Origin of the sequence: Enterobacter cloacae complex sp. P13B, from assembly GCF_014895915.1 — a bacterium.
Classification (GTDB): Bacteria; Pseudomonadota; Gammaproteobacteria; order Enterobacterales; family Enterobacteriaceae; genus Enterobacter; species Enterobacter bugandensis.
In genome coordinates this window covers 135893-179310 of record NZ_JADBQN010000024.1, presented here as the reverse complement: position 1 = coordinate 179310, position 43418 = coordinate 135893, and the positions used below count along the sequence as shown (strand labels likewise).

39 protein-coding genes, 1 pseudogene and 1 other annotated feature (1 of these 41 cut by a window edge) are annotated in these 43418 nt (G+C 56.1%); of the genes and pseudogenes, 31 read left to right on the top strand and 9 right to left on the bottom strand.

Features of this window, described 5'->3' with window-relative positions:
- Nucleotides 1-52: 52 nt before the first annotated feature.
- Nucleotides 53-1054: a zinc-binding alcohol dehydrogenase family protein gene (locus IM273_RS12375; protein WP_049137695.1), complete on the bottom strand. Its 1002-nt coding sequence runs from the start codon at nt 1052-1054 to the stop codon at nt 53-55.
- 108 nt (nt 1055-1162) lie between these two features.
- Here IM273_RS12375 and IM273_RS12370 point away from each other — a divergent pair, with 108 nt between their 5' ends.
- On the top strand, nt 1163-2062 hold the full coding sequence (locus IM273_RS12370; protein ID WP_192971588.1) for a LysR family transcriptional regulator: 900 nt from the start codon (nt 1163-1165) through the stop codon (nt 2060-2062).
- Nucleotides 2063-2125: 63 nt separating this feature from the next.
- On the opposite strand, the gene ettA is transcribed toward IM273_RS12370, so the two are convergent.
- On the bottom strand, nt 2126-3793 hold the full coding sequence (ettA, locus tag IM273_RS12365) for an energy-dependent translational throttle protein EttA (protein WP_003856515.1): 1668 nt from the start codon (nt 3791-3793) through the stop codon (nt 2126-2128).
- Between the two features lie 227 nt (nt 3794-4020).
- Between ettA and sltY the strand changes: the two genes are divergently transcribed.
- Nucleotides 4021-5958 (top strand): murein transglycosylase, encoded by a 1938-nt coding sequence (gene sltY / locus IM273_RS12360; protein ID WP_048960647.1) that lies wholly within the window; start codon nt 4021-4023, stop codon nt 5956-5958.
- A gap of 55 nt (nt 5959-6013) precedes the next feature.
- Nucleotides 6014-6343 carry a trp operon repressor gene (trpR, locus tag IM273_RS12355; RefSeq protein WP_024907404.1) on the top strand — a complete coding sequence of 110 codons (330 nt, stop codon included), beginning with the start codon at nt 6014-6016 and terminating at the stop codon, nt 6341-6343.
- Here trpR and yjjX read toward each other — a convergent pair.
- On the bottom strand, nt 6334-6849 hold the full coding sequence (gene yjjX / locus IM273_RS12350; protein ID WP_041911281.1) for an inosine/xanthosine triphosphatase: 516 nt from the start codon (nt 6847-6849) through the stop codon (nt 6334-6336). The two genes, trpR and yjjX, sit on opposite strands and share 10 nt — an antisense overlap.
- 50 nt (nt 6850-6899) lie before the next feature.
- Between yjjX and gpmB the strand changes: the two genes are divergently transcribed.
- On the top strand, nt 6900-7547 hold the full coding sequence (gpmB, locus tag IM273_RS12345) for a 2,3-diphosphoglycerate-dependent phosphoglycerate mutase GpmB (RefSeq protein WP_008502057.1): 648 nt from the start codon (nt 6900-6902) through the stop codon (nt 7545-7547).
- Here gpmB and robA read toward each other — a convergent pair.
- Nucleotides 7544-8413, bottom strand: a complete 870-nt coding sequence (gene robA / locus IM273_RS12340; protein WP_028015450.1) for an MDR efflux pump AcrAB transcriptional activator RobA — start codon at nt 8411-8413, stop codon at nt 7544-7546. The two genes, gpmB and robA, sit on opposite strands and share 4 nt — an antisense overlap.
- A gap of 211 nt (nt 8414-8624) precedes the next feature.
- On the opposite strand from robA, the gene creA reads away from it, so the two are divergent.
- The 4 genes from creA to creD are packed head-to-tail and all read left to right on the top strand — an operon-like array spanning nt 8625 to nt 12632.
- Complete coding sequence (gene creA / locus IM273_RS12335; protein WP_014882476.1) at nt 8625-9095, top strand: protein CreA; 471 nt, start codon at nt 8625-8627, stop codon at nt 9093-9095.
- 14 nt (nt 9096-9109) lie between these two features.
- Nucleotides 9110-9799 (top strand): two-component system response regulator CreB, encoded by a 690-nt coding sequence (gene creB, locus IM273_RS12330; protein WP_028015451.1) that lies wholly within the window; start codon nt 9110-9112, stop codon nt 9797-9799.
- Nucleotides 9799-11223 (top strand): two-component system sensor histidine kinase CreC, encoded by a 1425-nt coding sequence (gene creC / locus IM273_RS12325; RefSeq protein WP_028015452.1) that lies wholly within the window; start codon nt 9799-9801, stop codon nt 11221-11223. The genes creB and creC overlap by 1 nt, the downstream gene beginning before the upstream one ends.
- 56 nt (nt 11224-11279) lie before the next feature.
- Nucleotides 11280-12632 (top strand): cell envelope integrity protein CreD, encoded by a 1353-nt coding sequence (gene creD, locus IM273_RS12320; protein ID WP_028015453.1) that lies wholly within the window; start codon nt 11280-11282, stop codon nt 12630-12632.
- A gap of 45 nt (nt 12633-12677) precedes the next feature.
- On the opposite strand, the gene arcA is transcribed toward creD, so the two are convergent.
- Nucleotides 12678-13394 (bottom strand): two-component system response regulator ArcA, encoded by a 717-nt coding sequence (gene arcA / locus IM273_RS12315; RefSeq protein WP_003856501.1) that lies wholly within the window; start codon nt 13392-13394, stop codon nt 12678-12680.
- Nucleotides 13395-13489: 95 nt separating this feature from the next.
- On the opposite strand from arcA, the gene yjjY reads away from it, so the two are divergent.
- The 7 genes from yjjY (at nt 13490) to IM273_RS12280 (ending at nt 20301) form a co-directional block, all read left to right on the top strand.
- Nucleotides 13490-13630, top strand: coding sequence for a protein YjjY (gene yjjY / locus IM273_RS12310; RefSeq protein ID WP_085928893.1), 141 nt, complete (start codon nt 13490-13492; stop codon nt 13628-13630).
- A 399-nt stretch (nt 13631-14029) separates the two neighbouring features.
- Nucleotides 14030-14716 (top strand): tRNA/rRNA methyltransferase, encoded by a 687-nt coding sequence (locus IM273_RS12305; RefSeq protein WP_059355609.1) that lies wholly within the window; start codon nt 14030-14032, stop codon nt 14714-14716.
- Nucleotides 14717-14927: 211 nt separating this feature from the next.
- On the top strand, nt 14928-14996 hold the full coding sequence (thrL, locus tag IM273_RS12300) for a thr operon leader peptide (protein ID WP_015572623.1): 69 nt from the start codon (nt 14928-14930) through the stop codon (nt 14994-14996).
- Nucleotides 14935-15052, top strand: a sequence feature (Thr leader region). Its footprint overlaps the gene before it by 62 nt.
- Before the next feature lie 24 nt (nt 15053-15076).
- A complete protein-coding gene (gene thrA, locus IM273_RS12295; RefSeq protein WP_193050406.1) occupies nt 15077-17539 on the top strand; it encodes a bifunctional aspartate kinase/homoserine dehydrogenase I in 2463 nt (820 codons plus the stop codon).
- 1 nt (nt 17540) lies between these two features.
- On the top strand, nt 17541-18470 hold the full coding sequence (gene thrB, locus IM273_RS12290) for a homoserine kinase (protein ID WP_041911275.1): 930 nt from the start codon (nt 17541-17543) through the stop codon (nt 18468-18470).
- A gap of 3 nt (nt 18471-18473) precedes the next feature.
- Nucleotides 18474-19760, top strand: a complete 1287-nt coding sequence (thrC, locus tag IM273_RS12285; protein ID WP_045631128.1) for a threonine synthase — start codon at nt 18474-18476, stop codon at nt 19758-19760.
- Between the two features lie 247 nt (nt 19761-20007).
- Nucleotides 20008-20301 (top strand): DUF2502 domain-containing protein, encoded by a 294-nt coding sequence (locus IM273_RS12280; RefSeq protein WP_045259425.1) that lies wholly within the window; start codon nt 20008-20010, stop codon nt 20299-20301.
- Nucleotides 20302-20333: 32 nt separating this feature from the next.
- Here IM273_RS12280 and yaaA read toward each other — a convergent pair whose 3' ends face one another.
- Nucleotides 20334-21107, bottom strand: coding sequence for a peroxide stress protein YaaA (gene yaaA / locus IM273_RS12275; protein WP_045259426.1), 774 nt, complete (start codon nt 21105-21107; stop codon nt 20334-20336).
- A gap of 66 nt (nt 21108-21173) precedes the next feature.
- Nucleotides 21174-22604: a sodium:alanine symporter family protein gene (locus IM273_RS12270; protein WP_193050408.1), complete on the bottom strand. Its 1431-nt coding sequence runs from the start codon at nt 22602-22604 to the stop codon at nt 21174-21176.
- Between the two features lie 262 nt (nt 22605-22866).
- Between IM273_RS12270 and tal the strand changes: the two genes are divergently transcribed.
- The 3 genes from tal (at nt 22867) to IM273_RS12255 (ending at nt 25963) form a co-directional block, all read left to right on the top strand.
- Complete coding sequence (gene tal / locus IM273_RS12265) at nt 22867-23820, top strand: transaldolase (protein WP_003856481.1); 954 nt, start codon at nt 22867-22869, stop codon at nt 23818-23820.
- Between the two features lie 110 nt (nt 23821-23930).
- Nucleotides 23931-24518 (top strand): molybdopterin adenylyltransferase, encoded by a 588-nt coding sequence (gene mog / locus IM273_RS12260; RefSeq protein WP_041911271.1) that lies wholly within the window; start codon nt 23931-23933, stop codon nt 24516-24518.
- A gap of 122 nt (nt 24519-24640) precedes the next feature.
- On the top strand, nt 24641-25963 hold the full coding sequence (locus tag IM273_RS12255; RefSeq protein ID WP_193050410.1) for an MFS transporter: 1323 nt from the start codon (nt 24641-24643) through the stop codon (nt 25961-25963).
- On the opposite strand, the gene satP is transcribed toward IM273_RS12255, so the two are convergent.
- Complete coding sequence (gene satP / locus IM273_RS12250) at nt 25940-26506, bottom strand: acetate uptake transporter (protein ID WP_041911269.1); 567 nt, start codon at nt 26504-26506, stop codon at nt 25940-25942. The genes IM273_RS12255 and satP overlap by 24 nt on opposite strands.
- Nucleotides 26507-26803: 297 nt before the next feature.
- Between satP and dnaK the strand changes: the two genes are divergently transcribed.
- From dnaK to nhaR, 4 genes are all read left to right on the top strand, one after another.
- The gene (gene dnaK / locus IM273_RS12245; protein ID WP_028015465.1) at nt 26804-28717 is read left to right on the top strand and encodes a molecular chaperone DnaK; all 1914 of its coding nucleotides are present in this window, start codon (nt 26804-26806) and stop codon (nt 28715-28717) included.
- A gap of 87 nt (nt 28718-28804) precedes the next feature.
- Nucleotides 28805-29950: a molecular chaperone DnaJ gene (dnaJ, locus tag IM273_RS12240; RefSeq protein WP_008502040.1), complete on the top strand. Its 1146-nt coding sequence runs from the start codon at nt 28805-28807 to the stop codon at nt 29948-29950.
- 169 nt (nt 29951-30119) lie between these two features.
- The gene (nhaA, locus tag IM273_RS12235) at nt 30120-31295 is read left to right on the top strand and encodes a Na+/H+ antiporter NhaA (protein WP_041911268.1); all 1176 of its coding nucleotides are present in this window, start codon (nt 30120-30122) and stop codon (nt 31293-31295) included.
- A 58-nt stretch (nt 31296-31353) separates the two neighbouring features.
- Nucleotides 31354-32253: a transcriptional activator NhaR gene (gene nhaR / locus IM273_RS12230; RefSeq protein WP_028015467.1), complete on the top strand. Its 900-nt coding sequence runs from the start codon at nt 31354-31356 to the stop codon at nt 32251-32253.
- 57 nt (nt 32254-32310) lie between these two features.
- Here the strand turns inward: nhaR and rpsT are convergent, their stop codons facing one another.
- Nucleotides 32311-32574, bottom strand: coding sequence for a 30S ribosomal protein S20 (rpsT, locus tag IM273_RS12225; protein ID WP_003856458.1), 264 nt, complete (start codon nt 32572-32574; stop codon nt 32311-32313).
- A 101-nt stretch (nt 32575-32675) separates the two neighbouring features.
- Between rpsT and IM273_RS22440 the strand changes: the two are divergent.
- The 9 genes and pseudogenes from IM273_RS22440 to carB all read left to right on the top strand — a co-directional run.
- A pseudogene (locus IM273_RS22440) lies at nt 32676-32894 on the top strand (DUF2575 domain-containing protein).
- A gap of 7 nt (nt 32895-32901) precedes the next feature.
- Nucleotides 32902-33828 carry a bifunctional riboflavin kinase/FAD synthetase gene (gene ribF / locus IM273_RS12220; protein WP_028015468.1) on the top strand — a complete coding sequence of 309 codons (927 nt, stop codon included), beginning with the start codon at nt 32902-32904 and terminating at the stop codon, nt 33826-33828.
- Nucleotides 33829-33873: 45 nt separating this feature from the next.
- Nucleotides 33874-36690, top strand: coding sequence for an isoleucine--tRNA ligase (gene ileS / locus IM273_RS12215; RefSeq protein WP_045631133.1), 2817 nt, complete (start codon nt 33874-33876; stop codon nt 36688-36690).
- On the top strand, nt 36690-37190 hold the full coding sequence (lspA, locus tag IM273_RS12210) for a signal peptidase II (RefSeq protein WP_028015470.1): 501 nt from the start codon (nt 36690-36692) through the stop codon (nt 37188-37190). The genes ileS and lspA overlap by 1 nt, the downstream gene beginning before the upstream one ends.
- A gap of 57 nt (nt 37191-37247) precedes the next feature.
- On the top strand, nt 37248-37697 hold the full coding sequence (gene fkpB / locus IM273_RS12205; RefSeq protein WP_003856450.1) for an FKBP-type peptidyl-prolyl cis-trans isomerase: 450 nt from the start codon (nt 37248-37250) through the stop codon (nt 37695-37697).
- A 1-nt stretch (nt 37698) separates the two neighbouring features.
- On the top strand, nt 37699-38649 hold the full coding sequence (gene ispH, locus IM273_RS12200; protein ID WP_028015471.1) for a 4-hydroxy-3-methylbut-2-enyl diphosphate reductase: 951 nt from the start codon (nt 37699-37701) through the stop codon (nt 38647-38649).
- A gap of 205 nt (nt 38650-38854) precedes the next feature.
- Nucleotides 38855-39676 (top strand): 4-hydroxy-tetrahydrodipicolinate reductase, encoded by an 822-nt coding sequence (gene dapB, locus IM273_RS12195; protein ID WP_193050411.1) that lies wholly within the window; start codon nt 38855-38857, stop codon nt 39674-39676.
- A 454-nt stretch (nt 39677-40130) separates the two neighbouring features.
- The gene (carA, locus tag IM273_RS12190) at nt 40131-41279 is read left to right on the top strand and encodes a glutamine-hydrolyzing carbamoyl-phosphate synthase small subunit (RefSeq protein WP_193050413.1); all 1149 of its coding nucleotides are present in this window, start codon (nt 40131-40133) and stop codon (nt 41277-41279) included.
- Nucleotides 41280-41297: 18 nt separating this feature from the next.
- Nucleotides 41298-43418, top strand: partial view of a carbamoyl-phosphate synthase large subunit gene (gene carB / locus IM273_RS12185; protein ID WP_041911263.1) — the 5' portion only. 1104 nt of this gene lie beyond the right edge of the window; the window shows 2121 of its 3225 coding nt (coding positions 1-2121); its start codon is at nt 41298-41300; its stop codon lies off the right edge, out of view.

Here is a 43418-nt window from a genome sequence, read left to right as displayed (position 1 = left end):
GAACAAGTGTTCACTATGTCTCCGGACCGTACAGGGGTGAGGGGGGAATACCTCAGAACTCAACCACCACCTTCCCGCGCATATGCCCCTCCAGCACCTTACGGTGCGCTTCGGTAATGCTTTCCACGCTCAGCCCGTGCAGGGTTTCGCTGAGCGAGCTTTCCACCACGCCGTTATCCACCAGCTTCGCCACCTCATTTAAGATCTCACCCTGACGCGCCATATCAGCCGTCTTGTACATGCTGCGGGTGTACATAAACTCCCAGTGCAGGGCGGCGGATTTGGACTTCAGCTTGTCCTGGTTCAGCGGATGTTCATTCTCAACGATGGAACAAATATGCCCCTGCGGCGCAATCAGTTCACTGACCGCATCCCAATGCCCGTCGGTGTCGTTGAGGATGAAAATATAATCCACGAAGGTAAGCCCCTGCTTCGCCAGCTCGCCTTTTAGATCGCGGTAGTTGACCACTACGTCAGCACCGCGATCGCGGCACCATTGGGCGGAATCTTCTCGTGAAGCGGTTGCGATAATCTTCACCTTGCTGTTGTGCTTCGCAAACGGGATCGCCAGCGATCCCACGCCGCCTGCGCCGCCGATGATCAGCAGGGTTTTGTCCGCTTCGGCATCCTGAATGTTCAGCCGTTCAAACAGACCTTCCCACGCGGTGAGCGCAGTTAAGGGTAGCGCAGCGGCTGCCGCCCAGCCGAGGCTGGCAGGCTTGTGGCCGACAATGCGCGCATCTATCAGCTGATGAGTGGTATTGCTGCCCGGGCGGGTGATGTCGCCCGCGTACCACACCTCATCACCTGGTTTGAAACCGGTGACGCCAGCTCCGGCGGCTTTGACGACCCCGCTGGCATCCCACCCCAGAATTCGCGGCTCGTTCAGCCCATTTTTGGCGATGCCTGCGTGCACTTTGGTATCAACCGGGTTAATCGATACGGCTTTCACCTCTACCAGCAGATCGTGTTCGCCAGGCGTCGGCATTGGCGGTGTGATTTCAATGAAGGTGGACGGATTTTCTGGGTTAACGGCAATGGCTTTCACTGACATGGTGTGCTCCTCAATGGAATGCGTTTTGTTGAGGCTAGTCTATTAAGTGGCCAGCCGCATGATAAGATGGACAATCATGAACTCAGCGTTCGTACAGGGTGAACAATCATGTTTAAACAGCTGCAGGATATGGCGCTGTTTGCGCTGGTGGCGGAGATGGGCAGTTTTACCGCGGCGGCGCAGAAAGCCGAACTGCCGAAATCCAGCGTCAGCCAGCGGATCAGCCAGCTGGAGCAGCAGGTGGGGATCCGTCTGCTTAATCGCACCACGCGCAGGATCAGCCTGACCTTTGCGGGCGAGCACTATCTGGTGCACTGTCGCGAGATGCTGGCGGCCAGCGAGCGGGCGGAGTATGCCATTCAGCGCCTGCGTGAAAACCCCAGCGGCCGGCTGCGTATTACCTGCCCGGCGGGGATTGGCGCGACCCTGCTGGCGCATATGAATGCCGAGTTTCAGCTTCGCTATCCTGACGTGTCGCTCGATGTATCGATCTCTGACGACGTGGTGGACCTGGTCGAGTCCGGTTTTGACGTGGCGCTGCGCACCGGCAAGCCGCAGGACTCCTCTCTGATAGGCAGAATGATCGGGCACTGCCCGCGCTACATGCTGGCCTCGGCGGATTATCTGGCACGCCGGGAGCCGTTAATCCATCCCCGACAGCTGGTGGAGCACCGCTGTATTACGCACCGGGCATGGTCGGAGTGGCTGCTGCGAAGCGAGGGTGAGGATTACCGCTACCTGCCGGACAATGGCCACATGACCGATAATCTGGTGTACGCCCGCGAATGCGCGATTGCCGGGGCGGGGATCACGCTGCTACCCGCATTTCTGCTGGAAGATAAGATCGAAAAGGGGGCGTTGGTTCAGGTGCTGCCGGAATGGCGCGTTGAAGGTAACGATCTCTGGCTGGCCTATCCGAGCCGGAAGCTGAATTCGCCCGCGCTGATGAGCTATATCGAGTTTGCGATGCAGTTTGATGAGGTGAAGCGGTATTACGTGGGTGGGTGATGTTGTGCGGCCTGATGCCCTCACCCTGAATAAAAAACGGCAACCGAGGTTGCCGTTTTGCTTTTATTTCGCAATACGCTTGTACTTAATACGCTTCGGCTCCAGCGCGTCTGCGCCCAGCGTGCGTTTTTTATACTCTTCGTATTCGGTGAAGTTACCTTCGAAGAACTCCACTTTACCTTCGTCCTGGTAGTCCAGGATGTGGGTCGCGATACGGTCCAGGAACCAGCGGTCGTGCGAGATAACCATGGCGCAGCCCGGGAATTCCAGCAGGGCGTTTTCCAGTGCGCGCAGGGTTTCGATATCCAGGTCGTTGGTCGGTTCATCGAGCAACAGAACGTTACCGCCCACCTGCAGCAGCTTCGCCAGGTGCAGACGACCACGCTCACCGCCGGACAGCTCGCCCACGCGTTTGCCCTGGTCGGTGCCCTTAAAGTTAAAGCGGCCAACGTAGGCGCGGCTTGGCATCTCGGTGTTGCCGATACGCATGATATCCAGACCGCCGGAGACTTCTTCCCACACGGTTTTGCTGTTATCCATCGCGTCACGGAACTGGTCTACGGAGGCCAGCTTCACGGTTTCACCCAGGGTGATTGAGCCGCTGTCTGGCTGTTCCTGACCGGACATCATGCGGAACAGGGTCGATTTACCCGCGCCGTTCGGACCGATGATGCCAACGATAGCGCCTTTCGGTACGGAGAAGGTCAGATCGTCGATCAGCACGCGGTCACCGTAGGACTTACGCAGGTTGGTCACTTCAACCACTTTATCCCCCAGACGTGCTCCAGGTGGAATAAACAGTTCGTTGGTTTCGTTACGTTTCTGGTATTCGGTGTTGTTCAGCTCTTCGAAGCGTGCCAGACGGGCTTTGCCCTTAGACTGACGGCCTTTCGCGCCCTGACGCACCCACTCCAGCTCTTTCTCGATAGACTTGCGACGGGCCGCTTCCTGAGACGCTTCCTGCGCCAGACGCTGATCTTTCTGCTCCAGCCAGGAAGAGTAGTTGCCTTCCCACGGAATACCTTCACCGCGGTCCAGCTCCAGGATCCAGCCGGCGACGTTGTCGAGGAAGTAACGGTCGTGGGTAATTGCTACAACGGTGCCTTCAAAGTCGTGCAGGAAGCGCTCCAGCCACGCCACGGATTCCGCATCCAGGTGGTTGGTCGGTTCGTCGAGCAGCAGCATGTCTGGTTTTTCCAGCAGCAGGCGGCACAGCGCCACGCGGCGGCGTTCACCACCGGAGAGATTCGCGATTTTCGCATCCCAGTCCGGCAGACGCAGGGCATCCGCCGCGCGCTCCAGCTGCACGTTCAGGTTGTGACCGTCGTGCGCCTGGATGATCTCTTCATATTTGCCCTGCTGAGCGGCCAGTTTGTCGAAGTCCGCATCCGGCTCGGCGTATTTGGCATACACTTCATCCAGACCTTTCAGCGCGTTAACCACTTCGGATACCGCTTCTTCAACGGATTCACGTACGGTGTGTTCCGGGTTCAGCTGAGGTTCCTGCGGCAGGTAGCCGATCTTGATGCCTGGCTGCGGACGGGCTTCACCTTCGATGTCTGTATCGATGCCGGCCATGATGCGCAGCAGGGTGGACTTACCGGCACCGTTGAGACCCAGCACACCAATTTTTGCGCCCGGGAAGAAGCTCAGCGAGATATTTTTAAGAATATGACGTTTCGGCGGGACAACTTTGCCGACACGATGCATGGTATAAACGAATTGAGCCACGTGGACTTCGCCTCTTTTATCGTAAATGAGAAGGAATTTCAGCCTCGAAGTGTAGCCTTTTTCACGCCCTAATCCCAGCCAGGAACGTCGGGAGTGTTAAAACGCGCAAGAAAGGTAAAAAAGTGTCCATGACGTGGCGCGTTGCTGGATGCCTGGTTAGCATAAGTTGTTGTGACTTTGACGTGGCAAGACGCTGCAATTGACGAAAAAACAATGAGGAAGAGCTTGTGGAAAAAGCCAAACGGGTGGTCTGGCGTCTGCTGGCTGCCAGCGTATGCGTAATGGCGGTAAGCCAGGCGGTGCATGCCGATTCACTGGATGAACAACGTAACCGCTACGCCCAGATTAAACAGGCGTGGGACAACAAACAGATGGATACCGTGCAGGCGCTGATGCCGACGCTCAAGGATTATCCGCTGTATCCGTATCTGGAGTATCGCCAGATTACCGACGATCTGATGAACCAGCCGACCGTCACCGTGAATAATTTCATTCAGGCGAACCCGACCCTGCCGCCTGCCCGAAATCTCCAGTCTCGTTTTGTGAATGAGCTGGCGCGGCGTGAAGACTGGCGCGGCCTGCTGGCGTTTAGCCCTGACAAGCCGAATACCACCGAAGCGCAGTGTAATTACTACTATGCGAAATGGGCGACCGGGCAGCAGGAAGAGGCCTGGGCCGGGGCGAAAGATCTGTGGCTGACCGGCAAAAGCCAGCCGAACGCCTGTGATTCCCTGTTCGGCGCATGGCGCGCTTCCGGCAAGCAGGATCCGCTGGCCTACCTTGAGCGCATCCGCCTGGCGATGAAAGCCGGCAACACGCGTCTGGTGACCGCGCTGGCAGGGCAGATGCCGTCCGATTACCAGACGATCTCCTCGGCGGTTATCGCGCTGGCAAACGATCCGAACAGCGTCCTGACCTTTGCCCGCAGCACGGGCTCGACCGATTTTACCCGCCAGATGGCGGCGGTAGCTTTTGCCAGCGTGGCGCGTGACGATGTCGAAAACGCGCGGCTGATGATCCCGCAGCTGGTGCAGGCGCAGCAGCTGAATGAAGATCAAACCCAGGAGCTGCGCGACATCGTGGCCTGGCGACTGATGGGCACGGACGTGACCGACGAACAGGCGCGCTGGCGTGACGATGCGATCATGCGCTCAAACTCGACCTCGCTTGTCGAGCGCCGCGTGCGCATGGCGCTGGGCACCGGCGACCGCCGTGGCCTCAACACCTGGCTCGCGCGTTTGCCGATGGAAGCCAAAGAGAAGGACGAATGGCGCTACTGGCAGGCCGATCTGCTGATGGAGCGCGGTCGTGAAGACGAAGCCAAAGAGATTCTTCACTCGCTGATGCAGCAGCGTGGGTTCTACCCGATGGCGGCGGCGCAACGGCTGGGCGAGGAGTACACGCTTAAGATCGACAAAGCGCCCGCTAACGCGAACCCCGCTCTGACGCAGGGGCCAGAGATGGCGCGCGTGCGCGAGCTGATGTACTGGAACATGGATAACACCGCGCGCAGCGAGTGGGCCAACCTGGTGACCAGCCGCACCACGGATGAAAAAGCGCAGCTTGCCCGCTATGCGTTTGATAATCGCTGGTGGGATCTGAGCGTGCAGGCGACGATTTCAGGCAAGCTGTGGGACCATCTCGAAGAGCGTTTCCCGCTGGCGTATAAAGATCTGTTTGACCGCTACACCAGCGGCAAAGATATCCCGCAAAGCTACGCCATGGCGATTGCCCGTCAGGAGAGCGCATGGAACCCGAAAGTTCGTTCACCGGTGGGTGCCAGCGGGCTGATGCAAATTATGCCGGGGACGGCGACGCATACGGTGAAGATGTTCAACATTCCAGGTTACAGCAGCCCGTCACAGCTTCTCGATCCGGATACCAACATCAACATCGGCACCAGCTATTTGCAGTATGTCTATCAGCAGTTTGGCAATAACCGCATCTTCGCGTCGGCGGCGTATAACGCCGGTCCGGGCCGCGTGCGCACCTGGCTTGGCAACAGTGCAGGACGCATTGACGCAGTGGCGTTCGTGGAGAGCATTCCGTTCTCGGAAACGCGCGGCTACGTGAAGAACGTGCTGGCTTATGACGCCTACTATCGCTACTTCATGGGGCAGAAAGATACCCTGATGAGCGATGCCGAGTGGCAGAGACGTTACTGATCGGCATGGGTTGTGTTATGCTGTACTCGCTAAAGAGTACAAGAGGCAGCATAACATGACCCAGCATTCCCCGTATTCCTCGGCAATGGCCGAACAGCGTCACCAGGAGTGGCTTCGTTTTGTGGAGCTGCTTCGCCAGTCTTACGAGCAGGATTTGCACCTACCTCTCATGCAGCTGATGCTTACGCCGGACGAGCGTGAGGCGCTGGGCACGCGCGTGCGGATTATTGAAGAGCTATTGCGCGGTGAGATGAGCCAGCGCGAGCTGAAAAACGAGCTGGGCGCGGGCATCGCGACGATCACCCGTGGATCGAACAGCCTGAAGTCTGCGCCGGTTGAGCTGCGCCAGTGGCTCGAGTCAGTCTTATTGAGCGATCAACGATAAATGGCGTTATGAAACGGGCTCAGCGCCAGGATCACCGCCTGATGGTAAACCCCTGAACGCGTGAGCTTACCCGCCGTAAAGACGCCAATCGCCCCTTCTTTACGCCCAATCTCATCAATGCCGGTGTACTGTGACATCACCGGCCCGAGCGCTTCACCTGCACGGACTTTTTCCAGAATGATCTCCGGCAGCGGCAGGGTGGCTGAGCGCGCTTCGCCGCGCTGCTCACGGCTTTCAATCACCACCCAGCTAAAGGTTGCGCCTTCGTCGATACCTGCTTCAATGGCGACCCAGAAGTCAGCCTTCGGGGCCGCGGCTTTTGCATTTGCCACGCGATTTCGTGCGCCAGCGCGCGTTTCCTCGCTGCCAAACGGCTGTTCAGGTACGCCACTCTCGACGCCTATGGCCTCAATATGGCAGGATCCTTCGCCGAAAATCTCTTCAAAAGCCTTTAGAATTGCCTGAATTTTGGCAGGATTGGTGGTAGCAGAGACAACATGGTGCATAATTAAGCTCGATTCAAAAAAAACTCATCGCAGTATAACGGAAAAAAAGCATGTTACAGGTATACCTTGTTCGCCACGGTGAAACGCAGTGGAACGCCGAGCGACGTATTCAAGGCCAGTCAGACAGTCCTCTCACCGAGAAGGGTGTGCAGCAAGCGTGGCAGGTGGCGGAACGCGCCAGAACGCTGGGCATTACCCACGTTATTACCAGCGATTTAGGTCGCACACAGCAGACGGCGCGCATCATTGCCGACGCCTGCGGCTGCGATGTGATGCTTGAGCCGCGCCTGCGTGAGCTGGATATGGGCGTGCTGGAAAAGCGCCATATTGATACGCTGACGGAAACGGAAGAGGGCTGGCGCCGCACGCTGGTGAACGGTACCGAAGATGGTCGTATTCCTGAAGGGGAATCCATGCAGGAGCTGAGCGTGCGTATGCATGCCGCGCTGGCGGAATGCCTCAAGCTTCCGGCAGGCAGCCGTCCGCTGCTGGTGAGTCATGGTATCGCGCTCGGCTGCCTGGTGAGCACCATTCTGGGGTTACCGGCTTACGCTGAGCGTCGGTTACGCCTGCGTAACTGCTCCATTTCCCGGATTGATTATCAGGAAAGCGCGTGGCTGGCGTCGGGCTGGGTCGTGGAGATGGCAGGGGACATTTCGCATCTCGATGCCCCTGCGCTTGATGAACTGCAGCGTTAACGACGGACAGGAATCAAGAATTCCATACGCAGATTGATTGGGCCTTCTTCCGGTTTGGCATCCTGCGCCGGGTAGTAGCGCTCGATATCCTGACCTTTACGGCGATTCAGATTCAGCATTGGCATGCAGGTCCCGTAAACGGTCAGGATAAACTCCTGGACGCCCGTACCCAGTCCTTCATACGAGAACATCACGTACTCGCCGCCTTCCAGCACGACCGGCTTCGAACCCTGAATGTAGCCATTCGCCAGCTCCGGCGTCAGCGCGGTGGTGTAAAACACCTCCTGCTCGTCGTCTTTTTCCTGGCTTGGGTGCGTTTCGTTGAGGCCATACAGGATCGGCGGAATGGCCGGCGCATGGCTCAGGAAATCGCGCCAGAACTGGACGCGCATCTGATGGCGGAACTCAGAAATCTGCTCCAGAGAGCACGAGTAGCTCTGGGTTGTACCGATCAGATGGGTTTCCGGCAGAGTGACCATTTCGTATTTCGGCATCGCGAACTCGCCCAGACGCAGCGGCGGACGCATGCCAAACGAGCTCCAGTCAGGCGAGCGGCGATAGAGCGCTGGCGTCAACGAGAACTGTTTTTTAAAGGCGCGGGTGAAGGTTTGCTGCGAATCAAAACGGTACTGCAGGGCAATATCCAGAATTGGCCGCGCGGTCAGGCGCAAAGCCACCGCAGATTTCGATAAACGACGTGCGCGAATATAGGCACCGATAGCATGACCGGTGACATCCTTGAACATCCTTTGCAGATGCCACTTGGAATAGCCCGCTTTAGCCGCCACATTATCCAGTGACAAAGGCTGGTCGAGATGACCTTCCAGCCAGGTGAGCAGGTCGCGAATAATTCCAGCCTGATCCATATACTATCCTCATCCTTAAAACAGCAGGTGCCTGATAACAGGTTAGCGGATAATAGCATTTTTTGATGTTTTAGCATTCAGTGTTTTTTTTGCGCATTAATGCCTTTTCTCTCTCATTTTGGGTGAATATATTCTAATCCTGTGATCTTGCTACATTTTTGACTAACGTGTTGAATAATCGCTCAAAGCAATTTTAAAGAATGGTAACAATATGAAATACAAGACTTTGCTTCTTACTGCCCTGTTGCTGGTAGCGGGCCGTGCGGCGCAGGCGGAACAGATTGGTTCTGTCGATACCGTGTTCAAAATGTTCGGTCCGGACCACAAAATTGTGGTGGAGGCGTTTGACGATCCGGACGTGAAAAACGTCACCTGCTACGTCAGCCGCGCGAAGACGGGCGGTATTAAAGGCGGCCTGGGGCTGGCGGAAGACACTTCCGATGCGGCGATCTCCTGTCAGCAGGTGGGACCGGTTGAGCTGAGCGATAAAATCAAAAACGGCAAAGCGCAGGGCGATGTGGTGTTCCAGAAACGGACCTCGCTGGTGTTTAAAAAGCTGCAGGTGGTGCGTTTCTATGATGCAAAACGCAACACCCTGGCCTACCTTGCGTATTCCGATAAAGTGGTGGAAGGGTCACCGAAAAACGCCATTAGTGCGGTGCCGATTATGCCGTGGCATTAATTCAGGGATGAACCATGCAACAACCTGTAGTCTGGCTGGTTGAAGACGAAACCAGTATCGCCGATACGCTTATCTACATGCTTCAGCAGGAAGGATTTGCAGTAAAAGCGTTTGAGCGCGGTTTACCGGTGCTGGAGGCGGCGCGCCAGCAGGCTCCGGCGCTCGCCATTCTTGACGTCGGGCTGCCGGACATCAGCGGCTTTGAGCTCTGCCGCCAGCTTCTGGCGCAGCATCCGTCACTGCCCGTGCTGTTTCTGACGGCACGCAGTGACGAAGTGGATAAACTCCTCGGCCTGGAAATGGGCGCAGACGACTACGTCGCCAAGCCTTTCTCCCCGCGTGAGGTGTGCGCCCGGGTAAGGACCATTTTACGGCGGATGCAAAAATCCGCCGCCCCAGCGGAGACGGTGCGTATCGGACAGTTTGAGCTGAACGAAGCTGCCGCGCGAATTAGCTGGTGCGGTGAAGCATTACCGCTCACGCGCTATGAGTTTTTGCTGCTTAAAACGTTACTACAGGCTCCGGGACGGGTTTTCTCTCGTCAACAGTTAATGGACAAGGTGTGGGGCGAAGACGGCGACAGTTACGATCGTACCGTGGACACTCACATCAAGACCCTGCGCGCCAAGCTGCGGGCAGTGAATGAGGAACTGTCACCCATCAGCACCCATCGCGGTATGGGCTATAGCCTGGGGCTTTTTTAATGCGCATCGGAATGCGTTTGCTGCTGGGGTACTTCCTGATCGTCGCCATCGCCGCATGGTTTGTGCTGTCGATCTTTGTTCAGGAAGTGAAGCCCGGCGTGCGCAGGGCAACCGAGGGCACGTTGATCGATACCGCGACCTTGCTCGCCGAAGTTGGGCGTGAGGATCTTCTTTCGGGCAATGCGCAGCAGGGCAGACTGGCGCAGGCCTTTTTACAGCTCCATCAGCGGCCTTTCCGCGCCAATATCGGCGGCATTCATAAGGTGCGCAACGAGTATCACGTCTACATGACCGATGCGCAGGGCCGCGTCGTGTTTGATTCTGCCGGCCTGGCCGTGGGGCAAGATTACTCTCGCTGGAACGATGTCTGGCTGACGCTTCGCGGCCAATACGGCGCGCGCAGTACCCAGAGCCATCCCGACGATCCGGAGAGCACGGTGATGTATGTTGCCGCACCGGTTGTGGAGCAGGGCAAGATAATCGGCGTGCTGTCGGTGGGGAAACCGAACAGCGCGATGGCACCGGTGATTCACCGCAGCGAGCGACGGATATTGTGGGCTGGCGGGGCGCTGCTTGGCATTGCTTTACTGATCGGTTTTCTCGTCGCCTGGTGGATCAATCGTTCCATCAGTACGTTATCGCGCTATGCCGACTCGGTGACCACTGATACGCCTCTCCCGCTGCCTAATCCAGGCAGTAGCGAACTGCACAAGCTGGCTCAGGCGCTGGAAAATATGCGTATTCGCCTTGAGGGGAAAAACTACATTGAACATTATGTCCATGCGCTGACCCACGAGCTGAAAAGCCCAATAGCCGCCATACGCGGCGCGGCAGAAATTCTCACCGAGCAGCCGCCGCCGCAGGTGGCCGCGCGGTTTATCGATAATATTCTGGTGCAAAACGCGCGTATGCAGTCGCTGGTTGAAAAACTGCTGACTCAGGCGCGGCTTGAAAATCGGGTCGAGATTACGCCCCAGGCCGTCCGCGTCGACCTGCTGTTTACACGGCTTGCCGACGCGCGTTCGGCGCTATTGGCGGCAAAAAAGATTGCGCTGACCCTCCAGCCCGCTTCGCTTCTTGTTGAAGGCGATCCCGACCTGCTCGAACAGGCGCTCGGTAATTTACTGGATAATGCTATCGATTTTACCCCACAGGGCGGTGCCATTGAACTGGCGGCCCAGGAAGAGCAGGGGCAGATACGGCTGATCGTCACCGACAGCGGAAGCGGGATCCCGGATTATGCGCTGGAGCGTATTTTTGAGCGCTTTTATTCCCTGCCGCGCGAGAACGGGTTGAAAAGTAGCGGACTCGGGCTGGCGTTTGTTCAGGAGGTGGCGCGTCTGCACCACGGAGAGATTACATTGCGTAATCGTGATGAAGGTGGCGTGATAGCCACGCTGACACTTCACCGTCCCTTCACATAACTTCAAACTGGCCCCACACAGCCTGGTTACGCTCTCCACATCACAAAGGAGACGTAATGATGAAATCCCCCCTGTTCTGGAAAGTAAGCACCCTGCTGGGGTGCATCCTGCTGTTGTTAGTCCCACTGTTTATGGTGAGTAACCTCATTTCAGAGCGTGAAAGCTACCGCAACGATGTCGAAAATACGCTTCGCCAGAGCACCAGCGGGCCGCAAAAATTGGTCGGCCCGCTGATTGCGATCCCGGTAACCGAGGTTTTTTACAAGTTAGAGGATGAGAAAAAGGTCGAGTACAAGAAAAGCTATATGCATTTTATCCTGCCGGAGTCTCTGCGCGTTGAGGGTAACCAGCGCGTTGAGTCGCGAAATATCGGCATCTATGACGGACAGATCTGGAATACCGACCTCAACATAAAAGCCCGATTCAACACGGAAAAAATGACGCAGCTGAAAGGGGAGTCGATGACCCTGGGGCAGCCGTTTATCGTTGTTGGCGTGGGCGATGCTCGAGGCATTGGCACGGTGAAAGTCTCCAGTATCAACGGCGAGACGCTAAGTGTGGAGCCGGGTACAGGCGTGTATGGCGCGCTTCCCGGTATCCATATCCCGCTGACTGACAAAGCGCTGGAATTAAAAACGTTTGCTATGGATATTTCGCTGAATCTGACGGGAACAGGAAGTTTTGCCGTGGTACCTGTAGGACGTAGCAGTGAAATGGCGCTGAACAGCAACTGGCCGCATCCTGGCTTTATGGGTAATTATCTGCCGGTGAAGCATAAAATTGGTGACGCCGGTTTTCAGGCGAACTGGCAGAGCAGCTGGTTTGCGAACAATCTTGAGAGCTGGTTCAACGGAAGCGAGTCGCCGTCATGGGAGTCAATCCCCGCCTTCAGCGTTACGGTAGCCACGCCCGCCGATCAGTATCAACTGACTGATCGGGCGATCAAGTACGCCATTTTGCTGATTGCGCTGACGTTTATGGCCTTCTTTGTTTTCGAGACCTTAACCGGGCTGCGCCTGCATCCGATGCAGTATCTGCTGGTGGGGCTGTCGCTGGTGCTGTTCTATCTGGTGCTGTTGGCGCTATCAGAACATGTCGGGTTTACGCCAGCCTGGATAGTTGCAAGTTTGGTTGGTGCGGCAATGAACGGAATGTACCTGCAGGCCGTGCTGAAAAGCTGGAAGCGCAGCGGACTGTTTGTGCTGGCCTTGCTGGGGCTGGACGTGGTGATGTGGTTCCTGCTGCGCTCGGAGGATAGTGCACTGCTGTTGGGGTCTGCGGTTCTCGCGCTGGCGCTGTTCGCCGTCATGTACCTGACTCGTCATTTCGACTGGTATTCGCTTTCACAGCCGAAGCGACCTGCGCCGCCCGCAGAGCCTGATAACGACACAATGCGGATCTGGAAATAAAAAAAACGGCGCAAATGCGCCGTTTTTCATGCGTTAACTGCGGGATTATTCCTGCAGATCACCGCAGAAACGGTACCCTTCGCCGTGGATGGTGGCGATGATTTCCGGCGTATCAGGCGTCGATTCGAAATGCTTACGAATACGACGGATGGTCACGTCTACGGTACGGTCATGAGGCTTCAGCTCACGACCGGTCATTTTCTTCAGCAGTTCTGCACGGGACTGAATTTTGCCCGGATTTTCGCAGAAGTGCAGCATCGCGCGGAATTCGCTGCGCGGCAGCTTATACTGCTCACCGTTCGGGCTAATCAGCGAACGGCTATTGATATCAAGTTCCCAGCCGTTGAATTTGTAGCTGTCGACGCTACGACGCTCTTCGCTGACCGTGCCCAGGTTCATGGTGCGGGACAGCAGGTTGCGTGCACGAATGGTTAACTCGCGAGGGTTGAACGGTTTGGTGATGTAGTCATCCGCACCGATCTCCAGGCCAAGAATTTTATCAACTTCGTTATCACGGCCCGTCAGGAACATTAACGCGACGTTCGCCTGTTCACGCAGTTCGCGCGCCAGCAGAAGACCGTTTTTGCCCGGCAGGTTGATATCCATGATCACCAGGTTGATATCATTTTCAGAAAGGATCTGATGCATCTCTGCGCCATCGGTCGCTTCAAAGACATCGTAGCCTTCTGCTTCGAAAATGCTCTTTAACGTGTTGCGTGTTACCAACTCGTCTTCAACGATAAGAATGTGCGGGGTCTGCATGTTTGCTACCTAAATTGCCAACTAAATCGAAACAGGAAGTACAAAAGTCCCTGACCTGCCTGATACATGTCGCAAATTAACATGATCGGCTTAACGTGACTAAAGTACGTAATTGCGTTCTTGATGCACTTTCCATCAACGTCAACAACATCATTAGCTTGGTCTTGGGTACTTTCCCTTTGGACCCGACAGTGTCAAAAACGGCTGTCATCCTAACCATTTTAACAGCAACATAACAGGCTAAGTGACACCAGACACCCAATAAAACTACGCTTCGTTGACATATATCAAGTTCAATTGTAGCACGTTAACAGTTTGATGAAATCATCGTAGCCGAATGCTAGCCTTTATCACAATTTTTCAATAAACCAACTAGTTGCGGAGATTGATTTATAAACAAAGCGAATCCAATCAGAACAGGGTATTCACGTTGCCATTATCATTATAAAACATAGGGATAATAGGCTTCTGTTAACATTCTAACTGATTGTTCAGACACAAAATAGTTTAGCGCCTTTAATTTGTTATGAAACGCTATTTCGGTGATTTGAGTTGCAAATTTGTAAATTCGTGCTGCGTAATATGTTGAAGTGCATCACACTTTTCTCCGCTAACTGATTAAAAAGAGAGCATAAATGCATCTGTCGATTGTACTGGTCGCTCCAGCCAGGGCCGAAAATATAGGCGCTGCGGCGCGTGCCATGAAGACCATGGGTTTTACCGATTTACGTATTGTGGACAGCACTGCGCACCTGGAGCCTGCCGCCCGCTGGGTGGCGCACGGTTCGGGGGATATTCTCGATAATATAACGACTTACGCTACGCTTGCCGACGCGCTGCATGACATTTCATTTACCGTTGCCACCACAGCACGCAGCCGGGCGAAGTTCCACTACTACGCCACGCCTGCTGAACTGGTGCCCATGCTGGAAGAGAAAAGCCAGTGGCTTGAGAAAGCCGCGCTGGTATTTGGTCGTGAAGATTCCGGGCTCACCAACGAAGAGCTTGAGCTGGCGGACGTTCTCACCGGTGCGCCGATGGTAGCCGATTATCCTTCCCTGAATTTAGGCCAGGCGGTAATGGTCTATTGCTATCAATTAGCTTCCCTAATGCAAATCCCTCAATCCCAGACAGAAGCCGCCAATGAAAATCAGCTGGCCGCGCTTCGTGCTCGCGTAGAGCGTCTTTTATCGAGCCTTGGCGTTGCGGACGATCAAAAAATGGCCGACTGGCTACAGCAGCGCCTTGGACGTCTTGAACAGCGGGACACCGCCATGTTGCACCGTTTGCTGCACGATATTGAAAAAAAATTGGCCGAGTAAAATGCTGTCATAAGTTTTTACTATGGCGAAATGGTCTGTCGTGGAGGGTTGCGGCTGGGGGATTCGGATGAAAATAAAACGTCACGCAGCGTGACGTGAACGTCCGCGGAATTGTGATCAAATTAAAAATTCATTGACTTAAGGTGCCCGATCCTTTAACCCTAAAAGAATACAGCACAGACAGATAATAATGACAGAGTACACAACATCCATGAAACGCATCAGCATCACCACCATTACCACAACCATCATCATTACCACAGGTAACGATGCGGGCTGACGCGTACAGGAAAAACAGAAAAAAGCCCGCACCTGAACAGTGCGGGCTTTTTTTTCGGCTAAAGGAAACGAGGTAGAACCATGCGAGTGTTGAAGTTCGGCGGTACATCAGTGGCAAATGCAGAACGTTTTCTGCGTGTTGCCGATATCCTGGAGAGCAACGCCAGGCAGGGGCAGGTTGCGACCGTGCTCTCTGCCCCGGCAAAAATCACAAACCATCTGGTGGCGATGATTGAAAAGACCATCGGTGGCCAGGATGCACTCCCGAACATCAGCGATGCCGAGCGTATCTTCGCCGAGCTGCTGCAGGGGCTGGCAGAGGCACAGCCTGGTTTCCCGCTCGCGCAGCTGAAGTCCTTCGTTGAGCAGGAGTTTGCTCAGATCAAGCATGTGCTGCACGGCATCAGCCTGCTGGGCCAGTGCCCGGACAGCGTCAACGCGGCGCTGATCTGCCGGGGCGAAAAACTCTCCATCGCCATCATGGCGGGCGTGCTGGAAGCGCGCGGCCACAACGTTACCGTGATCAATCCGGTTGAGAAATTGCTGGCAGCGGGCCACTACCTCGAATCTACCGTTGATATTGCCGAATCAACCCGCCGTATTGCCGCGAGCAAAATCCCCTCTGACCACATGATCCTGATGGCGGGCTTTACCGCCGGGAACGAGAAGGGTGAACTGGTGGTGCTGGGCCGTAACGGCTCCGACTACTCTGCCGCCGTGCTGGCCGCCTGTTTACGCGCAGACAGCTGTGAGATCTGGACTGACGTCGACGGCGTCTATACCTGCGATCCGCGCCAGGTGCCGGACGCCAGGCTGCTGAAGTCGATGTCCTACCAGGAAGCGATGGAGCTTTCCTACTTCGGCGCCAAAGTGCTTCACCCGCGTACCATCTCCCCCATTGCCCAGTTCCAGATCCCATGCCTGATTAAAAACACCGGTAACCCGCAGGCGCCAGGCACGTTGATTGGTGCCAGCAGCGATGAAGATGGTCTGCCGGTGAAAGGCATTTCCAACCTGAATAATATGGCAATGTTCAGCGTCTCCGGTCCGGGGATGAAGGGGATGGTCGGCATGGCGGCGCGCGTTTTTGCGGCCATGTCACGCAACGGTATCTCGGTGGTGCTGATCACCCAGTCCTCTTCCGAATACAGCATCAGCTTCTGCGTGCCTCAGGTCGACTGTCTGCGCGCCCGCCGCGCGCTGGAAGAAGAGTTCTATCTGGAGTTGAAAGAGGAACTGCTGGAGCCGCTCTCCATTCAGGAGCGCCTGGCGGTGATTTCCGTGGTTGGCGACGGTATGCGCACGCTGCGCGGTATCTCCGCCAAATTCTTTGCCGCGCTGGCGCGGGCCAATATCAACATCGTGGCAATTGCCCAGGGCTCGTCCGAGCGTTCAATCTCCGTGGTGGTGGATAACGATGACGCCACTACCGGCGTGCGCGTGGTTCACCAGATGCTGTTCAACACCGATCAGGTTATCGAGCTATTCCTGATTGGCGTGGGCGGCGTCGGCGGTGCGCTGCTGGAGCAGGTGAAGCGCCAGCAGGAGTGGCTTAAGAAAAAGCACATCGATCTGCGCGTCTGCGGAATTGCGAACTCGAAAGCGCTGCTTACTAACGTTCACGGTCTGAACCTGGAGAACTGGCAGGCGGAGCTGGAAGAGGCGAAAGAGCCGTTCAACCTGGGGCGCCTGATCCGTCTGGTGAAAGAGTATCACCTGCTTAACCCGGTTATCGTTGACTGTACCTCGAACCAGGCGGTGGCCGACCAGTACGCCGACTTCCTGCGCGAAGGCTTCCACGTGGTGACGCCGAACAAAAAGGCCAATACCTCGTCGATGGATTACTATCACCAGCTTCGCCTGGCGGCGAGCAAGTCGCGCCGCAAGTTCCTGTACGACACCAATGTCGGCGCCGGCCTGCCGGTCATTGAGAACTTGCAAAACCTGCTGAACGCGGGCGACGAATTGCAGCGCTTCTCCGGCATCCTTTCCGGCTCCCTGTCGTTTATCTTCGGCAAGCTGGATGAAGGGATGAGCCTGTCGGAAGCCACCCGTGCCGCGCGCGAGCTGGGCTACACCGAGCCAGATCCGCGCGACGATCTCTCCGGGATGGACGTGGCGCGCAAGCTGCTGATCCTGGTGCGCGAAACGGGCCGCGAGCTGGAGCTTTCGGATATCGTGATTGAGCCGGTGCTGCCAGCCGAGTTTGACACCAGCGGCGATGTCAGCACCTTTATGGCGAATTTACCTCAGCTTGACGATGCCTTTGCCGCACGCGTTGCGAAAGCCCGTGATGAAGGTAAGGTATTGCGCTATGTTGGCAACATTGAAGAGGACGGCGTATGCCGGGTGAAGATTGCCGAAGTGGATGGTAACGACCCGCTTTATAAAGTCAAAAACGGCGAAAACGCCCTCGCGTTTTACAGCCACTATTATCAGCCATTGCCGCTGGTGCTTCGCGGCTATGGCGCAGGGAATGATGTGACGGCGGCGGGCGTGTTTGCCGACCTGCTGCGTACCCTGTCATGGAAGTTAGGAGTTTAAGATGGTTAAAGTATATGCCCCGGCTTCCAGCGCCAATATGAGCGTCGGATTTGACGTGCTGGGTGCGGCGGTGACGCCGGTGGACGGTTCGCTGCTGGGCGATACGGTAACGGTTGAGGCGGCAGAAAGCTTCAGCCTGAATAACGTCGGCCGTTTCGCCAGCAAGCTGCCGCCTGAACCACGCGAGAATATCGTTTATCAGTGCTGGGAGCGCTTCTGTCAGGAGATCGGCAAAAACGTGCCGGTCGCCATGACGCTGGAAAAAAGCATGCCGATTGGTTCGGGTCTGGGCTCCAGCGCGTGTTCGGTAGTCGCCGCCCTGGTGGCGATGAACGAGCACTGCGGCAAGCCGCTGAACAATAGCCGTCTGCTGGCGCTGATGGGCGAGCTGGAAGGGCGCATCTCCGGCAGTATTCATTACGATAACGTGGCGCCGTGCTTCCTCGGCGGCATGCAGCTGATGATTGAAGAAAATGGCATCATCAGCCAGCAGGTGCCAGGGTTTGATGAGTGGCTGTGGGTGCTGGCTTATCCGGGCATCAAGGTCTCTACCGCGGAAGCGCGTGCGATCCTGCCTGCGCAGTATCGTCGCCAGGACTGTATCGCCCACGGGCGTCACCTGGCGGGCTTTATTCACGCCTGCTACACCCGCCAGCCGCAGCTGGCGGCGAAGCTGATGAAAGACGTCATTGCCGAGCCGTACCGTACGAAGCTGCTACCCGGCTTTAACGAGGCGCGACAGGCTTCAATGGATATCGGCGCGCAGGCGTGCGGCATCTCCGGCTCCGGCCCGACGCTGTTCGCCCTGTGCGATAAGCCAGACACCGCGCAGCGCGTGGCGGACTGGCTCTCTAAACACTACCTGCAAAATCAGGAAGGCTTTGTTCATATTTGCCGTCTGGACACGGCTGGCGCACGAGTACTGGGATAACGAATGAAACTCTACAACCTTAAAGATCATAACGAGCAGGTCAGCTTCGCGCAGGCGGTGACTCAGGGGCTGGGCAAAAATCAGGGGCTGTTTTTCCCGCACGACCTGCCGGAATTTCAGCTGACCGAAATCGATGAGCTGCTGAAGCAGGACTTTGTCACCCGCAGCACCAAAATTCTGTCTGCGTTTATTGGCGACGAAATCCCGCAGGAGCTGCTGGAAGAGCGCGTGCGCGCGGCGTTTGCTTTCCCGGCCCCGGTTAAGCAGGTGGAGCCTGACGTCGGTTGTCTGGAGCTGTTCCACGGCCCGACCCTGGCGTTTAAAGACTTCGGCGGCCGCTTTATGGCGCAGATGCTGACCCACATCAGCGGCGACAAGCCGGTGACCATCCTGACCGCGACCTCGGGGGATACCGGCGCGGCGGTCGCTCACGCGTTCTACGGCCTGAAAAACGTCCGCGTGGTGATCCTCTATCCGAAAGGCAAGATCAGCCCGTTGCAGGAAAAACTGTTCTGCACCCTCGGCGGCAACATTGAAACCGTGGCGATCGACGGCGATTTCGATGCCTGCCAGGCGCTGGTCAAGCAAGCGTTCGATGATGAAGAGCTGAAGGCCGCGCTGGGGCTGAACTCGGCGAACTCCATCAACATCAGCCGCCTGCTGGCGCAGATCTGCTACTACTTCGAAGCGGTGGCTCAGCTGCCGCAGGAAGCGCGCAATCAGCTGGTAGTTTCCGTACCAAGCGGCAACTTCGGCGACCTGACGGCGGGGCTGCTGGCGAAATCTCTCGGTCTGCCGGTGAAACGCTTTATCGCTGCCACCAACGCCAACGATACCGTGCCACGCTTCCTGAAAGACGGCAAATGGGCGCCTAACGCTACGCAGGCGACGCTCTCCAATGCCATGGACGTGTCGCAGCCGAACAACTGGCCGCGCGTGGAAGAGCTGTTCCGCCGCAAGGTGTGGCGTCTGGGTGACCTGGGCTACGCTGCGGTGACGGACGAAACCACCAAAGCCACCATGCGCGAGCTGAAAGCGGTGGGCTACACCTCTGAGCCGCACGCGGCAATTGCTTACCGCGCGCTGCGCGACCAGCTTAACCCGGGTGAATATGGCCTGTTCCTGGGCACCGCGCATCCGGCGAAGTTCAAAGAGAGCGTGGAAGATATTCTGGGCGAAACGCTGCCGCTGCCAAAAGAGCTGGCCGAGCGCGCCGACCTGCCGCTGCTGTCTCATGAGCTGCCGGCGGATTTTGCGGCACTGCGGAATCTGATGATGACGCGCGCGTGATTTTGTTGCCCGGTGGCGCTACGCCTTACCGGGCCTACAACGACGAGATGACCGTAGGCCGGGTAAGCGCAGCGCCACCCGGCTTTTTTATGAAGAAATTAAGGAGAGAAATTGCAGGAAAAAAGCAGAAATTCCCAATAAATGCGGTCACTTAGCGTTTAGGATTGCAGAGAATAACATCCACCGTTCCCCTCGCGTACTCTCCTTACATCGGCCCACGTTGGGCAAGAAGAATAAGGAGTCACCTGTGTCTACACTAAAACCTGCACTCATTGCGCTTTCTCTGGTGCTGGTCGCCCCCATGGCGGTACAGGCATCTGAAATTACTCTCGTACCTGCGGTAAAACTGCAGATTGGCGATCGGGACAATAGCGGGCATTACTGGGATGGCGGCCGCTGGCGCGACCACGACTGGTGGAAGGCGCATTATGACTGGCGCGATAACCATTGGCGTCCGCATGACGAGCATCGCGATCGTGATGACCGACACGACCATCATCACGACGAGCACCGTCCGGGCCCGGACTGGAAGCACCATTAACGCAAAACCCCGCCAGATGGCGGGGTTTAGTTTTACTGCTCGTGGCGCTTAAATACCAGCTCACCTTTCCCTGACGACGCCTCGTCAAAGAAATAGCCGTCGGTGTTGAATCCCATTAACTGCTCCGGCTTCGTCAGGCGGTTCTGAATGATGTATCGGCTCATCAGGCCACGCGCTTTTTTCGCATAGAAGCTGATGACCTTGAACTTGCCGTTCTTCTCATCAAGGAAGACCGGCTTAACGATCTCCGCGTTCAGCTTTTTCGGCTTCACCGACTTGTAGTACTCATCGGATGCCAGGTTAACCACCACGTTATCACCCTGAGCATGCAGCGCCGCGTTCAGCTTGTCGGTGATGATGTCGCCCCAGAAATGGTAAAGGTCTTTGCCTTTGGCGTTTTCCAGGCGAATCCCCATCTCCAGACGATATGGCTGCATCAGATCCAGCGGGCGCAGTACGCCATACAGGCCCGACAGCATGCGTAGATGCTGCTGGGCAAAATCAAAGTCGGCTTCGCTAAAATCTTCCGCCTGCAGGCCGGTGTAAACATCGCCCTTAAACGCCAGTATCGCCTGGCGCGCGTTGGCGGGGGTGAAATCCGGGTGCCACTCGTGGAACCGGGTCGCGTTCAGGTCTGCCAGCTTGTCGCTGATGCTCATCAGCGAGGCGATTTGCGGCGCAGAGAGCTTGCGCGCTTCGCGGATCAGCTGTTGCGAATAGTCCAGCAGTTCTGGCTGGGTATAACGCTCGGTGGCGAGCGGGCTCTGGTAGTCGAGCGTTTTTGCAGGTGAAATCAGAATCAGCATATCCAGTCCTTGCAGGAAATTTAGAGCGACTTTAACAAAAAATCGCCCTGAATTGATCGATAGCTGTTATTGCCGGGGCAAATCATCCCAGGTGCCGGGGGCAAGCTGTGACTGAATTTCGGGATAGCGTGCGGCATCAAATACCGGGGGAACGCCCAGCTTGCGCTGGCGAAGATAATCCCTGGCAATAAGGTTCACAACGGGCGAGAGCAGCAGGATCGCCGTCAGGTTAGTGATTGCCATTAGCGCCATAATGACATCCGCCAGCTGCCAGACCAGCGGCATATTCAGAAGGGAGCCCGCGATCACCATCAGTACTACGCCCAGGCGAAGCAGGAGGATGGCCGGACGAGAGTCGTATTTCAGGAAGATAAGGTTATTTTCGGCATACAGGTAATTCACCACAATCGAACTGAAGGCGAACAGCATCAGAATGAGCGAGACAAATCCCGAACCCCAGCCGCCGGTCAGGTTCACCAGCGCCTGCTGAAGAAGCTGTATTCCGTCGATATCCGAGTCATGCGCCACAGGACCGGCCAGCAGGAGGATCATGGCGCTGGCGGAACAGATAATAACGGTATCCATAAACACGCCTATCATCTGCACGATACCCTGCGCTGCCGGGTGCGGCGGCCAGGAAGAGGCGGCCGCGGCGGCGTTGGGAGTAGAGCCCATCCCGGCTTCATTGGAGAACATGCCTCGCTGAAAACCTGCCATCAGCGCCTGGCTCAGGGTGTAACCCAGCGCGCCTGACGCCACCTCACGCCAGCCAAAGGCGCTTTTAAAGATGGTCGCAATCACGCCCGGAACCTGGTCGGCATGCAGCCCAGCGACGACCAGGCTCGCGGCAACCCAGAGCAGCGCCATGATGGGAACCAGCCACTGCATCATGCGGGCAACGCCTTTCAGGCCGGCAGAAATGGTGAGCAAAACAAAGAGGGCTAAACCGATGCCGGTGATCCACTCCGGGCAGGAGAAGGTATAGCGCAGGGCATGGGCGACGGAGTTTGACTGCACGGTATTAAAAATAAGACCGTACGCGAGCAGTAAAAAAAGCGAGAACAGAACGCCCATCCAGCGCATTCCTAAGCCACGCGCCATATACCAGGCCGGACCGCCGCGAAACTGCCCGTTTCTGTCTTTCTCTTTGTAGAGTTGCGCCAGCGAACTTTCGGCAAAAGAGGTAGCCATTCCGAGAAGCGCCGTGACCCACATCCAGAACACCGCGCCTGGCCCACCGGCGCTGATGGCCAGCGCAACGCCCGCCAGGTTTCCGCTACCGAGGCGGGCAGCCAGGCTGGTACACAGCGCCTGAAACGATGTTAATCCGCCCGGCTGGGGCGTGACGCTGTTTTTCAGACTTCTGCCAAACTTGCGAATATAGCGAAACTGGATAAACCCACTGCGTAGCGTAAACCAGATACCTGCTCCCAGAAGCAGGTAGATCATTATCGAACCCCAGAGGACTTCGTTAATAAAGAAAAGGAAATCAGGCATTAACGTCCCTCTTGTTGATGCCAACGTGAATATGTAAGCGCTACCACTGATTGGGCATGCTGTTGCTTAGCAGCCTGTTAATATTTTGAGTTTATCATACTCTGCCTAAGCGCACTGTCTGCGGTTGCGCTACCCCTCCGTCGTGTTATCATCAGGGCAGACCGGTTACATCCCCCTAACAAGTAAACCTGTCATTTTTCCGCTGCAGGCATGCTGTCGGTAGCGTGAATTATCCAGGGCACGTTAAAAGAGAAACACTATCATGACGGATAAATTGACCTCCCTTCGTCAGTTCACCACTGTCGTAGCTGACACCGGAGATATCGCGGCAATGAAGCTGTACCAGCCGCAGGATGCCACAACTAACCCTTCTCTGATCCTTAACGCCGCACAGATCCCTGAGTATCGCAAACTGATTGACGAGGCTGTGACCTGGGCGAAAGCACAGAGCAATGACCGTGCGCAGCAGGTTGTGGATGCTACCGATAAACTGGCAGTGAACATCGGTCTGGAAATCCTGAAGCTGGTTCCGGGCCGTATCTCTACCGAAGTGGATGCACGTCTCTCCTACGACACCGAAGCGTCAATCGCGAAAGCAAAACGCCTGATCAAACTGTACAACGATGCGGGCATCAGCAACGACCGTATCCTGATCAAACTGGCGTCGACCTGGCAGGGCATTCGCGCTGCCGAGCAGCTGGAAAAAGAAGGCATCAACTGTAACCTGACCCTGCTGTTCTCCTTCGCGCAGGCGCGTGCATGTGCGGAAGCAGGCGTGTACCTGATTTCTCCGTTCGTGGGCCGTATTCTGGACTGGTACAAAGCCAACACCGACAAGAAAGAGTACGCAGCGTCTGAAGATCCAGGCGTGATTTCCGTGACTGAAATCTACGAATACTACAAACAGCATGGCTATGAGACCGTGGTTATGGGTGCAAGCTTCCGTAACGTGGGCGAAATCATTGAGCTGGCTGGCTGTGACCGTCTGACCATCGCCCCTGCGCTGCTGAAAGAGCTGGCAGAAAGCGAAGGTGCTATCGAGCGTAAGCTGTCTTATACCGGCGAAGTGAAGGCGCGCCCGGAGCGCATCACCGAATCCGAGTTCCTGTGGCAGCACAACCAGGATCCAATGGCTGTAGACAAACTGGCGGACGGTATCCGCAAGTTTGCTATCGACCAGGAAAAACTGGAAAAAATGATCGGCGACTTGCTGTAATCATTCTGCGTGACCGGGCTCCCGGTCACGCGTCTTCTTCTGTCCTCTGTCTGAATTTTCCCTCTGCGTGTATCATTCCCTTTAATCAGTTCTTTTTGAATGGAATGAATATGAATACCTTACGCATCGGCTTAGTGTCGATTTCTGACCGCGCCTCCAGCGGCGTTTACCAGGATAAAGGCATCCCCGCTCTGGAAGAGTGGCTGGCAAGCGCGCTGACCACCCCGTTTGAGATCCAGACTCGCCTTATCCCCGACGAACAGCCGATTATTGAGCAGACCCTGTGTGAGCTGGTGGATGAGATGAGCTGTCATCTTGTGCTCACCACGGGCGGAACCGGCCCCGCGCGTCGTGACGTGACGCCGGACGCGACGCTGGCTATCGCCGACCGTGAAATGCCGGGCTTCGGCGAACAGATGCGCCAGATCAGCCTACACTTTGTCCCGACGGCAATCCTTTCCCGCCAGGTGGGGGTGATCCGCAAACAGGCGCTGATACTGAACCTGCCGGGGCAGCCAAAGTCGATCAAAGAGACGCTGGAAGGATTAAAAGCCGAGGACGGTAGCGTCATCGTGCACGGTATATTTGCAAGTGTACCGTATTGTATACAGCTGCTTGACGGGCCGTACGTGGAAACTGACGACAAAGTGGTAGCAGCATTTCGTCCTAAAAGCGCACGCCGCGAGACAATCTCCTGAAATTTACTAAAATGTGACATTAGCGCCAGCCGCAGTAGCGTGTAAATGGATTTACGATATAGTAATTTTTTCTTTACGATTGCTGTAAAAAATAATCCACAACACATGCACAATGGTTCGCTATGTCACATAACACCCGACCTCTGAATCGACAGGACTACAAAACGCTTACGCTCGCCGCCTTAGGTGGCGCGCTGGAGTTTTACGACTTCATCATCTTTGTCTTCTTCGCCGCCGTGGTGGGGGCGCTCTTCTTCCCGGCGGATATTCCGGAATGGCTGCGTCAGGTGCAAACCTTCGGCATCTTTGCTGCCGGGTATCTGGCACGTCCGCTGGGCGGCATCGTCATGGCTCACTTTGGCGATCTTGTCGGGCGTAAGAAGATGTTTACCCTGAGCATCCTGCTGATGGCGGTGCCGACGCTGGCCATCGGCCTGCTGCCCACCTATGCCTCCATGGGCATTCTCGCCCCGCTATTGCTGCTGCTGATGCGCATTCTTCAGGGCGCGGCCATCGGCGGGGAAGTGCCGGGGGCCTGGGTGTTTGTGGCGGAGCATGTTCCTGCCCGCCGCATCGGGATCGCCTGCGGAACGTTAACGGCGGGGCTGACCGTCGGGATCCTGTTGGGGTCGGTAGTGGCGACGATAGTCAACACCAGCATGACGCAGCAGGCCGTGCACGACTGGGGCTGGCGTGTTCCGTTCCTGCTGGGCGGGGCGTTTGGCCTGGTGGCAATGTACCTGCGCCGCTGGCTGCAGGAGACGCCGATTTTCCTCGAAATGCAGCAGCGTAAAGCGCTGGCGCAGGAGTTGCCGGCCAAAGCCGTTGTGGTGCGTCATAAAAAAGCGGTGGTGGTGTCGATGCTGCTCACCTGGCTGCTGTCGGCGGGCATCGTGGTGGTGATTTTGATGTCGCCGGTGTGGCTGCAGAAACAGTACGGTTTCGCCCCTGCCGTGACCTTACAGGCAAACAGTATTGCGACAATTATGCTCTGCTTTGGCTGTCTGGCCGCCGGACTAGCGGCGGATCGTTTCGGTGCCAGCCTGACCTTTATTGTCGGCAGCCTGCTGCTGGCCGCGTCGAGCTGGGCGTTCTACCATCTTGCGGGCAGCCATCCTGAACAGCTGTTCCTGCTGTACGGCGTGGTCGGACTGTGCGTGGGCGTCGTGGGGGCAGTGCCTTACGTCATGGTGCGCGCTTTTCCGCCGGAGGTGCGTTTCACCGGGATATCGTTCTCTTATAACGTCGCGTATGCCATTTTCGGCGGGCTGACGCCGATAGTGGTCACGGTCATGATGGGGGTGTCGCCGATGGCGCCTGCCTGGTATGTACTCGCGCTCTCGCTGATGGGGCTGGGATTAGGCGTTTGGCTTCGGCAGGCGGGGGAATATCGTGCCCGCGAGGCGGGCACGACAGAGGGATCAGTGTTTTTCACCAATAGGTAAAATGGTGCGGTCAAACTGTTCGTTCAGCACTTCACCCATTGCCAGGTAGATAGCGCTTGCGCCGCACACCAGGCCAATCCAGCCTGCTACGTGAACGATGCCTTCGTTATCCGCCAGGTGGCCAATTGCCAGCAGGGCGAACAGTACGGTCAGGCTCAGGAAGACGAACTGCAGCGCGCGGTTGCCTTTCAGGGTGCCGAAGAACATGAACAGGGTAAAGACGCCCCACAGGCCCAGATAGACGCCCAGGAAGTGGGCGTTTGCCGCGTCTGCCAGGCCCATTTTAGGCATCAGCAGGATGGCGACCAGGGTCAGCCAGAACGAGCCGTAAGAGGTGAAGGCGGTTAAGCCGAAGGTGTTGCCTTTCTTATATTCCAGCAGGCCCGCGAAGATTTGCGCGATACCGCCGTAAAAAATGCCCATCGCCAGGATTACGCCGTCCATCGGGAACATCCCGATGTTGTGCAGGTTCAGCAGAATGGTGGTCATGCCAAAACCCATCAGGCCCAGCGGAGCCGGATTAGCCAACTTAGTGTTGCCCATAAGTCCTCAAAAAAAATCATCATTAAAATGGTGAAATGGTTAAACCCGCGTCAATACTCCCTGACGGGGCGCGGCATCATAATGGGCGGCATCGACGCCGTCTATGATCTCATCAGGGTGAAATTAAAATTTTTTTTATGCTTGCCCCTTGATGGATGCCGTCGCGACCCCATCTTGTAGTCAACCGCAGTGTGTGGACCTGAAAAAAATCAAATCTGGGCAGTTGAAAAAGCACGTTCTGCCCTTATTACAGGTACACAACCACATGTTGACTGAATTTTTAGTGGAGACGTTTAGATGGGTAAAATTATTGGTATCGACCTGGGTACTACCAACTCTTGTGTAGCGATTATGGACGGCACTACTGCACGCGTGCTGGAGAACGCCGAGGGCGATCGCACCACGCCTTCTATCATTGCTTATACCCAGGATGGTGAAACTCTGGTTGGTCAGCCGGCTAAACGTCAGGCAGTGACAAACCCGCAAAACACCCTGTTTGCGATCAAACGCCTGATTGGCCGCCGCTTCCAGGACGAAGAAGTTCAGCGTGACGTTTCTATCATGCCTTACAAAATCATCGCAGCAGATAACGGCGATGCGTGGCTTGATGTGAAAGGCACCAAAACGGCACCACCGCAGATCTCTGCTGAAGTGCTGAAAAAAATGAAGAAAACCGCTGAAGATTACCTGGGTGAGCCGGTAACTGAAGCTGTTATTACCGTACCTGCCTACTTCAACGATGCTCAGCGTCAGGCAACTAAAGATGCTGGCCGTATCGCAGGTCTGGAAGTAAAACGTATCATCAACGAACCAACCGCGGCTGCACTGGCTTACGGTCTGGATAAAGAAGTCGGCAACCGTACTATCGCGGTTTACGACCTGGGTGGTGGTACCTTCGATATCTCTATTATCGAAATCGACGAAGTTGACGGCGAAAAAACCTTCGAAGTTCTGGCAACCAACGGTGATACCCACCTGGGTGGTGAAGACTTCGATACCCGTCTGATCAACTACCTCGTTGACGAGTTCAAGAAAGATCAGGGCATTGACCTGCGTAACGACCCGCTGGCGATGCAGCGCCTGAAAGAAGCCGCTGAGAAAGCGAAGATCGAACTGTCTTCTGCTCAGCAGACCGACGTGAACCTGCCGTACATCACCGCAGACGCGACCGGTCCTAAACACATGAACATCAAAGTGACCCGTGCGAAACTGGAAAGCCTGGTAGAAGACCTGGTGAACCGTTCTATCGAGCCGCTGAAAGTTGCACTGCAGGATGCTGGTCTGTCCGTATCTGACATCCAGGACGTTATCCTGGTGGGTGGTCAGACCCGTATGCCAATGGTTCAGAAGAAAGTGGCTGAATTCTTTGGTAAAGAGCCGCGTAAAGACGTGAACCCGGACGAAGCGGTAGCTATCGGTGCGGCGGTTCAGGGTGGTGTATTGACCGGTGAAGTGAAAGACGTACTGCTGCTGGACGTTACCCCGCTGTCTCTGGGTATCGAAACCATGGGCGGTGTGATGACTGCGCTCATCAACAAAAACACCACCATCCCAACCAAGCACAGCCAGGTGTTCTCTACCGCTGAAGACAACCAGTCTGCGGTAACCATCCATGTGCTGCAGGGTGAGCGTAAGCGTGCGTCTGATAACAAGTCTCTGGGTCAGTTTAACCTGGACGGCATTAACCCGGCACCGCGCGGCATGCCGCAAATCGAAGTTACCTTTGACATCGATGCTGACGGTATTCTGCACGTGTCTGCGAAAGACAAAAACAGCGGTAAAGAGCAGAAGATCACCATCAAGGCATCTTCTGGCCTGAATGAAGCGGAAATCGAAAAAATGGTTCGCGATGCCGAAGCTAACGCGGAATCCGACCGTAAGTTCGAAGAGCTGGTTCAGACCCGTAACCAGGGTGACCATCTGCTGCACAGCACCCGTAAGCAGGTTGAAGAAGCGGGCGATAAACTGCCAGCGGAAGACAAAACTGCTATCGAAGCTGCACTGACCGCGCTGGAAACGTCTCTGAAAGGCGAAGACAAAGCGGATATCGAAGCGAAGATGCAGGAGCTGGCACAGGCTTCCCAGAAGCTGATGGAAATCGCTCAGCAGCAGCACGCACAGCAGCAGGCAGGTGCTGACGCTTCTGCGAACAACGCGAAAGACGACGACGTTGTCGACGCTGAGTTCGAAGAAGTTAAAGACAAAAAATAATCGCCCTGATGCAGGGTAATTAATCGGCACGGGCGTAGGAGAACTCTCCACGCCCGTGCTCGCATGTTAAGGGGCTTAAAAAAACCAATGGCAAAGCAAGACTATTACGAGATTTTAGGCGTTCCGAAAACTGCGGAAGAGCGTGAAATCAAAAAGGCGTATAAGCGCCTGGCCATGAAATTCCACCCGGACCGTAACCAGGGTGACAAAGAGGCTGAAGCAAAATTTAAAGAGATCAAAGAAGCCTACGAAGTCCTGACCGATGCACAAAAACGTGCGGCCTATGACCAGTACGGCCACGCGGCCTTTGAACAGGGCGGCATGGGCGGCGGTGGATTCGGTGGCGGCGGCTTTGGCGGCGGTGCGGATTTCAGCGACATCTTTGGTGACGTGTTCGGCGATATCTTCGGCGGCGGTCGTGGTCGTCAGCGCGCAGCGCGCGGCGCAGACCTGCGCTACAACATGGATCTCACTCTTGAAGAGGCCGTTCGTGGCGTCACGAAAGAGATCCGTATCCCGACGCTGGAAGAGTGTGACGTTTGCCACGGCAGCGGCGCGAAAGCGGGTACCCAGCCACAGACCTGTCCAACCTGTCATGGCTCCGGCCAGGTACAGATGCGCCAGGGCTTCTTCGCGGTACAGCAGGCCTGTCCGCACTGTCACGGTCGCGGTACGCTGATTAAAGATCCGTGCACCAAGTGTCATGGCCACGGTCGCGTTGAGAAAACCAAAACCCTGTCCGTTAAGATCCCGGCTGGCGTTGATACGGGCGACCGCATCCGTCTGGCGGGTGAGGGCGAAGCAGGCGAGCACGGCGCGCCGGCAGGCGATCTGTACGTTCAGGTTCAGGTGAAGCAGCACGCCATCTTCGAGCGTGAAGGCAATAACCTGTACTGTGAAGTGCCGATCAACTTCGCGATGGCGGCTCTCGGCGGTGAAATCGAAGTGCCGACGCTGGACGGTCGCGTCAATCTGAAAATCCCTGGTGAAACCCAGACCGGCAAGCTGTTCCGCATGCGCGGCAAAGGCGTAAAATCCGTTCGCGGTGGTGCGCAGGGCGACCTGCTGTGCCGCGTCGTCGTGGAAACGCCGGTTGGCCTGAACGACAAGCAGAAACAGCTGTTGAAAGAGCTTCAGGAGAGCTTTGGCGGCCCAACGGGTGAGAAAAACAGCCCGCGCTCCAAAAGCTTCTTTGATGGCGTCAAAAAATTCTTCGATGATTTGACCCGCTAATTCGTTAGCTGTGTCTAACTTCAAAAAGCCCGGAAGCGATTCCGGGCTTTTTTTTACAGTTATAGATCGGTAAAACTGAGTCTATACCCAATATTAATCTGTTTTTGCCGAGCTATTTGGCTTGGTATTATGGTTTTATCGAGGTATCTTTGTAAAAGAGAGAACATAAATGAAATTACTACACCGTTTCTTTAGCAGTGAGGCGTCCGGTGGTGTGATCCTGATTATTGCCGCGGCCGCCGCGATGGTGCTGGCTAACCTGGGCATGACCCGCGATCTCTATCACGCATTTCTGGAAACGCCCGTCGAGCTGAAGGTCGGGGCGCTGGAAATTAACAAGAACATGCTGCTGTGGATCAACGATGCGCTAATGGCGGTGTTCTTCCTGCTCGTTGGTCTTGAGGTTAAGCGCGAGCTGGTGCTAGGTTCGCTAGCCAGCCGCCAGCGCGCGGCGTTCCCGGTTATTGCCGCGCTCGGTGGGATGGTCGTTCCAGCGCTGCTCTTCCTCGCATTTACCTGGCAGGATCCTGTCGCGCGTGACGGCTGGGCTATCCCGGCCGCAACGGATATCGCCTTTGCGCTCGGTGTCTTAGCTCTGCTCGGCAGCCGCGTGCCGGTTGCGCTGAAAATCTTCCTGATGGCGCTGGCGATCATTGATGACCTGGGCGCCATTGTGATTATCGCGCTGTTCTACACCAGCGATCTGTCGATCCTGTCCCTGAGCGTGGCCGCCGGGGCGATTGCAGTGTTGGCGGTGCTGAACATCTTCAACGTTCGCCGCATCGGTATCTATATCCTGGTGGGGATGGTGCTGTGGACGGCAGTGCTGAAATCCGGCGTGCACGCCACGCTGGCCGGCGTGATTGTGGGCTTCTTCGTGCCGCTTAAGCCGCAGGACGGTAAGTCACCCGCTAAACAGCTGGAACACGTGCTGCACCCGTGGGTCGCCTTTATGATCCTGCCGCTGTTTGCGTTTGCCAACGCGGGCGTTTCCCTGCAGGGGGTCACGCTGGACGGGCTGACGTCTGTCCTGCCGCTGGGCATTATTGCCGGGCTGTTTATCGGTAAGCCGCTGGGGATCAGCCTCTTCTGCTGGTTGGCGCTGAAGATGAAGCTGGCATCGTTGCCGAACGGTACAACCTTTAGTCAGATCATGGCCGTCGGCATACTGTGCGGTATTGGATTCACCATGTCGATCTTTATCTCGACGCTGGCGTTTGGTGCAAACGCGCCAGAGCTCATCGTCTGGGCGAAGCTCGGCATTCTCATCGGGTCATTACTGGCGGCAGTGATTGGGTATACTTTGTTGAAGGTGAAGTTGTCCGGACAGGCCGTCCAGGCATAACGGAACACCGGGAGAAGGTCACTCTTCTCCCGATACACACTCAGGGAGCGAAGACGCGATGCCTCATTTGAATTACAACCATCTTTACTACTTCTGGCACGTTTACAAACAGGGCTCGGTCGTGGGGGCTGCAGAGGCGCTTTACCTGACGCCGCAAACCATCACCGGGCAAATCAAAGCCCTTGAAGAACGGCTGCAGGGTAAGCTCTTCAAGCGCAAGGGCCGTGGGATTGAGCCCAGCGAACTGGGTGAACTGGTTTTCCGCTATGCGGACAAAATGTTTACCCTGAGCCAGGAGATGCTGGATATCGTCAACTACCGCAAAGAGTCGAACCTGCTCTTTGACGTGGGGGTGGCGGATGCACTGTCCAAACGGCTGGTAAGCGGCGTGCTGGATGCCGCTGTGGTAGAGGATGAACAAATCCATCTGCGCTGCTTTGAATCCACCCACGAGATGCTGCTGGAGCAGCTGAGCCAGCACAAGCTGGACATGATTATCTCGGATTGCCCCATCGACTCCACGCAGCAGGAGGGGCTGTTCTCGGTGAAAATTGGCGAATGCGGCGTCAGTTTCTGGTGCATCAATCCACCGCCGGAGAAACCTTTCCCGGCCTGTCTGGAAGAGCGTCGCCTGCTGGTGCCAGGCAGGCGTTCCATGCTGGGACGCAAGCTGCTGAACTGGTTTAATTCGCAGGGGCTGAACGTGGAGATCCTCGGTGAGTTCGACGATGCGGCGCTGATGAAGGCCTTTGGCGAAGCGCATAATGCGATCTTCGTGGCGCCAACGCTCTACGCGCACGATCTCTATTCAGACGATAAGATTACGGAGATTGGCAGAGTAGATAACGTGATGGAGGAGTACCACGCCATATTCGCCGAAAGGATGATTCAACACCCGGCGGTGCAGCGAATCTGCAACCGTGACTACTCGGCGCTGTTTACGCCACCGGCATTCTGAAGACATAAAAAAACCCGCGTTAAGCGGGTTCTTTAAACAAGCAACAACAAGTAGCGATTAAGCCAGTTTGTTGATCTGCGCGGTCAGGTTTGCTTTATGACGCGCTGCTTTGTTTTTGTGGATCAGACCTTTAGCAGCCTGACGATCCACGATTGGTTGCATTTCGTTAAATGCGTTCTGCGCTGCAGCTTTGTCGCCAGCTTCGATTGCTGCGTATACTTTCTTGATGAAAGTACGCATCATAGAGCGACGGCTTGCGTTGTGCTTACGAGCCTTTTCAGACTGAACGGCACGTTTCTTAGCTGATTTGATATTAGCCAAGTCCAACTCCCAAATATGTTCTATGTGGACAATTCAAAGGCCGAGGAATATGCCCTCTTTGCCTTCTTTTGTCAATGGATTTGTGCAAATAAGCGCCGTTAATTAGCGACGCTACGTTACGTAGTGATGGCGCAGGATTCTACCAGCTTGTCTTTCGTGAATACAGCCTTTCGGCGTAAAAATCGCAGTTCACGGGCAGATTTTTTCGCTGTGAAAGGTCAGCCTGATGAAATCATTACGGCTTTCTGTTTTGCGCGAACAATCGCCGGTTAACCTTAACCGCTGTACAAGGTATACTTTGGCGATTTTCACTGTTTTGAGCCAGACATGAAGCTGATACGCGGCATACATAATCTCAGCAGAGCGCCACACGGGTGCGTGCTGACCATTGGTAATTTCGACGGCGTGCATCGTGGTCATCAGGCGCTGTTGCAGGGATTGCGTAAAGAAGGGGAGGCCCGTGGCCTGCCCGTTGTGGTGATGATTTTCGAGCCACAGCCGCTGGAGCTGTTCGCGGGCGATAAATCTCCCGCTCGCCTCACTCGCCTGCGCGAAAAGTTGCGCTACCTGGCGGAGTCCGGCGTGGACTACGTATTGTGTGTGCGTTTCGATCGCCGCTTTGCCGCACTGACAGCACAAAATTTTGTCAGCGACCTGCTGGTTAAGCGTCTTGGCGTTCAGTTTCTCGCCGTGGGGGATGATTTCCGCTTTGGCGCTGGTCGTCAGGGCGATTTCTTGCTATTACAGAAGGCTGGTCTGGAGTACGGTTTTGACGTCACCAGCGCGATGACCTTCTGTGAAGGCGGCGTGCGCGTCAGCAGCACGGCGGTGCGGCAGGCGCTGGCTAATGATGAACTGGAGACGGCAGAAAATTTGCTGGGCCATCCGTTCACCATCTCTGGCCGCGTAGTTCATGGCGATGCGCTGGGCCGCACGATTGGTTTCCCGACGGCGAATATACCGCTGCGTCGTCAGGTTTCCCCGGTTAAAGGGGTCTATGCGGTGGAAGTGGCAGGACTGGGCGATAAGTCGTTTTACGGCGTTGCCAACATTGGCACGCGTCCTACCGTTGCCGGTGTGCGTCAACAGCTAGAAGTGCACCTGCTGGACGTTGTAATGGACCTTTATGGTCGCCATATAGATGTAATACTGCGTAAAAAAATACGCAACGAGCAGCGATTTGCTTCGCTGGATGAACTTAAGGCGCAAATCGCGCGAGATGAATTAACGGCCCGCGAGTTTTTTGGGCTTTAGAACCGGCTTAACTGCCTACGTGATAAATACGGAACCGAGAATCTGATGAGTGACTATAAATCAACCCTGAATTTGCCGGAAACAGGGTTCCCGATGCGCGGCGATCTCGCCAAGCGTGAACCGGGAATGCTGGCGCGTTGGACCGATGATGACCTGTACGGCATCATTCGTGCAGCCAAAAAAGGCAAAAAAACCTTCATTCTGCATGATGGCCCTCCATATGCGAATGGCAGCATTCATATTGGTCACTCTGTAAACAAGATTCTGAAAGATATTATCGTGAAGTCCAAAGGACTCGCGGGATTTGACTCGCCTTACGTTCCGGGCTGGGACTGCCACGGTCTGCCGATCGAGCTGAAAGTGGAGCAAGAGTTTGGCAAGCCAGGTGAGAAGTTCACCGCTGCAGAGTTCCGCGCGAAGTGCCGCGAATACGCGGCCACTCAGGTTGAAGGCCAGCGCGCTGACTTTATCCGTCTGGGCGTGCTGGGCGACTGGTCGCACCCGTACCTGACCATGGACTTCAAAACCGAAGCCAACATCATCCGTGCGCTGGGCAAAATCATCGGTAACGGTCACCTGCATAAAGGCGCCAAGCCTGTGCACTGGTGCGTGGACTGCCGTTCTGCGCTGGCAGAAGCGGAAGTGGAATATTACGACAAAACTTCACCTTCTATCGACGTGGCCTTCGAAGCGGTCGATCAGGATGCCATTAAAGGTAAATTCGGTCTGCCTGGCGTTAGCGGCCCGATCTCTCTGGTGATCTGGACCACTACCCCGTGGACGCTGCCAGCCAACCGTGCAATCTCTCTCTCCGGCGAGTTCGAATATGCGCTGGTGCAGATTGATGGCCGCGCGGTTATCCTGGCGAAAGATCTGGTTGAAAGCGTGCTGAAACGCGCGAATATCACCGACTACACCGTGCTGGGCACCGTAAAAGGCGACGCGCTGGAGCTGATGCGCTTCAAACACCCGTTCCTGGACTTCGACGTTCCGGCGATCCTGGGCGACCACGTCACGCTGGACGCGGGTACCGGTGCGGTACATACCGCCGGTGGCCACGGTCCTGACGACTACAACATCAGCCTGAAATACGGCCTGGAAATTGCCAACCCGGTAGGCCCGGACGGTTCTTACCTGCCTGGCACCTACCCGGCGCTGGATGGTATCAACGTCTTCAAAGCCAACGACATCATCGTTGACATGCTGCGCACCAGCGGCGCGCTGCTGCACGTTGAGAAAATGCAGCACAGCTATCCGTGCTGCTGGCGCCACAAGACGCCGATCATCTTCCGTGCGACCCCGCAGTGGTTCGTCAGCATGGATCAAAAAGGCCTGCGCGAGCAGTCTCTGAAAGAGATCAAAGGCGTGCAGTGGATCCCGGACTGGGGCCAGGCGCGTATCGAATCCATGGTGGCTAACCGTCCTGACTGGTGTATCTCCCGTCAGCGTACCTGGGGCGTGCCGATGTCGCTGTTCGTGCATAAAGAGACGCATGAGCTGCACCCGAACACCCTGGAACTGATGGAAGAAGTGGCGAAGCGCGTCGAAGTTGACGGCATTCAGGCGTGGTGGGATCTCGACGCCCGCGACATCCTCGGCGCGGACGCGGACAACTATGAGAAAGTGCCAGACACCCTGGACGTTTGGTTCGACTCCGGGTCGACTCACGCCTCCGTAGTTGACGTGCGTCCGGAGTTTGCCGGTCACGCTGCCGACATGTATCTGGAAGGTTCCGACCAACACCGCGGCTGGTTCATGTCATCCCTGATGATCTCCACCGCGATGAAAGGTAAAGCGCCTTACCGTCAGGTACTGACCCACGGCTTCACCGTGGATGGTCAGGGCCGTAAGATGTCTAAATCTATCGGCAACACCGTTTCGCCGCAGGACGTGATGAACAAGCTGGGCGCGGACATCCTGCGTCTGTGGGTAGCCTCAACCGACTACACTGGCGAAATGGCGGTGTCTGACGAGATCCTGAAGCGTGCTGCCGACAGCTATCGTCGTATCCGTAACACCGCGCGCTTCCTGCTGGCGAACCTGAACGGGTTCGATCCAGTGAAAGACATGGTGAAACCGGAAGAGATGGTCGTGCTGGACCGCTGGGCGGTAGGCTGCGCGAAAGCGGCGCAGGAAGATATCCTGAAAGCCTATGAGTCTTACGACTTCCACGAAGTGGTGCAGCGCCTGATGCGCTTCTGCTCCATCGAGATGGGCTCGTTCTACCTCGACATCATCAAAGACCGCCAGTACACCGCGAAGGCGGACAGCGTGGCGCGCCGTAGCTGCCAGTCCGCGCTGTTCCACATCGCAGAAGCGCTGGTACGCTGGATGGCGCCGATCATGTCCTTCACCGCGGATGAAATCTGGGGCTATCTGCCGGGCGACCGTGAGAAGTATGTCTTCACCGGCGAGTGGTATGAAGGTCTGTTCGATCTCTCCAGCACCGAAGCAATGAACGATGCCTTCTGGGACGAGCTGCTGAAAGTGCGTGGCGAAGTGAACAAGGTTATCGAGCAGGCGCGTGCGGATAAGAAAGTCGGTGGCTCTCTGGAAGCGGCAGTGACCCTGTACGCCGAACCGGAGCTGGCGGCGAAGCTGACCGCGCTGGGCGATGAATTACGATTTGTCCTGTTGACCTCCGGTGCAAAAGTTGCGGATTATGCCGAGGCTTCTGCTGATGCTCAGCAGAGCGAGTTGCTCAAAGGCCTGAAAGTCGCACTGAGCAAAGCCGAAGGAGAGAAGTGCCCGCGCTGCTGGCATTACACTACCGATATCGGCCAGGTGGCGGAACACGCAGACATCTGCGGACGCTGTGTAAGCAACGTCGCCGGTGACGGCGAAAAACGTAAGTTTGCCTGATGAGTAAAACTCTCTGTTCAACAGGACTGCGCTGGCTGTGGCTGGTTGTGGTAGTGCTGATTATCGATCTGGGCAGCAAGTTCCTGATCCTCCAGAATTTCGCTCTGGGGGAGACGGTTTCGCTGTTCCCGTCGCTTAACCTGCACTATGCGCGCAACTACGGCGCGGCGTTTAGCTTCCTTGCCGACAGCGGTGGCTGGCAGCGCTGGTTCTTCGCGGGTATCGCTCTCGGTATCTGCGTGGTGCTGGCTGTGCTGATGTACCGCTCGAAGGCCACGCAAAAGCTGAATAACATCGCCTACGCGCTGATCATTGGCGGCGCGCTGGGCAACCTGTTTGACCGCCTGTGGCACGGCTTTGTGGTCGATATGATCGACTTCTACGTCGGCGACTGGCACTTCGCGACCTTTAATCTGGCCGACACCGCCATTTGCATCGGTGCGGCGTTAATCGTGCTGGAAGGCTTCTTGCCTAAACCCGCAGCGAAAGAGCAGGCGTAATTGTCAATGCCGGGTGATGCGCTGCGCCACCCGGCACAACATTAAAGAGCAATGTGTATGTCTAAATCCGTACAGAGCAACAGCGCGGTTCTGGTTCACTTCACGCTGAAGCTGGATGACGGCTCCACGGCTGAATCCACCCGCAATAACGGCAAACCTGCCCTGTTTCGTCTCGGCGATACCTCCCTGTCTGAAGGTCTTGAGCAGCAGCTCCTGGGCCTGAAAGAGGGTGAGAAAAAAGCGTTCTCGCTGGAGCCGGATGCCGCGTTTGGCGTGCCAAGCCCGGACCTGATTCAGTATTTCTCGCGCCGCGAGTTTATGGACGCGGGCGAACCGGAAATCGGGGCGATTATGCTCTTTACCGCTATGGACGGCAGCGAAATGCCTGGCGTGATCCGCGAGATTAACGGCGACTCTATCACCGTTGACTTCAACCATCCGCTTGCCGGGCGTACCGTTCATTTTGATGTTGAAGTGCTGGAGATCGATCCGGCACTGGAGGCCTGAAATGCAGATCCTGTTGGCTAACCCGCGCGGCTTCTGCGCCGGTGTAGACCGCGCTATCAGCATTGTTGAAAACGCGCTGGAGATTTACGGCGCGCCGATTTACGTGCGTCACGAAGTGGTGCATAACCGCTACGTGGTCGACAGCCTGCGCGAGCGCGGTGCTATTTTCATCGAGCAGATCAGCGAAGTGCCGGACGGTGCGATCCTGATCTTCTCTGCGCACGGCGTCTCTCAGGCGGTCCGTAACGAAGCGAAAAGCCGCGATCTGACCGTATTCGATGCCACCTGTCCATTAGTGACAAAAGTGCATATGGAAGTGGCGCGCGCCAGCCGTCGCGGTGAAGAGTCGATTCTGATTGGCCACGCCGGTCACCCGGAAGTTGAAGGCACCATGGGCCAGTACAGCAACCCGGAAGGGGGAATGTACCTGGTGGAGTCGCCGGAAGATGTCCTGACGCTGAACGTGAAAAACGAAGCGCGTCTGTCGTTTATGACTCAGACCACGCTCTCCGTAGACGACACCTCAGACGTGATTGACGCCCTGCGCCAGCGCTTCCCGAAAATCGTCGGGCCGCGTAAGGATGATATCTGCTACGCCACCACTAACCGTCAGGAAGCGGTGCGCGCGCTGGCTGAACAGGCGGACGTGGTGCTGGTTGTCGGCTCTAAAAACTCCTCTAACTCCAACCGTCTGGCCGAACTGGCGCAGCGTATGGGGAAAGCGGCGTTTTTAATCGACGACGCGACGGACATTCAGGAAGCGTGGGTGAAAAATGCGGCCTGCGTTGGCGTTACCGCAGGCGCTTCCGCGCCGGATATCCTGGTGCAGAACGTGATTGCTCGTCTGCAGGAGCTGGGCGGGGGCGAAGCGGTTCCGCTGGAAGGACGCGAAGAGAATATCGTCTTCGAAGTGCCGAAAGAGCTGCGTATCGACGCCCGCGAAGTGGAATAATTTCTTGTCTGATGAAAGGCCAGCACCTCCTGTGCTGGCCTTTTTTTTACCCGTTACTTTATCGTGACGACAAAATCATGTCTTTTACTGATATTCAGGTCGGTTTCACGTTAAATTCTAATTATCGGTGTTTTCAGTTGGCAGTGCTCAGAAAGGCTGGTTAATCTGAAAACGGTTTACATCATTTTAACGTAAGAGAATAACTATGCATGATGCACAGATCCGCGTCGCCATTGCGGGCGCGGGTGGTCGTATGGGTCGCCAGCTGATTCAGGCGGCAATACAAATGGATGGCGTGGCACTCGGCGCGGCGCTGGAGCGTGAAGGTTCATCCCTGCTGGGATCCGATGCGGGTGAACTGGCCGGCGCGGGCAAGACAGGTGTTACCGTTCAGAGCAGCCTTGATGCGGTGAAAGATGACTTTGACGTGTTCATCGACTTTACCCGTCCGGAAGGTACCCTGACTCACCTGGCGTTTTGCCGCCAGCACGGGAAAGGGATGGTGATTGGCACCACCGGCTTCGATGATGCGGGTAAACAGGCCATTCAGGATGCAGCCACCGACATTGCGATTGTCTTTGCCGCGAACTTTAGCGTAGGCGTTAACGTCATGCTGAAGCTACTGGAAAAAGCGGCGAAGGTGATGGGCGACTACAGCGACATTGAGATTATTGAAGCGCACCACCGCCATAAAGTTGATGCTCCATCAGGCACGGCGCTGGCGATGGGCGAGGCGATTGCTTATGCAATGGATAAAGATTTAAAAGACATCGCGGTCTATTCCCGTGAAGGGCATACCGGAGAACGCGTGCCGGGCACCATTGGTTTCGCAACCGTCCGGGCAGGCGATATCGTCGGCGAACACACGGCGATGTTCGCCGATATTGGCGAACGTGTTGAGATTACGCACAAAGCGTCAAGCCGCATGACGTTCGCCAATGGCGCAGTACGCTCCGCATTGTGGCTGAAATCGAAAGAAAATGGTCTTTTTGATATGCGAGATGTGCTGGATCTCAACAATTTGTAAGCTTTATTACCCATCGTGATGTGGTTATTGCAGTCGTAATATATTGATTGCATAGGGCAATAATTTATTGCCCTCTTATTTTATTTGTTTTAGATGGATTTTGGTTGTTAATGGTCATAAATCTGAGTTTTATGCCATTATTATGTGAATTGAATGTAAATTTTGACCATTTGGTCCACTTTTTGTCTCTCGCATCTCTTAAATTCCATAAAACCTACCGCGCAAGCGTTTTCCAGGATGATTTACCTGATCTTTTTGCCCGTTAAATCCCATTCAAGACGCCAGTCTTGCAAAAGAATAAACAAAATACCCGTTTTAAGTTGACTTTTACATGCCAAATCTCCAGAATGCCGCCGTTTGCCAAAAATCCGCTGGCAACACATTTGCATTGATCTATGACACAGTCATGAATTAATATGCAAATAAAGTGAGTGAATATTCTCTGGAGGGTGTTTTGATTAAGTCAGCGCTATTGGTTCTGGAAGACGGAACCCAGTTTATCGGTCGGGCCATAGGGGCAACGGGTTCGGCGGTTGGGGAAGTCGTTTTCAATACTTCAATGACCGGTTATCAAGAAATCCTCACTGATCCTTCCTATTCTCGCCAAATCGTTACTCTTACTTATCCTCATATCGGCAATGTCGGCACCAACGCGGCTGACGAAGAATCCTCTCAGGTACATGCGCAAGGCCTGGTCATTCGCGACCTACCGCTGATTGCCAGCAACTTCCGCAACACCGAAGACCTCTCTTCTTATCTGAAGCGCCATAACATCGTGGCGATTGCCGATATCGATACCCGTAAGCTGACGCGTCTGCTGCGCGAGAAGGGTGCACAGAACGGCTGCATCATCGCAGGGGATAACCTCGATGCGACGCTGGCGCTGGAAAAAGCGAAAGCCTTCCCGGGCCTGAACGGCATGGACCTGGCGAAAGAAGTGACGACCGCTGAAGCCTACAGCTGGACGCAGGGGAGCTGGACGCTGGAAGGCGACCTGCCGGAAGCGAAAAAAGAGAACGAACTGCCGTTCCACGTAGTGGCCTATGATTTTGGTGCCAAGCGCAACATCCTGCGCATGCTGGTTGACCGCGGCTGCCGCCTGACGGTGGTACCGGCGAAAACCTCCGCTGAAGAGGTGCTTAAGATGAACCCGGACGGCATCTTCCTCTCTAACGGCCCAGGCGACCCGGCACCGTGCGATTACGCTATCGACGCCATCAAGTCCTTCCTGGAAACCGACATCCCGGTATTCGGCATCTGCCTCGGCCATCAGCTGCTGGCGCTGGCGAGCGGTGCGAACACCATCAAGATGAAGTTCGGCCACCACGGTGGTAACCACCCGGTGAAAGACATTGATAACAATACGGTGATGATTACCGCGCAGAACCACGGTTTCGCCGTCGATGAAGCCTCTATGCCAGCTAACCTGCGCGTGACGCACAAATCACTGTTCGATGGCACCCTGCAGGGTATCCACCGTACCGATAAGCCAGCGTTCAGCTTCCAGGGCCACCCGGAAGCCAGCCCGGGCCCGCACGACGCCGCGCCGCTGTTCGATCACTTCATCGAACTTATCGAGCAATACCGTAAGACCGCTAAATAATCAGGAGCCGAGAAGACCATGCCAAAACGTACAGACATAAAAAGCATCCTGATCCTTGGCGCTGGCCCGATCGTCATCGGCCAGGCCTGCGAATTCGACTACTCCGGCGCGCAGGCGTGTAAAGCGCTGCGCGAAGAGGGTTACCGCGTTATCCTGGTGAACTCTAACCCGGCGACCATCATGACCGACCCGGAAATGGCGGATGCCACCTACATCGAGCCGATTCACTGGGAAGTGGTGCGTAAAATCATCGAAAAAGAGCGCCCGGACGCGGTGCTGCCAACCATGGGCGGCCAGACGGCGCTGAACTGCGCGCTGGAGCTGGAGCGTCAGGGCGTGCTGGCCGAATTTGGCGTCACCATGATTGGTGCGACCGCCGACGCGATTGATAAAGCAGAAGACCGTCGCCGCTTCGACGTGGCGATGAAGAAAATCGGCCTCGACACCGCGCGTTCCGGTATTGCGCATAACATGGAAGAGGCGCTGGCCGTTGCGGCAGAAGTGGGCTATCCGTGCATCATCCGTCCATCGTTCACCATGGGCGGCACCGGTGGCGGTATCGCCTACAACCGCGAAGAGTTCGAAGAGATTTGCGAGCGCGGTCTGGATCTCTCCCCAACTAAAGAGCTGCTGATTGATGAATCGCTGATTGGCTGGAAAGAGTACGAGATGGAAGTGGTGCGTGATAAAAACGACAACTGCATCATCGTCTGCTCCATCGAAAACTTCGATGCGATGGGTATCCACACCGGCGATTCCATCACCGTTGCGCCAGCCCAGACGCTGACCGACAAAGAGTATCAAATCATGCGTAACGCCTCGATGGCGGTACTGCGTGAAATCGGCGTGGAAACCGGCGGTTCTAACGTGCAGTTCTCGGTGAACCCGAAAACCGGCCGTCTGATTGTTATCGAAATGAACCCGCGCGTGTCCCGCTCCTCCGCGCTGGCCTCCAAAGCCACCGGCTTCCCGATTGCGAAAGTGGCGGCGAAGCTGGCAGTGGGTTACACCCTCGACGAGCTGATGAACGACATCACCGGTGGCCGCACGCCTGCGTCCTTCGAGCCGTCCATCGACTACGTTGTGACTAAAATTCCTCGCTTTAACTTCGAGAAATTCGCGGGCGCGAACGACCGTCTGACGACCCAGATGAAATCTGTGGGTGAAGTGATGGCGATTGGCCGCACGCAGCAGGAATCCCTGCAAAAAGCGCTGCGCGGTCTGGAAGTGGGTGCCACCGGCTTTGACCCGAAAGTGAGCCTGGACGATCCGGAAGCGCTGACCAAAATCCGCCGCGAGCTGAAAGACGCGGGCGCAGAGCGTATCTGGTACATCGCCGATGCCTTCCGCGCGGGCCTGTCCGTCGACGGCGTATTTAACCTGACCAACATTGACCGCTGGTTCCTGGTGCAGATTGAAGAGCTGGTGCGTCTGGAAGAGAAAGTGGCGGAGCTGGGCATCAACGGCCTGGACGCAGACTTCCTGCGCATGCTGAAGCGTAAAGGCTTCGCCGATGCGCGTCTGGCTAAGCTGGCGGGCGTGCGCGAAGCGGAAATCCGCAAGCTGCGCGACCAGTATGACCTGCACCCGGTTTACAAGCGCGTGGACACCTGTGCAGCAGAGTTCTCGACCGATACCGCGTACATGTACTCCACCTATGAAGACGAGTGCGAAGCGAACCCATCCGTCGACCGCGACAAGATTATGGTGCTGGGCGGCGGTCCAAACCGTATCGGCCAGGGCATTGAGTTCGACTACTGCTGCGTGCACGCCTCGCTGGCGCTGCGCGAAGACGGGTACGAGACCATCATGGTCAACTGTAACCCGGAAACCGTTTCTACCGACTACGACACCTCTGACCGTCTCTACTTCGAGCCGGTTACCCTGGAAGACGTGCTGGAAATCGTGCGCATCGAGAAGCCAAAAGGCGTTATCGTGCAGTACGGCGGTCAGACCCCGCTGAAGCTGGCGCGCGCGCTGGAAGCGGCTGGCGTACCGGTTATCGGTACCAGCCCGGACGCGATTGACCGCGCGGAAGACCGTGAGCGTTTCCAGCAGGCGGTTGACCGTCTGAAGCTGAAGCAGCCGGCGAACGCCACCGTGACGGCCATTGAAATGGCCGTTGAGAAGGCGAAAGAG

What these genes read in the sequence shown, in the direction of transcription:
- lspA (WP_028015470.1), top strand. Translation starts at nt 36,690, where the DNA reads ATGAGTAAAACTCTCTGTTCAACAGGACTGCGCTGGCTGTGGCTGGTT.
- trpR (WP_024907404.1), top strand. Translation starts at nt 6,014, where the DNA reads ATGACCCAGCATTCCCCGTATTCCTCGGCAATGGCCGAACAGCGTCAC.
- creC (WP_028015452.1), top strand. Translation starts at nt 9,799, where the DNA reads ATGCGCATCGGAATGCGTTTGCTGCTGGGGTACTTCCTGATCGTCGCC.
- thrA (WP_193050406.1), top strand. Translation starts at nt 15,077, where the DNA reads ATGCGAGTGTTGAAGTTCGGCGGTACATCAGTGGCAAATGCAGAACGT.
- nhaR (WP_028015467.1), top strand. Translation starts at nt 31,354, where the DNA reads ATGCCTCATTTGAATTACAACCATCTTTACTACTTCTGGCACGTTTAC.
- gpmB (WP_008502057.1), top strand. Translation starts at nt 6,900, where the DNA reads ATGTTACAGGTATACCTTGTTCGCCACGGTGAAACGCAGTGGAACGCC.
- IM273_RS12370 (WP_192971588.1), top strand. Translation starts at nt 1,163, where the DNA reads ATGTTTAAACAGCTGCAGGATATGGCGCTGTTTGCGCTGGTGGCGGAG.
- yaaA (WP_045259426.1), bottom strand. Translation starts at nt 21,107, where the DNA reads ATGCTGATTCTGATTTCACCTGCAAAAACGCTCGACTACCAGAGCCCG.
- IM273_RS12270 (WP_193050408.1), bottom strand. Translation starts at nt 22,604, where the DNA reads ATGCCTGATTTCCTTTTCTTTATTAACGAAGTCCTCTGGGGTTCGATA.
- IM273_RS12255 (WP_193050410.1), top strand. Translation starts at nt 24,641, where the DNA reads ATGTCACATAACACCCGACCTCTGAATCGACAGGACTACAAAACGCTT.
- mog (WP_041911271.1), top strand. Translation starts at nt 23,931, where the DNA reads ATGAATACCTTACGCATCGGCTTAGTGTCGATTTCTGACCGCGCCTCC.
- IM273_RS12305 (WP_059355609.1), top strand. Translation starts at nt 14,030, where the DNA reads ATGCATCTGTCGATTGTACTGGTCGCTCCAGCCAGGGCCGAAAATATA.
- IM273_RS12375 (WP_049137695.1), bottom strand. Translation starts at nt 1,054, where the DNA reads ATGTCAGTGAAAGCCATTGCCGTTAACCCAGAAAATCCGTCCACCTTC.
- satP (WP_041911269.1), bottom strand. Translation starts at nt 26,506, where the DNA reads ATGGGCAACACTAAGTTGGCTAATCCGGCTCCGCTGGGCCTGATGGGT.
- ileS (WP_045631133.1), top strand. Translation starts at nt 33,874, where the DNA reads ATGAGTGACTATAAATCAACCCTGAATTTGCCGGAAACAGGGTTCCCG.
- arcA (WP_003856501.1), bottom strand. Translation starts at nt 13,394, where the DNA reads ATGCAGACCCCGCACATTCTTATCGTTGAAGACGAGTTGGTAACACGC.
- dnaJ (WP_008502040.1), top strand. Translation starts at nt 28,805, where the DNA reads ATGGCAAAGCAAGACTATTACGAGATTTTAGGCGTTCCGAAAACTGCG.
- dapB (WP_193050411.1), top strand. Translation starts at nt 38,855, where the DNA reads ATGCATGATGCACAGATCCGCGTCGCCATTGCGGGCGCGGGTGGTCGT.
- thrC (WP_045631128.1), top strand. Translation starts at nt 18,474, where the DNA reads ATGAAACTCTACAACCTTAAAGATCATAACGAGCAGGTCAGCTTCGCG.
- creB (WP_028015451.1), top strand. Translation starts at nt 9,110, where the DNA reads ATGCAACAACCTGTAGTCTGGCTGGTTGAAGACGAAACCAGTATCGCC.
- nhaA (WP_041911268.1), top strand. Translation starts at nt 30,120, where the DNA reads ATGAAATTACTACACCGTTTCTTTAGCAGTGAGGCGTCCGGTGGTGTG.
- creA (WP_014882476.1), top strand. Translation starts at nt 8,625, where the DNA reads ATGAAATACAAGACTTTGCTTCTTACTGCCCTGTTGCTGGTAGCGGGC.
- creD (WP_028015453.1), top strand. Translation starts at nt 11,280, where the DNA reads ATGATGAAATCCCCCCTGTTCTGGAAAGTAAGCACCCTGCTGGGGTGC.
- thrB (WP_041911275.1), top strand. Translation starts at nt 17,541, where the DNA reads ATGGTTAAAGTATATGCCCCGGCTTCCAGCGCCAATATGAGCGTCGGA.
- fkpB (WP_003856450.1), top strand. Translation starts at nt 37,248, where the DNA reads ATGTCTAAATCCGTACAGAGCAACAGCGCGGTTCTGGTTCACTTCACG.
- ribF (WP_028015468.1), top strand. Translation starts at nt 32,902, where the DNA reads ATGAAGCTGATACGCGGCATACATAATCTCAGCAGAGCGCCACACGGG.
- ispH (WP_028015471.1), top strand. Translation starts at nt 37,699, where the DNA reads ATGCAGATCCTGTTGGCTAACCCGCGCGGCTTCTGCGCCGGTGTAGAC.
- yjjX (WP_041911281.1), bottom strand. Translation starts at nt 6,849, where the DNA reads ATGCACCATGTTGTCTCTGCTACCACCAATCCTGCCAAAATTCAGGCA.
- tal (WP_003856481.1), top strand. Translation starts at nt 22,867, where the DNA reads ATGACGGATAAATTGACCTCCCTTCGTCAGTTCACCACTGTCGTAGCT.
- dnaK (WP_028015465.1), top strand. Translation starts at nt 26,804, where the DNA reads ATGGGTAAAATTATTGGTATCGACCTGGGTACTACCAACTCTTGTGTA.
- robA (WP_028015450.1), bottom strand. Translation starts at nt 8,413, where the DNA reads ATGGATCAGGCTGGAATTATTCGCGACCTGCTCACCTGGCTGGAAGGT.